This is a genomic window from Parabacteroides sp. PF5-6, from assembly GCF_029504695.1.
Lineage (GTDB): Bacteria > Bacteroidota > Bacteroidia > Bacteroidales > Tannerellaceae > QVMG01.
Genome location: NZ_JAQFIN010000009.1, coordinates 57,672 through 115,342 on the forward strand (window position 1 = coordinate 57,672; position 57,671 = coordinate 115,342).

The following is a 57,671-nucleotide window of genomic DNA, read 5'->3' on the forward strand; positions in this document are numbered from 1 at the left end:
AAGGTAATCCTGTCGCCCTGGCAGATGGGATTACAAAATTCACAAAGCGCTCACATGTGATCGGTAATGCCTATTTTGAGTTTGATGTAATCGAAGGGATGAAGTTAAAAATAAATGGTGGGGTTGATATATCTAATGGTAAATACAATTGGTACGAACCCAACGGTACACCGAAAGAAGGGGGAGCTAATATCGGAGGAACGGCTCAAGTTTCAGCCTCTCGTTTTTTCTCCTGGCAAAATGAAAATACGTTATATTACAAAAAACGATTGGGGGAAAATCATTCTTTAGATGCATTAATTGGGGTCACATTTCAAAAGACCAATTATGAAAATGTAACAGCTACTGCACGAAACTTTATAGACGATCATTACTTATACCATAATCTGGGGTTAGGGAGCGATCAAAGGCCATCTTCTTCAGGCTATTACGATTGGTCTTTAAACTCTTATCTGTTCAGGGTCAATTATGGATATAAAGATCGTTATTTATTCACATTTAGTTCCAGAGAAGATGGTTCTTCCAGGTTTGGAGAAGATAGTAAATACGGATTTTTCCCTTCCGGTGCTTTTGGATGGAGAATTTCGGAAGAAGATTTTATGAAATCTATCCAACAGGTGAACAATCTTAAATTAAGATTATCAGCCGGTGTTACCGGAAATCAAGAAATAGGGAATTACAATTCTTTGGCACAAATGGGAGGATACGGTTATCTTTTTGATGGGAACAAACATATAGGGATTGCTCCAACCTGGGTTGGTAATCCGGATCTGAAATGGGAACGTACCAGTCAATATGACGTAGGTATTGATATGGATATGTTTGATCAAAGGGTCTCGATCGTGATGGACTACTATTACAAAAAGACAACCGATATGTTGCTAAACGTTCAACTACCCTATACTTCCGGATTTGCAACGAGCCTTCAAAATATAGGATCAGTAGAAAATAAAGGTTTTGAATTTAGCATCAATACACATAATATTAAAACCAAAGACATAGATTGGCGTACTTCATTTAATATCTCGATCAACAGGAATGAAGTCCTGGATTTGGGTGATGATACAGAGATAATAAGTAACGGATTAATGTCTTGGTTTGGTAGTTATAGTATTACAAGAGTAGGAGAACCGATGGGATTATTCTATACCTATAAGAATATAGGAATCTGGCAAAAAAACGAAGCGGAAGAAGCTAAAAAATATGGCGCTATTCCTGGCGACCAGAAGATATGGGACAAAAACAACGACGGAATGATCAATTCCCTTGACCGGGAAATCGTAGGTAATCCACATCCCGATTTTACCTTTGGCTTTAATACATCATTCAGATACAAAAACTGGGACATGAGTCTTGCTATTGATGGTTCTTATGGGAACGATATTATGAATGAGTCATACATCGATGTTAATCATCCCAATGGTTCTACTAATCAAATAAAAGAAGCATTCCTGAATGCATGGTCTGAATCCAATCCGTCAAATAAATACGTACGCCTGGGAAGTGACATCACTCCCCGATCGTCAAGTTTGTATATAGAAGACGGTTCTTTTTTAAGAATAAAAAATATATCACTGGGATATAACTTCGACAATAACATGTTGAATTCTATAGGAATCCAAAGGCTTAGATTATTCTTGAGCGCAGAGAATGTATATACGTTCACAAATTATTCCGGTCTCGATCCTGAAGCGAACACCTTTGGAAGCAATAATCTGCTGATGGGATATGATTATAATTACTATCCGCAAGCCCGTACTATCACGGGTGGTCTTAGTTTGTCATTTTAATATTCAAAAACAATCGTTATGAAAAAGATAGTTATGTATTGTATGGGGGTTCTTTTGAGTTTTCAACTGATATCCTGCCATGATTTTTTGGAAGAACATCCGAAAACATTTATTAGTCCAAGTGACTTTTATAAAACAAAAGGACAGGCAGAAGCCGGTGTGAATGCAATTTATGCCATACTCACCTGGGGTGGAGGATATGGCAATTTCTTCCCCATAGGAGAATTTCCTACGGATCAGGCAATTCTGGCTTATCCGGGGCAACCGACTTACCTGGTTTTAGAACAAATGACCTTCGACTCTGCTAATGGTATTTTTGAAACGATGTGGAAAGAACACTATGACGGAATCAATAAAGCGAATTTAGCTATCAAAAGAATTCCTGATACTCCCGAAATCACAGAAGCAGATAAAAACTCTTTATTGGGTGAAGCCTATTTCTTACGCGCTCTGTATTATTTTAATCTGGTACGTTGGTTTGGAGATATCCCTTTGTTGACAACTCCTACAGAAAAACTTCAGGAGTTAGAGGTTTATAGGGAATCACAAGAACTCGTTTATCAACAAATCGTCAATGACCTCCAGTTTGCCGTGAATAATTTGCCCGACACCCCTCGCCAAACAGGACGTGCCGGGAAAGTGGCGGCCAAAGCATTATTAGGGAAAACCTACGCTACAATGGCTGGTGAACCATTAAAGCAAAGTGATAAATGGAGCTTGGCGAAAACTATCCTGGGAGAAGTCATATCGGATCCATCACGTCATCTTTTCCCTGACTGCATTGAAATGTGGAAAGAAGAAAATGAAAATCACGAAGAATTCATTTTCTCTGCCCAATTCAATGGTACTGACTATAACAATTATAATCCCAGAAGATTTGCTCCACGCTCGAGCAATATACAAGGTGGAGAAAGTTATGGGGAAATTGCGCCATCCCAGTTATTTCTCGATTCATTTGATCCAGAAGATTTACGATTAGGTCTTTTCAAAACAGAGTATCCAAGATATAACAGCACGGATATAGTCGTATTTGACAAACCTTTCTGCTTCAAATATTTTGATATATGTAACAATGGCCAAAGTGGAATAAATTTCCCGATTATTCGTTATGCAGATGTACTTCTGCTCTATGCAGAAGCTTCTAACGAGGTGAGTTATGGCGAACAAAAAGCTTTTGATTGTTTAAATGCGATCCGAAATAGAGCAGGACTCTCCTCGCTGACAATTGCTGAAATGAATCAAAACGAGTTCAGGAAAAATGTTTCTGATGAGAGAAACCATGAACTATGTTTTGAAGGGCATAGATGGTTTGATCTCATTCGTACCGGACAATTTTTCAACACATTGCAAGCAGCGGGAAAGAATGTAAAGGAAAATCAAAAACTATTCCCCATACCACAAAGAGAGAGGGATATCAATCCTAACCTGGAACAGAATCCAGGTTATTGATATGTTGCATAAGAACCTCTTTTAGAACTTTATCTACACTTTAGATGTCTTCTGATTCTATATATAGTATATCGTTGTTATGATATGCTATATATAGAAACAGTTTGATAATTTATTTCATATCAGTTGTGATTGGTAAAACAAGAGTAAAAAACGAATGGTAATAGTAAGAATATATATATTATTGATATTTCTAATTACAAGTTTCTTCCCTATTTTCGGACAGGAAAGGAGAATTCCCATTATTTATTCTACTGACCTGTATCACCCGCCACAAGATCCGGATGATCATTATGATCTTGCGTTGCTGGCCTGCCTGCCGGAATTAGAGGTGAAAGCGGTTGTTTTTGATCAGGCAACGTTTTGGCGTGGTCCGGAAGAAGTTGGGATTGCTGCTTTGGAACAAATGGCTGTGATTAGCGGAAGAGCCATTCCGCCACAAGCATTAGGGCTGCGAGAGCCGTTAAACTCGACTTCGGATAAAGCACAAGATCAACCTGAAGAATATCAAAAAGGAGTAGATCTTATTCTCAGGACACTAAAAGAATCGGAACAGAAAGTTATGATGTTCTTAGTTGGAAGTTGCAGAGATTTTGCTGCTGCATTTAATCGAGCTCCCGAATTATTCCGAGAAAAAGTTTCATCCATATATGTCAATGCCGGTAACGGACCTGATGGTTTGCAAACCGAATGGAATGTCAAATTAGATCCTTATGCTTATGTCTGCCTGATCGAAAGCGGATTACCTATATATTGGTGTCCCTGTTTTTCAGAATATAGACTTTCAACACCACAAGAGGTTATAGAAAAGAAAGCTTTCAATACCTATTTTATTATTCCGGATCAGACCAAACTTTTAGAACATGCTCCTCTTGATCTAAAGAATTTTTTCGATTATGCATTGAACGAATCAACAGAGGAGCCGATTGGTTTTCTGAAAAACAATATTCCACAGATCTCTTCTACCCCAAGGAATATGTGGTGTACAGCTCCTTTTCTTCATGCCGCCGGAAGAAAAATATACCATGCCGACGACGGATATATAGCGTATCAAAATAACTTAGCAGAACAGCTTGGACCGAGAGGTAAGGAAGTGGAAGTATATACATTCGAGCCTATATCTGTATGTCAGGAAAAAATGCAAACAGATGATTTTATGGGTAAAGAAGTTGCTGTTCCACTCTTTGTCAAAAAAGAACAAACCCTTGCTCCTTCCCTTCAGATCTTTCGTTATACAAACCCTGCATTTAATACGATAATGACTTCCATTGTATCTAATCTCTTTGAACAATAGATGGATCAATTTTAAATAATAAAAAGGAATAGTCCTTCGAAAAGACTATTCCTTTTTGCTGTTTTAATATTTCATCAATTTACTTCATCCTCAAGGTTCCACAATCTCTACCACCTCGACTTCGAATTTTAGGGTGGTGTATGCGGGGATGCCGGAGCTGCTACTGCTGCTGCCGTAGCCCATGTTGGAGTTCATCCAGATTTCCCAGCGGTCGCCGACATGCATGTTCTGAAGGGCGGTGGAAAAGCCGTCGACCACACTCTTTACAGGGAAGTCGACTGCATTCTGATAGGGAGGTTCAGCCGAGTCGAATACATCGCCGGCTTTCACGTTGATCTTGTCCGATTTATATGTGACCACGTAAGAGCCCGTATAATAACATTTTACCGTGCTGTTGTAGTAGATCCGTTCGGTTCCCGTTCCTTCTTTCAATACTTTATAATAGATGGAACCGGCATTGCTCTGGGACTTTAATGCCTTATATTCCTTATTGGCAGAGATCGTAAAGAAAGCTTCCTGGTTCAACTTGGCCCATTCCACGTCAACCTCTTCATCATCATCATCTCCGCAAGATGTGGCAACCATTGCACACAACATGATCATAGCCAGATACCAAAACTTTTTCATCATTACTCGTTTTTAAATTATTTCTTTCAACATTGTTTTCATACTTACCTTTTCGGTAATAATAGCCTCCAATTGATCGATCGCTACGCGTTCCTGTTCCATCGTGTCGCGGAAACGGATCGTGACGCAGTTGTCTTCCAACGTCTGGTGGTCTACCGTGATACAATAAGGCGTACCGATCGCATCCTGGCGGCGGTAGCGTTTACCGATCGAATCCTTTTCATCATACTGGCAACGGAAGTCGAAGCGCAACATATTGATAATCTCTTCTGCTTTTTCAGGCAGTCCGTCTTTCTTGACCAGCGGCATCACCGCCAGTTTAACAGGTGCCAACGCAGGAGGTAATTTCAATACGACACGTGATTCTCCGTTTTCCAATGTCTCTTCGCAATAAGCGCCGGCCAACACACTCAGGAAGCAGCGGTCGACCCCGATAGAAGTCTCCACCACATAGGGTGTATAGCTCTTATTCAATTCCGGATCGAAGTATTGCAGTTTCTTACCCGAGAACTTCTCATGCTGGCTCAGGTCGAAGTCGGTCCGGCTATGGATACCTTCCACTTCTTTGAATCCGAAAGGCATTTCGAATTCGATATCGGTCGCCGCGTTCGCATAATGCGCCAGTTTTTCATGATCATGGTAGCGGTATTTTTTATCGCCCAAGCCCATGGCTTTGTGCCATTTCAGGCGGAATTCGCGCCAGCGGTTGAACCATTCCATCTCTTCTCCCGGACGAACGAAGAACTGCATCTCCATCTGTTCGAATTCGCGCATGCGGAAAATGAACTGACGGGCAACGATCTCATTGCGGAACGCCTTACCGATCTGCGCGATACCGAAAGGTATTTTCATGCGGCCGGTCTTCTGTACGTTCAGGAAGTTCACAAATATACCCTGTGCTGTTTCCGGACGGAGATAGATCTTGGTCGCCCCATCGGCAGTCGAGCCCATATCGGTCGAGAACATGAGATTGAACTGACGCACTTCGGTCCAGTTGCGCGAGCCGGATATCGGGCAAACGATTTCACAATCCAGAATGATCTGACGAAGGTCTTCCAGGTTCGAATCGTTCAACGCCGTGGCAAAACGATTGTGGATCTCATCCCATTTTGCCTGGTATTCCAATACGCGTGCATTCGTAGCGCGGAACTGGGCTTCGTCGAAGGCTTCACCAAAACGTTTGGCCGCTTTGGCCACTTCTTTATCCATCTTCTCTTCGATCTTCGCCAGGTGGTCTTCGATCAAGACATCGGCGCGATAGCGTTTCTTGGAGTCTTTATTGTCGATCAACGGATCATTGAATGCGTCCACATGGCCGGATGCTTTCCAGATGGTCGGATGCATAAAGATCGCCGAATCGATCCCGACGACATTCTCATGCAAGAGCGTCATGCTGTCCCACCAGTATTTCTTGATGTTATTTTTCAATTCAACCCCATTCTGCCCGTAATCGTATACTGCGCCCAGCCCGTCATAGATCTCCGATGAGGGAAAGACAAAACCATACTCCTTACAGTGCGAAACCAACTTCTTGAAAACATCTTCTTGTGCCATATTTCTTATGCTTTAAACTTCTAACTTCTAACTCACAACTTCTTAGAAAGGTGCAAAGTAACGAAAAAATATTCAAACCACTAAGGCGCTCACGTAGTTTGAAAATAAAACATTGCGCTTTTGTCGACAAAACACCGCACTTTTGTCGACAAAACATTAATGTTTTACAAACAAAACACCGGTGTTTTGAAGTTTAATTCGAGAGAACCACTTATATTTGTCGTTTAAATCATGTTCGTGTTTGCGCAAACATCAAATAACTAAATAGATATTTACCATGAATTCAAACGAAAATTCCCGCCGCTTGTTCCTCAAACAAGCACTTGCGCTTTCAGCAGCCACCGCAGTCCCCACGTTCTGGACACCGGCCAAAGCCGGTATTATTCCCGGAGCCCCTCGTGTCAGTGCGAATGATAAAGTGAATCTTGCCTTGATCGGTATCGGAAACCGGGGCGGTGAGATCGCGAAAGACTTTATTAAAACCGGTATGTGTAACATCGTCGCCCTGTGCGATGTGGATATGGGAGCACCTCATACGCAGGAGTTGATTTCCATGTATCCGAATGTGCCCCGTTTCCAGGATTTCCGGAAGATGTTCGACAAGATGGCCGGACAGATCGATGCGGTGACGGTAGGTGTGCCCGACCATGCCCACTTCCCGATCACGATGGAGGCGATGGCGCATGGCAAGCATGTGTATGTGGAGAAACCGATGGCTCGCACGTTCAACGAGGTGGAACTGATGATGAAAGGCGAAAAGAAATACGGTGTGGTCACTCAGATGGGTAACCAGGGCCATTCCGAAGGCAACTACTTCCAGTTCAAAGCCTGGAAAGAAGCCGGAATTATCAAAGACGTTCGGGCGGTGACCGGTCATATGAATAACCCGCGCCGCTGGCATAGCTTCGATCCGCGCATCGTCAGCTATCCCAAAGGGGAAGCGATCCCTTCCACGATGGACTGGGATACCTGGTTGGGTGTAACGCAACACCATGATTTCAACGCACACGCCTATCATAACGGACAGTGGAGATGCTGGTACGACTTCGGGATGGGTGTTCTGGGCGACTGGGGCGCGCATATCCTGGATACGATCCATGAATTCCTGGATCTGGGATTACCGACGGAGATCAAGCCGATCTATCTGAAAGATCATAATCCGTTCTTCTATCCGATGTCGTCGACCCTTGAATTTAAGTTCCCCGAACGCGGAAATATGCCGGCAGTGGATATCACCTGGTACGATGGGTTAGACAATATCCCGGCCGTGCCCGATGGTTATGGCGTTTCCGAGATCGATCCGAACATCCCGACCGTTGCCGGAGGAAAGATCCAGCCCGCGAAACTGAATCCGGGGAAAGAAATCTATACCGATACGTTCACGTTCAAAGGCGGCTCACACGGTAGCACCCTTTCGATCATCCCCAATGAGGTAGCGAAAGATATGGCCGGCAAACTGCCCGAAGTGCCCAAAAGCCCGTCGAACCACTTCGAGAACTTCCTATTGAGCTGTATGGGTAAAGAAAAACCCCGCTCGCCGTTCTCCATCGCCGGCCCGTTAAGCCAGGTGTTCTGCCTGGGTGTCTTGAGCCAGTGGACCGGCCAGAAACTCTTGTTCGACCGCGAAAAGAAAATGATCACCAACAACCCGGTGGCTAACCAACTGCTCTACGGCGCCGTCCCCCGTCAGGGCTGGGAACAGTATTATAAAGTATAAGAACTTATATACTTGGTTATATAGAGAAGAGACCTTGCTTTGCGAGGTCTCTTTTGTTTTCCATCCCAATCCTGTAAATAAATCTTCATTCACTTGGAGTTATGTAATTTATAAATTACCTTTGTGGTGTGAAAGTTAGAGAAGTCATAACGTACAAAGATTACTTTGATGAGTTTTTTCAGAAGCAGCCGCAAAAAATCCGAGATAAAATCATCAAAATATTAGACATTATTGAACATGTTGACCGCATACCTCAAACTTACTTTAAATATATCGAGGGGACAAGCGGACTGTTTGAGATTCGCATACAGTTTGGGAATAATATTTTTCGTGTGTTCTGCTTCTTTGACGGCAACAAACTGGTTGTCCTGCTGACAGGTTTCCAGAAAAAAACACAAAAAACACCTCCAATGGAAATAAGGAAGGCAGAAAGATTAATGGTTGAATATTACGAAGAAAAAAGAAAGGAAATATGACATGAATACAAAAACATTAGATCAAATAAAGGACAAGTACTACGGGGAATATGGAACACCTGAGCGTGACAGGCTTGAAAGAGAGCTTGAGGCTTTGCGTATCGGCTTTAAAATACGGAGTGCAAGAGAAAAAATGGGAATAACACAAGCGGAACTGGCAAACCGCATCGATAAAAAACGGACTTTCATCTCAAAAGTAGAAAACGACGGTGAAAATATCACTCTCAAAACACTGTTCGATATCGTTGAGCACGGACTTGGAGGTAAACTTAATATTGAAGTACAGATATAGCCCCCTATAAAAAATTAAAGGCTGTCTCACGACAACCCCTAACCAACTTTGTTAACCTTAAATCTAATACTATTATGAAAAAACCACAATGCAAAGATACGGCCTCAGAAGGCTCCTGTCAAGACTTTTCTGTGTAATATATGTTAAGCATTGGAAGGATTATTGCCAAAAAGTGTTACCCAACATAAATCTTTACATAATGCTATTAAAATCTACTAAAATTAACTACCAAACACACCTTGGTTTTAAAATTTCCGTATTTTCGTTCGCTGAATTATTAACGACTATTCCATGAAAACTACAACTGTTGCCCCCCGTGAACAGATCGGGTGGATTGACTTCTTACGTGTGTTAGCCTGTTTCCTCGTGATCGTGTCCCATTCCTGTGACCCGTTTGTCGGGAAGTTCGACAATAATTATCCGGAGTTCTTCAACGGAGCGCTGATCGGCAGTATGGTGCGGTGCTGCGTGCCGCTGTTTGTGATGATGTCGGGCGTTTTATTACTACCGGTGAAGATGGATATGCCGTCGTTCTACTCCAAGCGGACCAAGCGATTATTTATTCCTTTCCTGTTCTGGTCGCTGATGCTACCGGTACTTTATTATCTGTATGTGAATTATTCCGGCATAGAGATTATCAGTCCGAATATCCTGCCGGAAGATTATACGCTGGCGCGGACTTTCGAGAAGATGTACACCTTCGTTTTCAATTTCAACTATGATACAACCGTACTCTGGTATGTGTATATGCTGATCGGGCTCTATCTGTTTATGCCGATCATCAGTGCCTGGCTGGTGCAAGCCGAACGGAGGGATATCCGGTGGTTCCTGTATATCTGGGGTGTTTCGATGATCCTGCCTTATGTGCAGATGGCAGCACCTTACCTGGGCTATACCGGCAACTACGGCAATATGGGGATCTGGGGCATCTGCGACTGGAACCCGTATGGTATGGTGTATTACTTCTCCGGCTTCCTGGGTTATCTGGTATTGGCGTATTATCTGGTACACCATCCGTTGAACTGGAGCTGGCGTAAGACCCTGAGCGTTGCCATCCCGCTGTTTCTTGCCGGTTACGGTATTACCGCCGGAGGCTATCTATTGACGCAACACTATTATCCGGGTAGCTTTGCCAATCTGGAGATTATCTGGTACTTCGCGGGCATCAATGTCTTTATGATGACTTTTGGAATCTTTATCATCGTGCAAAAGCTGAAGATCCAATCCACCCCTTTGCTCCGGAAGGTAGCGGGACTGACCTACGGCATCTTCCTTTCTCACTTTATCCTCGTGCAATGGGGCTACGACCTGATCTATCCGAACCTGCCCGTTCCTCCGGCCGTGAAGATCCTCTTGATTGCCACATTCGCTTTCAGCATCTCCCTTTGCGTCACCTGGCTGTTGAGTCTGAATAAGGTGACACGAAAGACAGTGATGTAAGCCGCAAACAGAAAAAAGTCCTTATCTTTGTATGCAGTTACTAAATGAGTGAAACGACACAATCTAAATTAAAAAGCACATGAAAAAGATTCTTTTTGTCCTTTTCCTTTTTACCTGTAGTTTGAGTATACAGGCTCAATCTTCGGCGGAGCGCTTGCCGGGCTATACACAAGCCGAACGGTTTGCCGATGGTAAACTATCCACGATGCTGTTCTCTACATCCGTTGATCCGCATTGGTTCCAGAAAGGGAACCACTTCTGGTATGAATACAAAACCAGCGAAGGGAATGTCTGGTATGTGGTTGATCCTACCGCCCGGACGAAACGTCCGCTCTTCGACCTGGACAAACTGGCCGCCGAGCTGACCGAGATCGTGAAAGATCCGTATACCGCCCAACAACTGCCTATCCGGAAGCTGGAGGCACAGGAAGACGGTCGTTCATTCACTTTCCAGATCACCTCTTCAAAGGATGCGCCGAAAGATACCACCGACAAAAGTAAAAAGAGAGAAAAAGAAATCTTCTTCTTCTCGTACGACTATCCGACACAGAAGCTGACACACCTGAAAGACAAAAAGAAAGATCCGGAACACCCCGACTGGGCTTCGGTCTCTCCCGACGGAAAGACTGTGGTCTATGCCAAGGATCTCAACCTGTACCGGATGTCACGGGAAGACTATGAGAAACTGAAAAAAGACGATAAAGACAGTACCGTCACCGAGATTCAGCTGACCACCATGGGCGTGAAAGACTTTGGTTTCGGACAGCCCCGCACCCTATTGAATACGGATACGCTCTGCAACGGCAAACGCCGGTACGCCGGAGGCATTGTCTGGTCGCCCGACAGCCGTCATTTCGCAACCACGCTGACCGACAGCCGTGCCGTCAAAGAGCTTTGGGTGATCGATGTGACAGCCAACCCCCGCCCTACCCTCGAATCGTATAAATATCAGATGCCGGGTGAGAAAGAGTCGCCTATCCAGCACCTCTACCTCTTCGATCTAAATAACGATACATACAAAGAGATCAACACCGCCGCCTTTAAGGATCAGACCATTCAGCTGGCACGCCAGCCCCGCTTGCAGAAACAGCGCGATATGAAAGACCAGCCCTCCTGCTGGTTGGGCGATAACAATCGCTTCTTCCTGACTCGTTTGAGTCGTGACCTGCATCGGGTCGATATCTGTTCGTACACCCTGGGTGAAGATACGATCCGCCCGGTGATCGAGGAACGCATGAACACCTATATCGAAGTACGCCCATTGGCCGCTCTTGCCGGAGGCAAAGAACTGATCCATTGGAGCGAACGCGACGGCTGGGCGCACCTCTATCTCTACGACGACAAGGGCAACCTGAAGAAACGCCTGACCTCCGGCGCATGGCATGTGGACGAGATCGTGAAGGTCGACGAAGCCCGCCGCATCGTTTATTTCACCGGCAACGGGAAAGAGAGCGGTGAGAATCCCTATTACGAACATCTTTACCGGGTCAACCTCGACGGCAGCGGCTTGCAGATGGTCACACCCGGCGATTACTTCCATACGGCGCGTATCGACGACAACGCACAGTTTATCGTGCACAACTACTCACGCGTCAATACAATCCCGGCGACCGACCTGCTCGACGCTACCGGACGCAAGGTGATGGATCTGGAACAAAGCGATTTCTCTCAACTCTTTGCCGCCGGTTATCAGTTCCCCGAACCTTTCAAGGTGAAAGCGAAAGACGGTATTACGGACCTGTACGGGGTGATGTATAAACCTTTCAATTTTGACTCGACAAAGGTCTATCCGATCATCGACTATGTCTATCCCGGTCCACAGGTGGAAGGAACCAATTATCCGTTTACCCGCATGAGCGTGCGCACCGACCGCCTGGCACAGGCCGGCTTTATCGTGATCACGGTAGGTAACCGGGGCGGACATCCCAGCCGGTCGAAATGGTATCACAACTACGGCTACGGCAACCTGCGCGATTACGGGTTGGAAGACCAGAAAGCAGCGATCATTCAGTTGGCCGACAAACATAAATTTATTGATATCAACCGTGTAGGGATCCACGGCCATTCGGGTGGTGGTTTTATGTCGACCGCGGCATTGATGCAGTTGCCCGACTTCTTCAAGGTAGCCGTCTCTTGTGCCGGAAACCACGACAACCGGATTTACAACCGCTGGTGGAGTGAGACCCATCACGGCGTGAAAGAGGAAGTCAATGAGAAAGGCGATACCACCTTTGTGTACAGTATCAAGAGCAATCCGGAATTGGCCAAGCAGCTGAAAGGGCATCTCCTGTTGGTACACGGTGAGATCGACAACAATGTACATCCGGGCAATACTTCCCGTGTTGTGGAAGCATTGATCCGCGCCAACAAACGCTTCGATATGCTGATGCTGCCGACACAACGTCACGGATTCGGCGATATGGATGAGTACTTCTACTGGCGCATGGTCGATTACTTCTCCCAACACCTGCTGGGCGAAGCGGAGAAGTCGGTTGATATTCCGAAGCGATAGATACAAGACAAAAGAAGGGCAGTTTCCTAACCGAAAGTGCCCTTCTTTTTTTTCTTACTCCAACGCTGTGATCAATATTTTGATCGTTTGCATTGCCATAAACATCTTTCCGCTATCGGGGAGTTTGAGAAAGCCAAACAAGGTATAGAAGCGTTCCGCCTCTTCATCTAAAGGATCGACCACCACACCAAAAGAACCAATCACTTCAGACACTTCATAACTTCTCTTCAGGGCATCAACCAACAAGATTGAACCGGTTCCCTGCCCCCGGAAACGTGTATCCACAGCCAGACGTCCCAACAGGGTTACCGGAATGGATGTATAAGACAAAGGCAATTTTTTCTTCCACTTCAGCGGAAGCGTATTCAATGGAATATGATTGTTCGACAAGGTATAATAGCCCCGGATCAGCCCCGTTTCCCTATCTTCCCAGACAAAACAAGCGGATAATTTCCTTTTCATATCCTGCCCTGCCTGATGACGGAGATAATGATCCAATATCTCTTTTCCGCAGGCGAACTCCTTCTTTTTGTGTTTCTTCGAAAGAAGTTCAATCGGTTGGTTCATTGGGAGAATTGTGATTTATACTTAGCTGCTGCCTCACGTAACGCTTCATTTGGAGCCTGAGGATGGGTGATCGCATCGAAAAACAGTTTGCAGTCGCGCTCCGAGGCAAGGACCTGCTCACGTTCCCGGACGATTTCTTTGGCTTTTTCCTGTACCGATTGCACGATGAAGTCCGTTAAGTTGCGGTAATCGCCCAACACGGCGGCTCTCTCAAAAAACAATTTCTGTTCTTTGGAAAGTCGGATATCAAATCGGGCCTGTTCTGTTGCTGTTGCCATAGTTTATCTCTTTTACGACACAAATATACGGATATTTTCCGTACGAAACAACAAACAAAATCTTTTCTGAGAAGCCTAATCCCGGTAAGCTTGCCTCTGTCTTTGGCTTTCACTTGCCTCTGTCTTCGGCTTTCACTATCTTTGCAAATCTTAATAGGATGAAAAACATCGCCTACAAGCGATTATATCTATAAACAATTAATAAACTACTACATGAAAAAGATCTTATTATGTATGCTTGTTATTGGCTTTTCCCTTTCTGCGGGGGCGGCCGATAAAACGGCTCCCGACTGGGAGAAAATGGCTAACGGAATGACTCAGGCGCTGATCAGGCATTTCTGGGGCGCGAACTTCGAGGGGTATCCCGACCGTTATTATTTCAATTACGGCAGTGATCTGTCGAATATGACGACTAACCACTATTGGCCACAGGCGCACGCGATGGATGTGATTGTGGATGCCTACAAACGGACGGGCGAGAAGCAATATCTGAACCTTTACCCGCTGTGGTGGCGAGGAGCTCCGGCGTATAACTTCTCCGGCAAAGAGATCGATCCGTGGTGGAACGAGTTCGTCGATGATATGGAGTGGATGGTATTGGCGCAGTTGCGGATGTACGAGACCACCCAGCGGGAAGAGTATTTCCTGAAGGCCAAGCAGATGTATAACGACTGGATCTGGCCGACCTGGGGACCGGAGAATGAAGAGCCCTGGAAAGGCGGGATCACCTGGAAAACGGATGTCAGCAAATCGAAAAACGCCTGCTCGAACGGTCCGGCCGCTCTTATCGCCGCCCGTATCTATCAGCTGTACGACGAGATTATCGCGCCGGGCAAGAAACCCAAACAGGCTTATTTAGACGAGGCGATAAAGATCTACGGCTGGCTGCGCGATCACCTGTACAACCCGGCAACCGGCGGGGTAGGCGACAATATGAACCGGCGGGGCGAGATCAGCTCGGCAATCTACACCTACAACCAGGGCACTTTCATCGGTGCAGCCCATGAACTCTATAAGATTACAGGGAATAAACAATATCTCGCCGAAGCCGCTAACGCCGGCAATTACGTGATCGATCAGATGTCGAAAAACAAAGGCGTGCTTTCCGACGCGACCAGTGGCGACGGCGGCCTGTTCCACGGCATTTTCTTCCGTTACTTTGTGCGCCTGATCAACGAGCCCGATCTGGATCTGGCTACCCGCACGAAGTTCCATAAATACATCACCCATTGCGCGACCGTGATGGCGGAGAACGCGGTAAACCCGAATATCATGCTGTTCGACGGCCACTGGTGGCAGGCCCCTGCTTCCAGCGCGAATGTGCCGCTCACCCCGCACCTGTCGGGCTGTATGTTGATGGAGGCGATGTGCATCCTGGAACCTCTTCCCGGAAAGTAAATCTTCACTTCTCAAACGATTTGAAACCCCGCCAAAACTCCATTTTTCAAACTACCGGTACTTTGCGCGCGAACTACTAATATTTTGTCACCAAACTACCGGTAGTTTGCGCGCAAACTACCGGTAGTTTCTGAAGAGGATATTAACAATTCATTTTCAATGGCTTAGAAATCCGCGAAGTCCATTCGCATGGAAGGGAATGTGAAGGTGCAGGATAATATCAAATGGACATTCCTGGCTCCTCTTCTTGGATAAGAAGAGGGGGACCGCCGGCGTAGCCGGTGGTGGAGCAGTTTGATCTGCCCCACCATCGCAAGCGATGGTCCCGGGGCTGACCCAAAAGTATAAGATATACTATCTCTGTGTCCTCGCCTGGTCAGGCGAGGGGGACCATCGCTTGCGATGGTGGAGTGGTTGTTTACATACATACCGTACTGAAGTACAGATTCTTGACAGAAAAGACAACCACCCCACCGCTGCAAGCAGCGGTCCCCCCCGCCTGACCAGGCGGGGACACTTAGTTCGTATATCTGATACTTTTGAGTCAACCCCAGCCAAGATAGTCCACTTGCTACCCCGGAAAATCTTCCAATTTCACAATATTTGAAACCCGCCAGCCCCCCTTTCCAAAACATCGCACTTTGGGCGAAAAAACATCGCACTTTGGTTGAAAAAACATTGCGCTTTGGCCGACCAAAGTGCAATGTTTATTTTGGGAAGGCTACACATAAAAGTTTTACAGCCCCCTTCCACCTTTCACCCGGTCGCCAGATCCCTGTATTGATCGGCGTTTCGGGTGAAAGCTTGGGGAAGATAAACTGGGATCATCCCGAAAATCCGACTAACTCCCCAAGACAGGTGTATCAAAAGGAGGGAGTCCTCGAAAAAGGCCGGCAGGGTTTTCCAAAAGGCTGCCGGCCTTTTTTAAAGGGCTGCCGGAGTTTTAGAAAAGGCCGCCGGCCTTTTTCGGGAAGGTTTGTTGTTCATTTAAGGTATTCCTCGACCTTTCACCCGAAAGGCTGATCAATACAGGGATCTGGCGACCGGGTGAAAGGTGAAGACCGGGGTAAAAACTTTTATGTGGTAGCTTTTGCAGAAAGAACAAACGCCAGCAGTTCTTCCGCTCCGGGCATTTGGAAGCGGTCGATCAGTTCGTGGAGGATGGTTTCGGATTGTTCGATCTCGTCGGTCATCATGCGGGCGATAGCCAGGTAATAGCGGGCGTGGGTCTGGATCATATAGGTATTCTCTTCCTTTCCGGTATCCAGGTTTTGAATGACAGTGAGCTTTTCAATCCAAGGGGCGTAGGTCTCCGGATCACGAACGCCGCGTCCCTGCAAGTGCATCACGGCAGCGATACATTCATAAAGAAGGATCAGGGCATGGCCGGGATAATAGACCTGCGCGCGCTTGGCCAGCTCCTGGGTGTCCAGGTATCTTCGCGCGCTGAAGAAACGGATCAGCCGTTTGATGAGCGCGTCCGAATCGAGGTAACTGGCCATATCCCATCGCTGGAAAACGGCCAGCCACTCTTTGGAGAAAGGAGGCAGGTCGTCCCATTCCTGCTGCACCGCCGTCAGCCCTTCCATAAAGAAACGGTCGGCCTGCAGCTGCTCATAGATCTCTTCACGAAACAGAAACGGCGTCAAGGCATCGATATCCGCGCGGTCTTCCTCTTCCGCGTTGCAGAAGATGTATTTCAGAATGGCTTGATACCATAAGGTGGACAAGGGGTAGTTCTCCTCTTTTTCAAGCACTTCCAATACTTCCCGTATCGTTGCCAGGAGCGGATAATCCTCCGAAGGATCCACCGCTTCGATGGCGAAAAGGGGTTGCTGTCCGGGATCGAACCAGAAGCTCTGGTCGATCTCTCCTTCATACTCCACGTGAAAGAGGTATAACCGCTTATAAAGCGACTGTTTTGCCTCGACCGGCAGGCTGCTGCGGGCGATCGACTGTGTGCTCTCTACTAACAGATATTCAAGGTCATTCATTGTGTAATAGATTATTTCTCCGCCGTATCCGTGCCGGCAAATTCCATCAGGTAAGCTTTGATAAAGCCATCGATCTTTCCGTCCATCACCCCGTTCACATCCGAGGTCTGGAAGTTGGTGCGGTGGTCTTTCACCCGGCGGTCGTCGAAGACATACGAGCGGATCTGCGATCCCCATTCGATCTTCTTCTTGCCAGCTTCCACCTTCTGCTGTTCTGCCAGACGACGCTGTAATTCCATATCGTAGAGCATGGAACGCAACAGGCGCATCGCGTTCTCGCGGTTACCCAATTGGGAACGGCTCTCCGTATTCTCGATCAGGATCTCACGGGTCTCGCCCGTATCCGGGTCTTTGTAGTTATACCGCAGGCGTACCCCCGTCTCTACCTTGTTCACGTTCTGCCCACCGGCGCCTCCCGAGCGGAAGGTATCCCAGGTGTAATCCGACGGATTGATATCGATCTCGATCGTATCGTCTACCAACGGCGTGGCAAAGACAGAGGCAAAAGAAGTCATACGTTTACCTTGCGCATTGTAAGGCGAGACACGCACCAGGCGATGCACGCCATTCTCCCCCTTGAGGTAGCCGTAGGCATAGTCGCCTTCGATCTGCATGGTCACACTCTTGATGCCTGCTTCATCGCCTTCCTGCAGGGTGTTGATCGTTACCTTATAATTGTTCGATTCCGCCCAGCGCATATACATACGCATGAGCATCGACGCCCAGTCCTGGCTCTCCGTTCCACCGGCACCGGAGTTGATCTTCAGGATACAACTCATCTGGTCGGCTTCCTGCCGCAGCATATTTCGGAATTCGAGGTTCTCGATCAATTCCAAGGCGTTTTTATACGCCACATCCACCTCTTCTTCCGAGGCAATGCCTTCTTTGACATACTCATAGGCCAGCTCCACCTCTTCGGCAGCCGCTTTGACCTCTTTGTAGAGTTCAATCCACTTCTTGAGTTCTTTCACCACCTTCATCTGCGCTTCCGCCCGTGGGGCATCTTCCCAGAAGGTAGGGTCTTGGGTACGAAGTTCTTCTTCTTCTAACTGGATGGTCTTCCCATCGATGTCAAAGGAACCCCCTCAGCGCTTGCTCGCGCTCCAACACATTCTGTAGTTGGTCTGATGTAATCATCTTCTTTTCTTTTTTAATTTGATATTCCGCATCCCTTTCCCGAAATGCCCGACAAAGATAGTGAAAGTCGAACACAGAGGCAAGCTTGCTTGACTATGTTGAGACGCATCCTATCTTCGATTCCATTTATGGAATCAAAGATAAAGAAAGTCGAGTGCAGAAGCAAGCTTGCCTCAAAGATCACAAAAGCCGAGCGTAGAAGGGCATATCAAAAGGTTGCAAGTATCTATGCTTTTTCGTACTTTTGTAGGCTAAACTCAAGAAAATAAAGGATGGAAAAGCAATTCAAAAGAACGCTGATAACGACGGCTTTGCCGTATGCTAACGGGCCGGTACATATCGGTCACCTGGCCGGGGTGTATATTCCGGCGGATATTTACGCACGCTACCTTCGCCTGAAAGGGGAAGAGGTATTGTTGATCGGAGGCTCCGACGAACATGGAGTGCCTATCACGCTGCGGGCGAAAAAAGAAGGGGTGACGCCTCAGGATATCGTCGACCGTTATCATTATATCATCAAGAAATCTTTTGAAGACCTGGGCATTACGTTCGATATCTATTCGCGGACAACCTCGGAGACGCACCGGCAGGTGGCTTCCGACTTTTTCCGTAAGCTCTATGATAAAGGGGAGTTTGTGGAGAAAACGTCGGAACAGTATTACGATGAAGAGGCCAAGCAATTCCTGGCCGACCGCTATATCACGGGTACCTGCCCGCATTGCAAGAATGAGAATGCCTATGGCGACCAGTGCGAAGCCTGTGGTACTTCGTTGAACGCGACCGATCTGATCAACCCCAAATCGGCCATCAGCGGAAGTGTGCCGGTGATGAAAGAGACCAAACATTGGTATCTGCCGTTGGACCGCTACGAACCTTTCCTGCGCCAGTGGATTCTGGAAGACCATAAAGAATGGAAATCGAACGTGTACGGCCAGTGCAAAAGCTGGTTGGATATGGGCCTGCAGCCGCGTGCCGTGAGCCGCGACCTGGATTGGGGCATTCCCGTTCCGGTGGAAGGAGCGGAAGGCAAGGTGTTGTATGTCTGGTTCGACGCGCCGATCGGTTATATCTCCAACACGAAAGAATTGCTTCCCGATACCTGGGAGACGTGGTGGAAGGATCCGGAGACGAAAATGGTGCATTTCATCGGGAAAGACAATATCGTGTTCCATTGCATCGTGTTCCCCACTATGCTGAAGGCTGAAGGCACATTCAACCTGCCGGAGAACGTGCCGGCCAATGAATTCCTGAACCTTGAAGGCGATAAGATCTCTACGTCACGCAACTGGGCCGTTTGGTTGCACGAGTACCTGGAAGAATTCCCCGGCAAACAGGATGTATTGCGTTATGCTTTGACCGCCAACGCGCCAGAGACGAAAGATAACGATTTTACCTGGAAAGATTTCCAGGCACGCAATAACAACGAACTGGTAGCCATCCTGGGGAACTTTGTGAACCGGGCATTGGTGTTGACCGCGAAGTATTTCGACGGCAAAGTGCCTGCGTTGAGCGAACTGACCGACTACGACAAAGAAACCTTAAAGGAGTTTGTCGATGTCAAAGCGAATGTGGAACGCCTGTTGGATACCTACCATTTCCGCGACGCGCAGAAAGAAGCGATGACGCTGGCGCGTATCGGGAATAAGTACCTGGCGGATACCGAACCGTGGAAGCTGGCCAAGACCGATATGGAACGGGTCGCTACGGTCCTGAATATCTCTCTGCAGATCACGGCGAACCTGGCGATTGCTTTCGAACCTTTCCTGCCGTTCAGTATGGAGAAACTGAACCGGATGCTGAATGTCGAACCCCTGGGCTGGGAGCGCTTGGGCGCGACCGATCTACTGGATGCCGGTCATGTGTTGGGCACGGCGGAACTATTGTTCGAAAAGATCGAAGACAGCGTCGTGGAGGCTCAGGTGCAGAAACTATTGGATACCAAGAAAGCCAACGAAGAGGCGAACTACAAAGCCAACCCGATCCGGCAGAACATTGAGTTCGACGACTTCACCAAACTGGATATTCGTGTGGGAACGGTATTGGAATGCATCAAGGTGCCGAAAGCCGACAAACTGTTGCAGTTCCGCATCGACGACGGCCTGGAGAAACGCACAATCATCTCCGGCATCGCCCAATACTACCAACCGGAAGATCTCGTAGGCAAACAAGTCTGCTTCATCGCCAACCTGGCTCCCCGCAAACTGCGCGGCATCGTCTCGGAAGGCATGATCCTCTCGGCCGAGAACGCCGACGGCAGCCTGGCAGTCATCATGCCCCAGAAAGAGGTGAAGCCGGGCAGCGAAGTGAAATAAATAGGGACAGTTGACGTTTAATGATTAACGGTTAATGGGCAGGCATTGAACTGTTCTGTTTAGCGTTCATCATTAAACGTTTATTGTTTATGATATTATGATAGAGAAGATACAAATGGTCGATTTGCATAGTCAGTATCTCCGGTTAAAGCCGGAGATCGATCAGGCGATGCAAGCGGTAATCGATTCGACGGCTTTTATCAACGGGCCGCAGGTGAAAACATTCGCCACGCAGTTGAGTGAATACCTGTCGGTGCCTCACCTTATCCCTTGCGGGAATGGGACGGATGCGTTGCAGATCGCGTTGATGGCGTTAGATCTCAAACCCGGCGATGAGGTGATTGTGCCGGCGTTTACCTATATCGCAGCGGTGGAGGTGATCGCGTTGTTGGGGTTGACACCTGTATTGGTCGATGTATATGCAGAGACATTCAATCTCAACGAAGCACTGATCGAGCAGGCCATTACCGAACGGACCCGGGCGATTATCGTGGTCCATCTCTTCGGCCAATGTGTGGCGATGGAACCGATCCTGAAGCTGGCTAAGAAATACCGCTTATATGTCGTCGAAGACAATGCCCAATCCATCGGGGCAACCTGCCAAACCACCGGTGAAACCGTCAAAAACGCGGGCACGATCGGGCATATCGGAACGACCTCTTTCTTCCCTTCCAAACCGCTGGCTTGTTATGGCGATGGAGGAGCGATGATGACTTCCGACCCCGTTTTGGCCGGAAAAATGCAGAAGATGGCCAATCACGGACAGGAGCAGGGACGGAAATACCACCACCAACTGGTCGGTTGCAACTCCCGTTTGGATACGTTGCAGGCCGCTATCCTGTTGGTGAAACTGAAATACCTGGATGAATTCACGGCCCACCGGCAGGCGGTCGCCCAAAGATACGACGAAGGACTGCGCCACCTTCCTTTTCTTTCGCTACCGGCGAAAGCGCCCCATTCGACACATGTGTACCACCAATATACCCTGCGCGTGGCGGAAGGCAAAAGGGACGAGCTGAAACGCTGGTTGCAGGAGAACGGAATCCCATCCATGGTGTATTATCCTTTTACGGTGCAGGAACAGCAGGCGTTTAAGATGCTCGCGCGTATTCCCCAGCCGATTCCGGTGGCAACTTCTTTATGTCGCTCGGTCCTCTCCATCCCGATCCATACGGAGATGACACCCGATGAAACAGATTATATCATTGAAACAATATGCCGCTATGCATAAAATGAAGATACGATTTGCCGTGGTAGGATGCGGCCATATCGGCAAACGTCATGCCGAGATGATCACCCGTGATGCTGGTGCCGAACTGGTGGCGCTCTGCGATATACGCCCGAAAGAGGACTTGGGGATCGAAGCCTATGATGTGCCTTTCTTCTCTTCTTTGGAAGAGCTGTTGAAAGAGGAACTTTCATTCGATGTATTGAATATCTGCACGCCCAATGGTTTGCATGCGGAGATGGCTATCCAGGGTATTGAAGCCGGACATCATATCGTTGTGGAGAAACCGATGGCGCTGACCGTCGCCGATGCGGAAAAAGTAGTGTTTGCTTCACTCAAATACCAGAAACAAGTGTTTTGTGTGATGCAAAACCGGTATTCCCCGCCTTCGGTATGGATCAAAGAACTGGTGGAGTCCGGTCGGTTGGGGCAGATCTATATGGTGCAACTCAACTGTTACTGGAACCGCGACGAGCGCTATTACAAACCCGGCGGCTGGCATGGTGATGCCCGGCTCGATGGCGGCACGCTTTTCACCCAGTTCTCCCATTTCATCGATATCATGTACTGGCTCTTCGGCGATATTACTAACATCCAGGCCCGTTTTGCCGACTTCAACCATAAGGATCTGACCGATTTTGAAGACTCCGGCCTGATCCATTTCGAATTTGTGAACGGAGGTATGGGTAGCCTCAGTTACTCCACCGCGGTATGGAACAAAAACCTGGAAAGTAGCCTGTTGATCGTCGCCGAGAACGGCAGCGTCAAGATCGGTGGACAATATATGAACGAAGTGGAATACTGCCATGTCAAGGATTACGAAATGCCTGATCTGGCACCAACGAATCCCGGCAACGACTACGGCCCCTACAAAGGCTCCGCTCAGAATCACAACTTTGTAATCCGCAACGTCGTCAACGTCCTCTCCGGCCACTCCACAGAAACCATCACTACCAACGTATTGGAAGGGATGAAGGTGGTGGATATTATTGAGAGGGTTTATGCACATAAATAATCAATGAAAGACGTAAAATGTACCTATCTATTATAATCCCGGTTTATAACGTAGAAAAATACTTGGAGCAATGCATCAATAGTTGCTTAGATCAAGATATTGCTTCTTCTGATTATGAGATTATCCTCGTCAATGATGGATCTACGGACGGGAGCCCAACTATCCTGGAAAAATATGCCGAACAATACACAAATATAATCGTCATAAACCAGGAAAATAAACGTGCAGGAGGAGCTCGTAATACAGGACTAAAAGCAGCTCGTGGCGAGTATGTCTGGTTTATCGATGCCGATGATTGGATAGAGAAGAATTGTTTGAGCAAGCTGAGAGGATTTAAAGAAGATGTTGTTCAGTTCGCGGGCTTTTACTCTGCTGAATATGAAAATAACACCTTGAACAAATTACCTTGCGTGGCTTTCGAGGATATAGCAAGGAGCACTATGGTTGTCACTATATGGGCCTATCTTTTCCGTAGGGAGTTTCTACTAAAACATCATTTGTTCTTTCTTGAAAATATTTATTTCGAAGACAATGAGTGGATCGCGAAGTTATTCCCCTTTGTTACAAGCATTACCTATATTGATAGTATCGTTTACTATTACTGGCAAAACCCAGCTTCCATGACACATCTATTTAGTAAAGATAAGTGTTATGACTTTTATCGCCTTTCGTGTGCCATATCAGACCTCCAGAAAAAGTATCGCTCCACAGACAACAAGTGGTTTACTTTTATGCAAGGACATTTGGATAGTACATTTGCCCTTTTTCTTTTAAACACACTCTTTCTGAAAAAGGAAGATCGTAAGATGCTACACCGGGAACTCCAAGAGAATAAAGACCTTCAAGAAGCCTTATGGAAAACACGCAAAATTGGGAATAGAATAAAATTGTTTTTACTCAATTATATGATTGGAGGCTTACCTTTGTATCTAAAAGTAGAAACGTTTTGCATACTTCCGTTGAAGAGGCGTATGACAAAAAGGTAAATATGACTAATTTATCACTCAAAGAAAAAACAGCAAAAGGCCTTTATTGGGGCGGGATAAGCAGTGGCTTGCGGCAGATCCTATCGGCTCTGTTTGGGATTATCTTTGCGCGTATCCTGACTCAGGATGACTATGGCATGGTGGGGGTCTTGTCTATTTTTATGGGGGTGGCCTCAACGATCCAGGAAGGCGGTTTTACTGCCGCGTTGATCAACCGGAAAGAGATCAAACATGAAGATTATAATGCGGTATTTTGGTTTTGCTTTGGCGCCAGTTCACTTCTTTATCTTCTCTTTTTCTTCTGTGCGCCTCTGATTGCTCTTTTCTTTAAAGAGCCTGAATTGGTGGCATTATCTCGTGTGTTGTTCCTCTGGTTCTGGATAGGGAGTATGGGGATTGTGCATAATGCCTTACTCCTTAAAAAGATGCAAATGAAAGAAAGGGCAAAGATCGACGTGCTGGCCCTGCTCCTTTCAAATTTATTAGGGGTAGTGTTGATTCTGAATGGATATAAATATTGGGGACTGGTATGGCAAACGGTTGCTTATGGAATAGTCGCAACGGCATTGCGTTGGTATTATGCTGCCTGGAGGCCTTCGCTACATTTCAATTTCGCACCGATAAAAGAGATGTTTCCGTTCAGCATCAAATTAGTACTGACCGGCTTTGTTACGCAGGTGAATAATAATATCCTCACCACCCTTCTTGGAAGATTTTACACCAAACATGAGGTGGGCGATTATACCCAGGGAAATAAATGGTCAACCCTGGGTTCCTCGTTTGTAAATGAGATCCTGCAAAGTGTGGCACAACCGGTATTGGTAGAAGCAAATGATAATCGGGACCGGCAACGGCATATCTTCCGGAAAATGTTACGTTTTATCGCTTTTATCTCTTTCCCCGCACTATTCGGATTAGCTTTCGTTGCTCCGGAACTGATCGTTATCCTTATCACGGATAAATGGATGAACAGTATCTCGATCATGCAATTATTGTGTGTCTGGGGTGCTTTCCTCCCGATTTACACAACCTATACGCAGTTGGTTATTGCGCACGGGAAGTCAAATATATACCTGATAAATACCCTTGTTATTGGTCTCGTGCAGCTTCTGACTCTGTTGTTCTTGTATCGGTATGGCATCCTCGTCATGGTGATTGCCTTCATCCTGATTAATATGATCTGGTTGTTGGTTTGGCATTATTATGTCCATGGTTTGATCGGATTAAAGATCTGGCATGTTGTAAAAGATATATTCCCCTACATGGGCGTTACCTTATTGGTATTGTTTGCCACTTGCCTGATTACATTGCCGATTCAAAATATATATCTTTTACTTATTTGTAAAATAGGCGTTGCAGTTATTTTGTATGTGACGATTATGAAACTAACAAATTCGGTGATGTTTAAAGAGAGTGTTGATTTCTTATTGAAAAAGAAAAGAAAATGAAACAGTTGACATTAGTTCCCATCGGTGGATTAGCCAATCGGATGCTGGCTATCACCTCGGCCATTGGCTTCTGCAGGGAAAACCAGGTGCGGCTAAAGGTTGTATGGTTCAAGGATTGGGGTATGGGTGCTGATTTCCATTCCTTGTTCAATCTCTCGCCGACCATTGAAAACGTCGAGGTGATAGATGCCAAAATATGGGATTACCGTTTCGACCGTCCGCGTAAACGTAATCTATGGATTCCTTATCTCTGGCAGAAGGCGGCTTTCGACAAGAGGATATATGAGAAAGAGATCTATGCTGGGTTTAGCTCGACGGATTTGCAGTCGGTTATGAACTCTTACGATTCGGTTTATCTGGTGCATTTCCAGTTGTTCTACGAACGTCCCGGGATGTTGAATATTTTGCAACCCCAGCCGCTCATACAAGATAGAATAAGGAAACAGGTCTTATCATTGGGGAATAGCCGGGTGATAGGCCTTCATATCCGGCGAGGGGATCATTCTGCCCCAACCCTGAACAGTCCTTTGTCGTTATTTATCGCTAAGATAGAGGAGGAGCTTGCTTTAGATAAAAACACCAAATTCTATGTAGCCTCTGACTCTTACGAGGAAAAGAGGAGATTGAAAGAATGTTTTGGAGATTCTATTCTCACATCGTTTGATAAAGTGCGAAGAGACACGGAAGAGGGTATCTTTGATGCATTAGTTGAAATGTACACCCTATCGGAAACAGAGAAAGTATACGGCTCATTAGCCAGTACATTCTCTTTAGTAGCAGCGAAAATCTCGAATGTACCCTTTGAAGTTTTATCTATTGAAAGTTAAAATATGAAACAATACAATATCCCTATTCTGTTCCTGATCTTCAGCCGGCCGGATACCACCCGGGAGGTGTTCGAACGTATCCGGCAGATCAAGCCGGCCCGGTTGTATGTGGCGGCTGACGCGGCTCGGGAAGGGCGGCCGGAAGAGGCCGAACGTTGCCGGCAGACCCGGGCAATTATCGAAGGTATCGACTGGCCTTGCGAATTGAAGACATTATACCGGGAGAAGAACCTGGGCTGTAAGGTAGCTGTTTCGGAAGCCATCACCTGGTTTTTCGAACAGGAAGAATATGGCGTGATCCTGGAAGACGATTGTTTGCCCGATCTTTCGTTCTTCCCGTTTTGCGAAGAGTTGCTTATTCGTTATAAAGACGATGAACGCATTGGCCATATCGGTGGGAATAACTTCTTCCCGGGCATCATAAAAGATGGGCTGAGCTATGACTTTTGTTCTTTTACGCATATCTGGGGATGGGCTTCCTGGCGGCGGGTATGGAAGAACTACCGGGTGGATTTCCCTTATTGGTCGGAAGCGCAAAGAGAGCGAAGAAAGCGCAAATCATTATTCCTGAATTTGCGGGACGAGATCTATTTCTCTTCTTTTATCTCCGATACATTGAAAGGGAAGAACGGGATCAATACCTGGGATGTACAGTATCTCTTGACTCTCCGCACGCAAAATCAATTATCCGTTTATCCGGCGGTCAATCTGGTGACCAATATCGGATTGGAGTCGCCCAATGCAACACATACGGCTAACTCCCGGAAGAATAAAACAGCGTATGTCGAAGCCAGTCCGATCTCTTTCCCCTTGAATCATCCGCGTTATATCTTGCCGGATCAGGAGATCGACCGGTTGACTACCCGTAAGAAGTTCTTTTCTTATAAACGCTTGGCGCGTTATTTCCTCAAACTTTATTAAATGAAACAAAGATGAAAGTGAAATTGCTCCTGGAGAAAGTATATTGGGCTTTGGCCAAAAGAACGCGGGTCAAGAAGCAAAAGAGTTACGAAGGCTGGTTGGCCAAAGGATATAACAATACGCCGGATATCAGTTTTATTATCCAGTCGCATAATAAAAGCAACAGTGTGATTCATACCGTAAAGCAACTCCGGAAATACCCGAAAGCGGAGATTATTGTGATGGACGACGGTTCTACACCCGATCATACGAAGCGATTGGTCAATTTCCTGGATGGAGCCAATGAGTTTCTGATCCGCGCGAATGACTTATACGAGAATGTGATGTACGACAAGGCCATTCGTTTTGCCAACGGCACCTATCTTGTCCTGTTGCAAGACGATGATGAGATTGTCGGCCTGGATTGGGTCGATAAAGCGATCGCTTACTTCCGGCAATATCCCGATATGGCTATTCTGGGTGGCTTTAACGGACTTGACTTTACGATCTATGAAGAAGAAAAGTGGGGGGTTGCCGATCTTTATAAAAACAAGGATATCAGCGAAAAGGAATTTCTGTTCGTACACGCCGTAAACCGTGCGCCGATGTTCATTCACAAACCGCTGTATATGCAGCACCTGAAGCACATAAGGTTCTCTTTTGCTCCTTTCCAGTGTGATGATACGGAGCTTTGCCTGCGGGCATGGCTTTCCGGCTTGAAAGTAGGATGGTATAACGCCGGTTTCCGTTCGTTGATGGCCGGAGGTATGCGTATCTGGAATAACGAGTTCACCCGGACACAGGAACAAAGGAATAAAAGGCAACTGTATGACTTGTACAAAGATCATATCATACAGTTAAACGGATTAGTTGAAGAAGCGAATAAAAGCTTATCATAGAAAATGAGAGAGACACTGGCAAAGAAGTACGAACAGTTGAATGCCCAATTTAGTCGGCAACTCGTATATCGGATTGGACTGGAAGCCGGTTTCTTTTCCGAATACAATAATATGATCCTGGCTATGCTCTATTGTCTGGATCATAAGATCCAATTCAAGTTGTATTCAAAAGATGCAAACTTTGATAAGGAAAATGGCTGGACGGGGTTTTTCAAACCTTTTTGCGCGGAAGATCATACTGAAACAGGGAAAGTGCATTATCGAACGGCCAACTGGCGCTTTGCACTGAAGCGCCTATTCAAAGGACAGAAGTCCGCTTTCCGTAGTTTTATTCCTTATTTCTTATTTTTCAAAAAACAGTTGTACACACAGGATGTTTTTGGGAAATGCCGGGATGTTTCTCCCCGAAAGCACTACCATATCCCGGAGTTAGGGATAGAAGGTAACCTGCAGGATGCTTGTGCCCGATTGATTGAATTGACCTGGCGTTACAATGAAGAGACAGAAATTGCCGTTGATCATTATAAAAAGAGAAACAACCTGCCCGAGCAATATATCGGTTTGCATATACGGGGCGGCGATAAGTCTGAAGAGGCTGATCTTTTAGCCGTTGATATTTATATCAAGAAAGCAGAGGCATTATCCGGGATAAGAGATACATTTGTACTGACGGATGATTATTCCATCATCGAGAAACTCAGGCAACACTATCCGGAATGGACTTTTCATACGTTATGTGATACAGATGAAAGAGGTTATTTCCATGAAAAGTTCGTGGAAGAAAGTGCGGAGATGAAGCGCAATAAACTGATTAAGCTTTTTGCTTCGATGGATATCCTGGCCGGAGCTTCTCTCTTTATCGGTACGTTTTCTTCCAATCCAGGGATGTACCTGGGTATGCGAATGAAGCAAGACAAAGTGTATGCTGTAGATATGCCGTCATGGAGAATTTGGTAAGATGAAGATATTGATAGTAAATACCTCCGAACGAACCGGTGGCGCCGCTGTGGCTGCCAACCGTTTATTGAAGGCTTTGCGTAAGCAAGGGGTTGAGGCGGCTTTTCTGGTGCGGGATCGGAGTAGCCGGGCGGCGGAGGTGTATGCCGTTGATCGGGGCTCCTGGCTGGAAAAGCAAAAGAACCGGTGGCGCTTCCTGTGGGAGCGGTTGATAATCTTTTGTTGCAACAAAGGCAAGCGGAAGAACCTGTTTCAGGTATCCATTGCCAATACGGGAACGGATATCAGCCGGCATCCATTGGTGCAAGAGGCGGATGTGATTCATCTGCACTGGATCAATCAGGGCTTTCTTTCCCTTGATGATATTCAGGCGTTGATCGATACCGGTAAACCGGTGGTCTGGACATTGCATGATCTCTGGCCGGCAACGGCTATCTGCCATTATCCCGGGACTTGTGAGAAGTTTGAACTGGAATGCTACCACTGTCCGAAACTTGTGGATCGACCGTTATGGGATCTGGCGCGGGCGGTGTTCCGGCAGAAGCAATCTCTCGCTTTGGCGAAGGTTGCTTTTGTCGGATGTAGCCGGTGGATCACGGAGCAGGCCCAACGGAGTGCCTTATTGCGGCAAGCCGCATTCCACTCCATCCCTAATCCGATCGACCGGGATGTCTTTCAACCGATCGACCGGGCGCAGGCGCGGGAATCTTTTGCTTTGCCTGTGCATAAATGCCTGATTCTTTTTGCGGCGGCGAAGTTGTCGGACGACCGGAAGGGCGCCAATTACCTGTTGGAAGCTTGCCGGATCTTAAAAGAGACCACCACGCTCCCGATCGAAGTGGTTTTAATGGGAAGTGGTTCGGATGAATTGATCAACGCTTTCTCTTTCCCGGTGAATGAATTGGGTTATATCTCTGAAGATCGGAAGAAAGTCATGGCGTATGCCGGTGCCAATCTGTTTGTGAGCCCCTCCCTGGAGGATAACCTGCCCAATACGATTATGGAAGCGATGGCTTGCGGCACACCTTGCGTCGGCTTTGATACCGGGGGCATTCCGGAGATGATCGATCACCAGGCGAATGGCTATGTCGCCCGGTATAAAGACCCGAAAGATCTGGCCGCCGGCATATTGTGGGTATTGGAAAACCGGGAAGCGAAAACTTTATCTTCGGCTTGCCTGGAGAAAGTGGAACGCAGTTACAGCGAAGCGGTGGTCGCCGGCCGGTATATGAATCTCTATGAAGCGTTATTGAAAAAGAAGTTATAAGATGTCAACACCAGTCTTTTCTATCATTACCGTCACCTACAACGCCGCCCAATGGTTGGAGCGGACCCTTCTCAGCGTCCTGCGCCAGTCGTATCCGCACGTGGAATACCTGATTATCGACGGTGGATCGACCGATGGCACGGTAGAACTGATCGAACAATACCAATCGGGCATTGCCTATTGGATCAGTGAGCCCGACCGCGGCCTTTACGATGCCATGAACAAGGGACTTCGCCGGGCAACGGGCGACTATGTCCTGTTTCTCAATGCCGGCGACTGTCTGCATACGGCAAATACCTTGCAGGAGATAACGGCCTCGTTGAAAAAGAGCGTATCTTTGCCGGACGTAATCTACGGCGATACGCAGATCGTAGATGCGGAGGGGAACTCTTTAGGCTTGCGCCGCCTGCGCCCGCCCCGGCGGTTGACTTGGAAGAGCTTCCGGATGGGTATGTTGGTGTGCCACCAATCGTTCATCGCCCGGCGGGAGATCGCTCCGTCCTATGATACGACGTATAAGTTGGTCGCCGACTACGATTGGTGCATTCAATGCCTGAAGAAGGCGAAAGGAATAAAGAACACCCGAATGATTCTCTCCGATTTCCTGGAGGAAGGCTTAAGTACTGTGCAGCGGAAAGCCTCTTTGAAGGAGCGGTATGCGATCATGACGAAGTATTATGGCCCGGTAAGTACCCTGTTGTTGCATGGCTGGTTTGCCATCCGCTTTTATGCGGCGAAAGGGTTGAAAGGGAGAGTCTGATCATTGCTTTACGCTCCGCTAAGCGAACGTTGTTAGATAATTGTTAATTGAAAATGGATATGATGCAGGATAAGATAAAGGGATGGGGCAAGCACCTTGCCGCCATCGTTGTGTTTTTAGGATTGGTGGTCACCTATTTCGCCCCGGCGATCATTGACGGTAAGGTGTTACATCAGAGTGATATGATCTTTGCCGAAGGCATGGGCGACAGCCAGATGAAAGCCTATGAAGAAACGGCCGAACCCGGAGAGTTCAGTGTCTGGTCGGACGCCGCATTCGGTGGGATGCCTTATATTTCGGGTTATGGTAGTCCGGCTCCCAACCTGCCTGGCTTTGATGTGATCGAGAAACCGACGAAAAGTATCGGATACCTGTACGCCGGTATGGTATTGACCGGTTTGATCTGTTTCTATATCCTGATGTGTGTGATGGGTGTAAACTGGTGGCTGGCCTTGGCCGGTGCCATTGCGTTTGCTTTTGCCTCTTACAATATCCTGATCATCCCTGCCGGGCATGTAACCAAGGCTTATGTGATGGCTTATATGCCGCTTACCCTTGCGGGCATGGCTTTGTTGTTCAAACGCAACTACCTGTGGGGAACTATCCTTTTCCTTCTTGGCGTTGCCTTGTCGGTTAGCAACTTCCACATGCAGATCACCTATTACCTGGCGCTTCTCTGTTTCTTCGTCTATCTCGGTTATGGGATTTGGCGAATCCGAATGAAAGCATATAAGGAGTTGGGACTCGTTACGGCCGTTATGGCGGTTTGTGTGGTGCTGGCTGTCTTGCCCAATGCCCGCAACCTGTACGTGCAATGGGATTGGGGCAAGAGTTCTATCCGTGGGGCCACGGAACTGACGACTGCTTCTGCCGGCGACGAGAAGATCTCTTCCGGATTGGACAAAGAGTATGCTTTTCAATGGAGCTATGGTAAGGGTGAATTACTGACGATGTTGATCCCGAACGTCTACGGTGGGTCGAGCGGTGGTAAATTGGACAGCGACTCCGAATATGCCCGCTTCCTGCGTGCCAATGGTTACCAGGTTGGCAAAGAGGTACAGGCACCGACCTACTGGGGAGATAAGCCGTTCACTTCGGGTCCGATGTATTACGGGGCAGGCATTTGTTTCCTCTTCGTCCTGGGTCTGTTTGTGATCCGCAATCCGATGAAATGGTGGTTGTTTGCCGGTGCCCTGTTACTGACTTTTATGGCGCTGGGAAGGAATATGGCGTGGTTCAACGATTTCCTGTTCCATTACCTGCCGATGTACAATAAATTCCGTACGCCGGAGACTGCCTTGGTGATCCCGGGCATGATCTTGCCGATCATCGGACTCTGGGGATTGAAAGAAATACTCTCCGATGCGGTCGATCCCAAGCGGTTGAAGCAGGGATTCTTTACCGCCCTGGGCATTACCGGCGGGCTTTGCCTCGTTATCTGGCTGGCGCCGACGGCCCTGTTGAGCTTCCAGTCCGAGAATTACGACGCCCAATTCGCCGGTCAACCGTTCTATACCGGTTTGTTGGCCGACCGGGCCGCCTTGGCTTCGTCGGATGCTTTCCGTTCGCTGATGTTCGTCCTGTTGACGGCCGGACTGGTGTTTCTTTATCTCAAGGCAAAGAACAAAAAGACGGTGTCGCTGGTGGTTTGTGCCGGTATCGCCGTATTGACGCTGGCCGATCTCTGGGCTGTTGACAAACGTTACCTGAATGCGGATAGCTTTGTCAAGGAAAAACCTTCGGCTGGGGTCTATCAGCCCTCTGTAGCCAATCAGGAGATCCTTAAAGACACGGATCTTTCCTACCGGGTGATCAACCTGAACAATCCGTTCAAAGAAACCAATACGTCTTATTTCCATCACTCCCTGGGCGGCTACCATGCGGTGAAGCTTCGCCGTTATCAGGAACTGATCGACCACCGCCTGATGCCCGAACTGGGGCGTATCATCCAGGCTTTCCAGGGCGAGCAGGTGACGATGCAGACGCTTCAGGAAGTGTTCCTGCATACGCCGTCATTGAACATGCTGAATACCCGTTATGTGATTTACAATCCCGGAGCGCCTCCCGTTTATAATCCTTTTGCTTTCGGCAATGCCTGGTTTGTGGCCGATCTGAAAGTCGTCGAGAATGCGGATGCGGAAATCGAAGCGTTGCATACGATCAATCCTTTGCGAACGGCAGTGGTCGATAAACGTTTTGCCGGCGAACTGGAAGGCTTCACTCCCGCGCCGAGGGATTCCGTTTCAAGTATCGAATTAATCAGTTACCGGCCGAATAAATTGACGTATCGATCAAACGCTATTGCGGAGCAACTGGCCGTTTTCTCCGAAATCTATTACCAACCGGGATGGACAGCGACGATCGACGGGCAACCGGCTTCCCATTTCCGTGCCGACTGGACACTTCGCGCCATGCGTGTGCCTGCCGGTGCGCATGAGATCGTTTTTGAATTCCGACCCAAGGGTTATATCGTTGCAACCCAGGTCGGGGTGTATAGCTCCTTCCTGATTCTTTTATTCGTCCTGGCTGCGATTGTTTATTCGGTCTGGGAAAAAAGGAAAAAGTAACCCGCCTTTTATTGTTTGACAGCTGTGAAACAACTGTTTGATAGCTGTCAAACAGCTGTTCGATAGCTGTCGAACAACGGTTTCACAGCCTTCAAACAATAAAAAGGGGAAAGGCATATACAAAAAACGCTCCAAATTATACTTATTCGGCACTGAGATGTATCAATTTCTCGGTTAAGGTTTCCCAGGAAAGGGCCGTTTTCTCCCGGATGATATTCGCCGGGAAGAGCGTTTGATTTGCCGGAGTGAATAATTCGTTTATTCCTTTGGCAAGGGCTTGTGAAGAGATGTCGGAGACGACAATCCCGGTCTGCGGCAAGCCGATGCTTTGCGGGAAATCACCCACGGGAGTGGCGACCATCGGAAGATCGTAATGATAGGCGACCGAGACGACGCCGCTCTGCGTAGCCGAGCGATAAGGGAGGATCAGGGCATCGGCGGCAGAGAAAAACGTGGGGATCTCCTCGTCGCTGATATACCGGTTATATACCCGGATCCTGTCGCGGGCAGCCGACTGATCGATCAACGCCTGGTATTTATCAAAGCTACCGTACGCTTCGCCGGCAATCACCAACTGATACGTATCGTCCAGTTCGTCCATGGCTTGGATCAATAGGTCTACTCCTTTGTAATCCCGGATCAGGCCGAAGAAAAGCAACGTGCGTTTGCCCGGCAGGAGGGAGAGGCGGCGGCAGGCTTCTGTTTTGTCTATTCTATTTCCGAAATGGTTGTACAACGGATGCGGATTGTTGATGTAGTGGGCCTGCGGACGTAGTTTCAACAGGTCCTCTTCTACGGTCCGGCTCATCACCACAAAGCCGTAGCTCTGTTTGAACAACAGGGAGGCCAACGGACGGTCGAAGAAACGGGGTTCGTGTGGGATCGCGTTATGGATCAGTGTGATCACCCGGCAATGCTTTTTCATCCGGTGAGCAATATGTGCGTAAGCGGGCGCAAAGAACGACATCCAATAGGCGATAATCAACACATCCGGCTGGAAAGACTTCAGGGCTTTTACGGTCCGCCCATAAGAGAAAGGATCGATACTGTCTAACAGGCGTTCACTCGGGACAGGGATCGCCTGATCGCCTTCTTCTACGTACTGCGTTTTCCCGGGAAAGAGGAGATCCGGGTATAATCTTTTGAAATTAAAAGCTTTCACCTCGTGTCCTTCTTTCTCCAACGTGGTATAAAGCATTGCGCTGAACTGGGCTATGCCTCCGCGGTAGGGATAAAAGGGAGAAAGGATGGCGATCTTCATGGTGTTTGCAGTTTCTTTGCAAAAGTAAATAAATCCTTGCAGGAAAGATAGACCGGCGTGGGTTTAATTTCTTCGGCCGTATAGCGACTACCGATCAGGACACCTTTGATTCCGGCGCGTGCGGCCAATTGCATATCGGTCAGACTGTCGCCGGCGAGCCAAGCGTTTGCCGGATCGATCTCGGGGAAGTCGCGTAAGGCCTGATGAATCATGCCGGGATTGGGTTTGCGGTCGGGATGGCTCTCGTCTGTTTCGGTGCAACAGTATATTTTGTCGATCTTTCCGTGATGGTTTTCAATTTGTTGCAGCATATAGCTGTGGATCTCGTCGAGAGCCTGCCGGTTCATGAGTCCCCGGCCGACACCCCGCTGATTGGTCACCACAATCAGGCGGCGGAAGAGCCGGGAGAGTACGGCAAGCGCCTGCAACGCCCCTTCGGCAAAGACAAATTCGGAAACGGACTTGACATAGTCGCCCGGACGATGTACGTTGATCACCCCATCGCGGTCGAGAAAGAGCGTATCAAAAGGTTTTGTACTTTCCATCCGCAAAATCTTTCCGGGCCTGTTCGTAATCTTCGGGAATACCGATATCGAGGAAGTAACGCCCGGAAAGGAATCCGGCGAGTTTCTTTGATCCGACCACTGCTTCGAAGTAATCTTTCTCCAGCGAGAACCGATCGGGGTAGTGTCTCAACGCTTCCCGGCGGATGAGGTAGACTCCTCCGTTGATCAGGCCGCTTTCGCCGGTTTGCTTTTCCCGGAAACGGGCGATATGGGCGTCGTTGTGGAGTTCGACCAACCCGTAGCGGGTGGCCGACCGCATCTCTTTCAGCGCAAGCGTGGCTTCGGCTCCCATCTCCCGGTGGGAAACGAGCATCGCCGCGTAATCGACCGGGAAGAAAGTGTCGCCGTTGAGGATAAAAACATCCGGTTGTTCCGCCTGACAGAGGGAAAGCCTGGCGGCTCCTCCGGTACCCAGCGGTTCTTCTTCGACCACCAGGGAGATACGCATCCGGGTGGAGAAGGCCGACAGCCATTCCTCGATCACTTCGTGGCGGTAGCCGACGGCCAGGATCACATGATCGAAACCTGCCGCTTCGAGCGTCTCCAAAAGATAATAAAGGAAAGGCCGCCCGGCGACAGGCGCCATGGCTTTGGGCAGCTCTCTGACTACCGCTTGCAGGCGGGTGCCCATTCCTCCGGCTAAGATGATCGCTTCCATCTCAATCTGCCTTGAAAAGGGTCGCTTCGACAATCTCACAGAGAATATGCCCGATCGTGATATGCGCTTCCTGCACACGGGGCGTGTCCGTCGAGGGGATGGCGATCAAGAGATCGGAAAAGGCTTTCAGTTTCCCGCCACTTTCACCGGTGAAACCGATCGTTTTGATCCCTTTCTCCCGGCAGACCTCAAAGGCTTTGACGATATTGGGGGAGTTGCCGGAAGTAGACAATCCGATCAGGAGGTCTCCCTTTTTCCCCAATCCTTCCATCAGGCGGGCATAAACGATCTCGAAGGAATAATCGTTGGCGACTGCGGTCAGGTACGAGGTGTTGTAATGCAATGCTTCGGCGGGTAGGACTTCGCGGTCCAGATAGAACTTGCCGGAGAACTCCGCCGCCAGGTGTTGCGCGTCGGCCGCGCTTCCGCCGTTGCCGCAGAAGTAGATTTTCTTGCCTTGCCGGAAAGCTTTAATCATCCATTCGGCTGCGGCAAGGACAGATTCTTGCAACCGGGGATCGTTCAGGAGCTTTTGCATCAGGGTCTGATGCTGTTCGAGTCTTTCTTTTAGGGTTCTTTTACCGTCCATGTCATTAATCCTTTCTTGCAAAATTCAAACGAATGCAGTTTGCCGACACCCAGGTCGGTCAATGCGCGGGCCACGGGGTAGCTACTGTTGCCGGGGCAGTAGAAAAACATGAATCCGCCGCCGCCGGCTCCGGAGATCTTGCCGCCCAGCGCGCCCTGGCCGATGGCCGTATCGTATATCTTATCTATTGTATCGTTCGAAATGTGCCGGGCCATTTTCTTCTTGTTCTCCCAGCTGGTGTTCAGTGCCTTGCCCAGTTCCCAGAGTTCCTCTCTCAACAGGCAGTTCTTCATGCGGAAAGCCTCTTCTTTCACTTTGTGCATCGCCTCGAGCGCCTCTTCTTTCTGCTGGCGCACGTTCTCTACCTGCTCTTCGATGATACGGGAGGAGCTGCGGGAGAGGTTACTGTAGAAAAGAAGGGTGTTCATCGCCCATTCGTACAGGATATCGTTGCTGATCCGGAGCGGATTGACAATCACTTTATCGCCGGCCAGGAACTCCATAAAGTTCACTCCGCCGAAAGTGGCCGAATATTGATCTTGCTTGCCTCCGGCCATGCCGAGGTCGACGCGTTCAATCTCATAAGCATAGTGCGCCAGATCGTATTTCCCGAGAGGAAGTTTCATCCATTCGGTAAAAGCACCCAGGATGGCAACCACTAAGGTCGAGGAGGTGCCCAGGCCGGATCCCGACGGTACGTCCATGGAGGTCGTGAGTTCGAACGACAGCGGCCGCCCGTGGTTGAAGCGTTGCACGATCGAGTTATAGATGCCCCGCTGCAAGACCAACGGCCCTTCCGCCGGCAGAGAAGGAACGGCATCAAACTCCTCCGTAATGCCTTCGTCGACATGAACGAACCGGATCTTCCCCTCTTCCAACGGACGGATCGTCGCATAGGCAAACAGGTTGACCGTGACGTTCAGTATCGCGCCTCCATACAAATCCGAGTAAGGCGAAACATCCGTCCCGCCACCGGCGATGCCTAAACGAAAGGGGGCTTTGCTTCGAAATAACATAGAAATTATGAATTATGAATTATGAATTATGAGAAGTAAGCATGAATTATAAGAATAGAGCTCCCTCTTCTTTCTCATAATTCATAATTCATAATTCATAATTCGTTATTTTAATAACGATAATGCTCCGCCTTATAAGGCCCATCCACCGCAACTCCGATGTAGTCGGCCTGTTCGGAAGTGAGCTTTGTCAGTTTCACGCCGATACGCTCGAGGTGCAGGCGGGCCACTTCTTCATCCAATCGCTTCGGTAAGCGGTAAACACCCGTTTCGTAAGGCATGGTCCACAGATCGAGCTGCGCCAATACCTGGTTGGTGAACGAGTTGCTCATCACAAAAGAAGGATGCCCCGTGGCGCAACCCAGATTGACCAGGCGGCCTTCTGCCAACAGGAAGATCGAGTTTCCGGTCGGGAAGGTGTACTTATCCACCTGCGGTTTGATGTTCGTATGTTTGATATTCGGGAAATGAACCAGCTTGTCTACCTGTATTTCGTTATCGAAGTGGCCGATATTGCAAACGATCGCCTGATCGCGCATCTGCGTCATGTGTTCGATCGTGATAATGTCGCGGTTGCCGGTGGTGGTCACGAAGATATTCCCTTCTTTGACCGCTTCTTCCATCGTCGTCACTTCAAAGCCTTCCATCGCCGCCTGCAGGGCACAGATCGGATCGATCTCTGTCACCATCACCCGGGCACCGTAAGAGCGCATGGAGTGAGAACAGCCTTTGCCCACATCGCCATATCCGGCGACGACGACTACTTTCCCGGCGATCATCACATCGGTAGCCCGTTTGATCCCGTCGGCCAGCGATTCGCGGCAGCCATAGAGGTTGTCGAATTTGGATTTGGTGACCGAATCATTCACATTGATGGCGGGAACCAGCAACTCACCCTTTTCCATCATCTGGTAAAGACGGTGTACGCCGGTGGTGGTCTCTTCCGAGATTCCTTTCATCTCTTCCACTGCCCGGTGCCAACGGCTGTTATCTTCGTCCAGGATCCGTTTCAAGGTATCGAGGATGACCTGTTCTTCGTGGTTACCGCCTTTGCGGTTGATCGTTTCGGCATCATTCTCCGCTTTATAGCCCCAATGCACCAGTAAAGAGGCATCTCCCCCATCGTCTACGATCAGGTTCGGCCCTTTTCCGCCCGGGAAGCGGAGCGCCATATCCGTACACCACCAATACTCTTCCAATGTCTCCCCTTTCCAGGCAAAGACCGGAACGCCGGTAGCCGCGATGGCCGCCGCCGCATGATCCTGTGTGGAGAAGATATTGCAACTGCACCAGCGCACATCAGCGCCCAGCGAGACCAAGGTCTCGATCAGTACGGCAGTTTGTATGGTCATATGCAAAGAGCCCATCACCCGTGCCCCGGCCAATGGTTTTTGTCCGGCATATTTCTGACGAATAGCCATCAATCCCGGCATCTCATGTTCGGCAATCTCAATCTCTTTCCGCCCGAATTCCGCCAGGCTCATATCAGCTACTTTATACGGTAGCGTTGTTGGGAATAGTTCTGACATAGCTTTAAATGTTCTTTTCTAACGATTTTATTATTTAAACGACAAAGGTAAAGAAATATTGGGGATTTCAGGGAAGGAGTTGTGGAAACGTCTATTATCACTTCGCTTTGAGCATAAAAATCTTCAAGAAACCATTTTGTTGGTATCAACAAAATGCTCTGCTCTGAGATGATTACGGATCACCCCGGAAAGTTGTGGAGCACTTCCTTTCCCCCTCTTTTGCCAAAAGGCCAGCATGGGTATTTCGCGGGATATTCAAGTAGGTTGAAATTTGAAGATTTGCGGACAACCGGAACGGTTGTAATCTTGGTAGCCCGTTGCTTTAGCATCGGGTTAAAACGGATACATTCTTCACACGGGCGTGCTGAAGGTACGCCATTGAATACCAGTCGCGTACCTTCGGCACGCGTTGCGCGACAATCACTCATCCTAAACCCGAAGCTAAAGCAACGGGCTACCAAGATGATGTCCCTTCGGGACCACGGGAAAACCTTCAACTCTTCTTCCATGCGAATGGACTTCGCGGATTTGTAAACCATTGAAAATAAAGCGTTAACATTCTCTTCAGAAACTACTGGTAGTTTGCGTACCAACTACCGGTAGTTTGGCAACAAAATATTAGTAGTTTGCACGCAAAGTACTGGTAGTTTGAAAAAGGGAACTGTGGTAGGTTTCAAATCGGTTGATATTTGAGGATTTTTTTCCATTGTCTGAATCAGGAATTGAAGATCGGCCTGCGGCCACTCGCTGCACTCGTTTTGCTTCATTCTCAATTCTTCTTTATTGCAGGCACCTCTATAAACCCGGCTCCCGGAAAATGCCGTTCGAGATACTTTCGGATAAAGCGTTGGGTATCCTGGCTGATTGTTTGGTCTTCCTGCTCGGGGTAGAGGTTGTAGGCGACCATTTCCAGCCGGATGTTTCGGTTTCGGAGGGCTTCCAGGCTCAATAGGGTATGGTTGATGCTTCCCAGTTTGGCGGAGGTGACGAAGATGACCGGGTAGTTTCTCTCCTGTATATAGTCGATCGTCAGATAGTCTTCGGTCAGGGGCACCATAATGCCTCCGGCTCCTTCCAACAGTACCCGGTCGTAACGGTTGGATAGGATCCGGGTGGCCTCCGCTATTTTATGGAAATCGATCGGGCGGTTGTCCAACCGGGCGGCCAGGTGGGGCGAGGCCGGGTAGGTAAAGATCTCCGGCATGGTATAACCCAAACGGTCCTCTTCGGTATAATCCATACCCATCAGTTTGCGGTGGAGATCAATATCTTCCGAATAACCGGTGTTGCCGGTCTGGATCAGTTTCTGGGTGATGGTGCGATAGCCTTCTTCGTTCCACCTGCGGGCAATCAGGCCGGTCGCATAACTCTTTCCGGCATCGGTATCAATGCCTGTAACAAAATAGATATTCTCTTTCATTTCTTTTTCGCGATAATATAGATGGGATGATAGGTGAGCGGGAGGGAGCCGTCGACGTTGAATATCCGGTTATATTCCGAACAGAAACGCGAGAGGCGCTCTTTGGTCCACTGTTGTTGTTGGATGCCGGTCACGCCGGTGCGTTTCAGGTGGTAGAGCACTTCCATAGCCGTTGGGAATGTTTTGGTGATCTGCTCTTCCGAAGCATGGATAAGGGCATAATCCGGCGATAACATACCGGTGATCTCCCGCAGGGAAAGATAGGGGAGCCCTTGTCCGGTAAGCGCCGCGATCTCTTTCATATTCTCCTTCCCGAACGTACTGAAAGCCAGTATGCCGCTTGGGGCCAGTAAAGAATGGGCTTTTGTGAAGAACGCTCCGGGATCTTTAAACCATTGCAAAGCGGAACAGGAAGCGATCAGATGGTATCGATCCGGGAAAGGATAATTCTCCGCATCCCCCGGTTGAAACCGGATCTGTGGGTTCAACAGGTCTTGCAGATTATATTTCATCTCCGGACAAAGATCGTTCAGGAGCATCCTTTCGGGCGAGAACGTCCGGACTAAGAGGCGCGAGAAGATGCCCGTGCCGCACCCGATCTCCAGCACCTGCCGGATAACGGAGGGCGAGAGTTCCCGCTGCAACAGCTGATTCATAGTTGTCGCAATCCGGCGTTGCACCGTCGCCTCTTTTTCGTAACTCTCTGCCGCTTTGGAGAAGCGTTGCCTGATCAATTGGCTGGGACCGATTTCTAATTCTTTATTTTCCATTCTTCATTCCCTTAAACCATTCTTCCGGATAATGTTCGGAATCGATCAGATTCAGAACTGTTGCCGTCCCTTCCCAGGCTTTTTGTTGGTTGGCCGGAAGAAAGATCTTGTCGCTTTTCCCGATATAGGCCTTGTCCCATCGAAAGGTAGAAGGAAGGGGCTGCTTACTTCTCTCCCCGATCAGGCGGAGCTCTTCGCGCAAATCCTCGATCGACCGTTGCGGTATTTGGGCAAGGAAGCGGTTGAGGGCTTCAGCAGTGCCACACATCCGGCGCCGGAACTTCTGCAGTGTTTGTTCGTTCAGGCCATCGAGTGTTCCCTGAAAGATCCGTTCGGCGATGCCTTTTTCATCATCTACGGGGTAGGGAGTGCCGTTGATGGCGATACTTTCACTCACCGGGAAAGGGTTATCTCGTAGGATATAGGACGCCGCCCATACGCCCATCGACCAGGCAACGACCTGCACCTCGGAATACTCCATCACGGCTGAATAATCAAACGCGAGCGACCGGTAATCATAACAGATCCAGCAATCCCTGTCCTTAGGCAGATACGCCTGGAAAGGCCGTTCGTCCATGCCCCACCCGGCGAAAAAGAGGAGGAGGGAGGGGGATTTTCCTTGTTTGTATTTCTTTATAATCATAGTACACTTGATATATTGTTATCATACTATAGCAACCGAACTAACTGTTCCACCTCCTCTTCCCTTATCGCTGCCGTTAGGGAGAGGCGGATGCGGGAAGTGCCTTCCGGTACGGTCGGCGGGCGGACGGGCAGTAGATAAAAACCTTTCCGCTGCATCTCTTCCGCTTTGCGGACAGTCGCCCGGCTATCGCCGATCATGACCGGGAGGATATGGCTGGTGGAAGGACAAGCGTAGCCTTTCCCGATCAAGCTCTCTTTCAGGTATCGGCTGATCGCTTGCAGGTGATCCCTTTTTTCTTTCATCGCACCAAGCTGTTCCAGGATATAACGCGACCACATCAGATTGACCGGTGGCAAGGCAGTGGTAAAGATCAAGGTGCGCATCTTATTGATCAGATACTCCCGGATAACCGGTTTACATATAATATATCCGCCGACCGAGGCCAACGCCTTGCCGAATGTGCCGGTCAGAAAATCAATCTCCTCGATACAACCCTGTTCCTCCGCGAGTCCCAGCCCTTTTTCTCCCCGAACCCCTATGGCATGGGCCTCGTCGACATACAAAAGAACATGGGGATACTGTCGTTTCAATTCCACCAGCCGGCGCAGATCCGCCTCGTCGCCGTCCATGCTGAAGATACTTTCCGTTACGATGATGATCCTTTCGTAGTCGCTTTGATTCTTATGGAGTAACGAAGCCAGGTGTTCGTAATTATTGTGTTTGTAACGGATATATTGCGCGGAGGACAACCGGATCCCGTCGATCAGACTGGCATGTACTAACTTATCGGCCAGAATCAGGGTCTTGGCGTGGCATACGGCGGGCAGAATGCCCGTGTTCATGTGGTAGCCACTATTGAAAACCAAGGCTGCTTCGGATCCGAACAACCGACAGAGTGTGTCTTCCAACGCCGTATACGCCGGGAAATTGCCGGTGAGCAGGCGGGAAGACGAAGCGGAAGGGAAGAATGTCTCCGGCGTCAGGGTCTCAAGGAAAGTCTTTCGCAAAGCGATATCTGTGGCCAGCCCCAGATAATCATTGGAAGAAAGATTAAGCATCCGGTTTCCCTGCCGGATGACCTCCCGCTCGCAATGGGTGACTTCAGGCAATTGCCGCCGGTTGCTTTTCTCTTCCAGCGCCTGTAATTCTTTCCGGTAGATGTCTAAGATTTGTTGTTCCATCAGATTGATTCATTTACGATTTTCAGTAATGCGCGGGTGAGTTTCGTCAGCTGCTCCGGTGCGATCACGAAAGGCGGCATGATATACACCAATTTGCCAAAGGGACGCACCCATACGCCTTCTTCCACAAAACGCCGTTGGATCACCGCCATATCGACCGGTTTCTTCATCTCGATCACGCCGATGGCTCCGAGTACGCGGACATCCATTACCTGAGGCCATTCCGCCGCGGGAGCCAACTCCCGTTTCAGTTGCGTTTCAATGGCTTTCACCCGCTGCTCCCAACCGGAGGAAAGTAGTAGTTCAACCGAGGCACAGGCCACGGCGCAGGCCAACGGGTTGCCCATAAACGTGGGGCCGTGCATAAACGCGCCGGGCTCTCCGTTGGAGATGGTATCGGCGATGTCCGCATTGGTCAGTACCGCCGAGAGCGTCATATATCCGCCGGTCAGCGCTTTGCCGATGCATAGGATATCGGGGGCTACCCCGGCATGTTCCCAGGCAAACAGCTTCCCGGTACGCCCAAAGCCGGTGGCGATCTCATCAAAGATCAACAAAAGGTCGTTCTCACGACACAGCCGGGCAGCCTGCCGCAGGTATTCCGGATGATAAAAGCGCATGCCTCCTGCCCCTTGCACGATCGGTTCGAGTATGACGGCCGCCAATTCGTCTTTGCGTTGCGCGATGAGCGCTTTCAAGGGCAGGATATCCGCCTCGTCCCACGCCCCATCAAAACGGGAAGAAGGTGAAGGCACGAAATAGCGTACCGGAAGCGCGCTGCCGAAGATCGTGTGCATGCCGGTGACCGGATCGCAGACCGACATCGCATTCCAGGTATCCCCATGATACGCCGAACGCAAGGCAACAAAATTAGTCTTGGCCTTCTGCCCCTTGGCATACCAGTATTGCACCGCCATTTTCAAAGCAACCTCCACGGCCACCGAGCCGGAGTCGGCATAAAAGATCTTTTGCATCGAAGGTGGAACCAGCGGCAACAACAGCTTGCCCAACCGGATCGCCGGATCATGTGTCAGTCCGCCGAACATCACGTGCGACATAGACTCGAGCTGCTGCCGGGCGGCGTTATTCAACACCGGATGATTATACCCGTGTACGGCGCACCACCAGGACGACATGCCTTCGATCAGCCGCGTGCCGTCTTCCAGTTCGATCATGCAGCCTTCCGCCCGCCGCACTTTGTAGGTCGGCAAGGGATTTGTGGTGGAGGTGTACGGATGCCAGAGGTGTTCGCGGTCGAAGTTGTCGGCCGGATAATATTTCTCGATCATCGGTTTGTCTTCCGCTATTTTAGAGCCAAGGGTGGTGAGCAGATCGCCGACAATCGCCGAGTTGACGCCGATAAACAAAGCCTTCTCCATCGCCTCTTTCGTGAGCTGCGACCTTCCCCCCGCAAAGCGAAGGAAAGCAGTCGGGTTGATCAGGCGGAAAAGGGCGATGGTGGTCAGGATCTGCTCTTCGGTCAGCGGCTGGCTGCCGGCCAACGGTGTGCCGGCAATGGGCTGCAACAGGTTGATCGGTATCGATTGGATATCCAATTCTTTCAGGGTGAAGGCAAACTCGATCCGTTGTTCCATCGTCTCTCCCATGCCGATAATGCCTCCGCTGCAGACCTGCATACCGATCCGGCGCGCCGCCCGTATCGTTTCGATTTTCTCCTCTATCGTATGCGTAGTGCAGAGCTCCGGGAAATAGGAAGGCGCCGTCTCCAGGTTGCAATGGTAACGATTGACCCCCGCCTGTTGAAGGGCCGACAGTTCTTCTTCATTCAATAAACCCAACGAGGCACAGAGTTGGATCGATGTGTTTTGGCGGAGATAACGCACCGTGTCGCCGATCTTCTCCAGGTTCCGCGCGTTCGGCTTGCGTCCGCTGGTCACCAGGGAGAAGCGATGAACACCTTGTTGTTCGTTCTGCCGCGCCTGACGAAGGCATTCTTCCCGGTCGACCAATTCGTACACCTCCGCCTGGGTCTGATAATGCATGGATTGGGCGCACCATTTACAGTTCTCCGGGCAACGTCCGGACCGGGCATTGATAATCGAGCACATATCGAAGGCCATCGAAGCCATCCGGCGGGTGATCTCATGCGCTGCCTGATACAACTCCTCTTTTTCGGCGGACCGGGCCAGTCGACAGGCCTCTTCCGGTTTGATACTTCCCCCTTCCAGTATCCGTTTCTTAATCTCTAAAATCATATCTTGTCTTTTAGTTGTTACCCCATAAAAAAGCCGGATAGATACACGCGTATCTACCCGGCAAGTCTGTTCTCCGATATTATTAGTTCAGTTGATTGTACACTACATACTTCCTCCGCTACCTGCGGCTGAATGAGTAAACGATAAAATTGAAAAAGAATCTCGGACGTCTTTTCTTCCGCTTCTTTCGCTTCTTCATCCCCATCCGTTGTCAAGCGCAACAGCAGGGTCTGTACGGGCGATTGCTGTTTCTTCAAAGAAGCATCGGCCAGCCCTTTTTTCAACGCGCCGATCGTCACACAACGCCCCAGGCTACTGAACACAGCATACCCCTTCCGCGACCAGCGACGGAAGCGAATAAGAGTCCGGTGAGAGATTGTCCTTTTCATTCGGGAACAAAGATAGTGAAAAAACCTTACCACATAAAAGTTTTTACCCCGGTCTTCACCTTTCACCCGTTCGCCAGATCCCTGTATTGATCAGCGTTTCGGGTGAAAGCTAAAGGAATACCTTAAAAAACGACAGACCATCCCGAAAAAGGCCGCCGGCCTTTTGGAAAACTCCGCCGGCCTTTTGAAAAACCCTGCCGGCCTTTTGAAAAACTCCGGCGGCCTTTTTCGGAAGCCTCCATCCTTGATACACCTGTCTTTGGAAGTCAGTCGGATTTCCGGGATGATCTCAGTTTTTCTTTACCAAGCCTTCACCCAAAACGCTGATCAATACAGGGATCTGGTGAACGGGTGAAAGGTGGAGGGGGGGGTGTAAAACTTTTATGTGTAGGCTGCCCAAAATAAACATTGCACTTTGCTCGGCCAAAGCGCAATGTTTGGTCGGCCAAAGTGCAATGTTTTGGAAAGGGGGGTGTGCGGGGTTCAAATAGTTTGAGATGTGAAGATTTTTGAAGCCGCGGACCACACCCACACACAACGGAGCGCTGAAAGCGCGAAAGCAAATCTTTCGCGCTTTCAGCGCTCCGTTTTTATATGTATCCTTAACCCGGGGTGGCGAACCTCTTCAAGGTTCTGACCCCGGGCTGATGTATTACGCGCTTTCAGCGCTCATTGTCCTTTCAGGACGATCGTACTATTCGCAGGGTATTCTGAGGATTTTTTGTTCTTTAGGATCTTCAAATCTTGTGAGATGTGAAGGTCCCATTGTCTGAATCAGGATTATCAGGATTGAATATATTTACAAGATTAGAGGCGAGCGAAGCGAGTGTCACAGGCTTTAATCCTGCCCATTTATTCAATCCTGATAATCCTGATTCAGACAATTGATCTTCACATTCTCTTCCATTCACCGCCCTGAGCCTACTAACTACCAACTACTGAAGAAAATCTTCCGATTTTCTTCCATTTGAAAAGTTTTATTTCCGGCCTTCTCCGACGAAGATTTGTCCTTTGTTTTTGAACAGGATGTTGAAGGAGGTCAAGCTGCCGTAGCAACGGGTGATGTATTGCTGCAATACGATCTTTTCGTCATCCTGGAGGTTGCTTCCGTTGATCTTCTGCTCCATCACCCGCAGGCGTTCGCGCAGGATAATGATCTTATTGAAGAAGTTGCTGATGGGCATCTCGTAGGGTTTCAATTCCGGGTTTGCCGGTTTGATTACCAAGGTTCCACCCCGGTATTTGTCGGCAATGGGAACGATCTCGGTGATATCGGCGAAGGTGCGCAGGATACGGGTCAATGTATTCTCGATCATCTCCATGCTGACCAGGTCTTCATCCGGCTCCATCAGGTCGATCACTTCCATGCCTTCGTAGTTTCTCAGGATCTCCCGGTTTCCAAAGTCCATAAAAGTGATCAGGTAACTATTCGATTTCACCTGGATAACTACTCCCGGACCATACTCTTTGTGTCTTACTCGTGAACCAATGCCTAAAACTTCGTTTTCCATATTTGTATGTATTTAAATCTGTTTCTCTTTCTTTATCAAACGATACCTTGCAAAAATAATAAATTTAACGGGAGTTCTAAAGAAGTTGTTTGATAAATTGGTCCGCAGCCTGCAGGTCCATTCCCAGGGAGGAGGCCCGAACGTGCAAATCGATCTCGATCTCTTCTTTTTTGAGTTGCTCTTTGCCGTCGTAGTATTTGTGGGCGATGAGGTATTCGCGTAAGTCGTCAATCTTCTTTGTCCGAAAGCCCGGGATATCTTTCTCCAATACCTCAAGCAAGGCCAAGGGGTTGCCCCCATGAGCTTCGAGCGCTTCGGCTACCACCGGCATATACGTCTTGGAGATCGCTCCCGACGCTTCGAGCACGGTCTGGTCGATCATCGATGGGCGACCGATGCGATAGCGTTCGCAATAGAACTGCAAGAGCTGGATCTTTTGTTCGATCTTTTGCCATGCTTCGTCGGTCAGGTTGCAGCTATCTCCTTTTTCCCGGAGCTGCCTGAGCTGTCCCCAACGGCTGATGCCCCGTTGCAGGAAGGGGTAGAGCTGTGCCGGGTTATCGAAGAGGTACCACAGGTGGAGCTCCGTTTCCTGGCTTTCGGATAGGTTGAAAGGCTGGAATGCCAACAATTCCTTATACCCGGCATGCGACAGCTTACCCGGCTCGGGCACTTGCTCGTTCCACAGGCGGGGGCTGACCTGCGGCCGGTGTACGCCTCTCTGCCGCGACTCCTCATCCAATAGAATGATCTTGTATGCCTGTTCCGGTTCTTGTTGCAGGAAATGGTTCCATTTATTTACCTCATCCATCTGGGCGGTGAAATAGAACACCTGCCGTTCTTTGCTGATCGCGATCAGGGAACGGATAATCGCTTCGGAGCGTTGATCGTCGCTATTGGCCAATAATTCATCGGCCAGGATCGGCAGTTTGATTTGCTTCTCCAGCGACTGGATATACGCCAGGCGGATGGCCAATAATAATTGTACGCGCGTACCGGTCGACAGTTGCTCCAGGTCCAGGATCGTATCCCTTACCAGGTCTTTTGCTTTGAAGCCCGCCTCTTTGCCGTAATTCAGGGTTAAGGCATACTGTTCCCGGGTGATCTCTCCCAGGATACGGTTGGCTTCGCAGAACACTTTGTTCTCGTTGTTGAGTGAGATCTCCTGTTTCAGTTGATTGACAATCAGCGCTCCGCTAATGGATTGCAGGTTGGATTCGAACACCTCCTCCAATTCTTTCAATGCTTTTTCCTTTTGAACGATGGCCTCTTCGAGGCTATTGCCTTTTTCGGCATTGTCGACATGGGTTTGGATAGAGGTGATCTGTTGAAGCAGGACATCGTATTGTTCGGCTTCACTTTTGTATTGTTTTTGAAGGGCAGTAGCTTCTTCGAGAGTGAATTCGTCCGGGTTTTTACCGCCTTTTATATCAAATTTAGAAACTTCCTGTTGCTTCTCGCGTAAGATAGTGTCTGTCTCGGCATACGCCTTCTTCGCTTTTTCGTAAGCCTCGAGTTCTCCGGTGAGCAGGCGAATCTCCTCTTTCTCTGTGGTACCCAATCGCTCGTAGATGGTTTGCAATTCACTTTCACTTTCTTTCCGGAGTTCCCGGTATTGGTCGATCTTCTCTTGGGTATGTTTGATCTGGTTTCCGAATTCTTTCCGCCGATTGATCTGCTCAGCGGTAAACATACTTTGTGCCTTAAAGTCCTCGAACGTATGCACCGGTTGCACGCCCAACAGGCGGAAGGCTTCGTTTCCGGTGTGCAATAGGGCATCGTATTGGCTCCGGATCTCTTCCAACGCCCGTTTCCCGGATTGCAGCTCCGCATCCGCTTTTTGCCATTCCCCCAACTTCTGCATGAAATAGTAGAGGGTGTTATAGCTTTCTTCCTGCCAACGCAGGCTTTCAGTCGACAAGCAAAATCTCTGCATCAGCTCTTTGTATCTCTCTTGTTTATCGGCTATTTCATTCTTTATCCGTTCTTGTTTTCGTGTCAGTTCTTTGTGTTGGCTTTTCAAGGCGTTGAGGCGATTCACATCCTGGACTTGTGTGATCAATCCTTGCAAACGTTCGGCCACCTGTTTGCTCTCCCATGCCGATAACGGCTCTAATCCCAGTTGGTTATAAGCGGAAATCGCCGTCGACAATAAGATATTCTTCTCTTTCTTCAGATTTTGCTGATTGTAGATTTGCCAGATCAGTAAGAGGATAATGCCCGGCAACAGGCCTACCCAGTCCCAGAAGAGTACCGCCAGTGAGGTGATACCACCAACTGCCGCCAGCCATCCGATCCATTGTTTGGTATGTGTGGTGGTGCTACTGCTCTCTGCCTTTAGCCATTTGGAGAGTTCGGCAATACCTTTATATAAGGTATCCGTATCCGGGGGGAGGGAAGCGTATGGGCTCTCTTTTTCCTTCAACTCATCTTCCAGTCTCTCTTTTTGATCGGTCAGCTCTCTCCAGATTGCTTCCGCCTGGTTGGCCTGACGGACAAAAAGATCGATCTCGTTTATCTCTTCCAGGCGAAGATTGCCGGTGGCCTGATCGTCTGTCAGTCCAACTACAGCCGCCGCATGCGTTCGCGCCTTTTCTTTCCGGACTATTTCTATTTGCAGGTCATCCGCCTTTCGTTTCTTCTCCTCCAGCCCGTCGCGGTAGCTTTGTATCCTTTTGATCACGGCTTCTTCTTCTTTGGGTTGCAGGAGGGTGATCTTCTCCAGTTCGGCTTCCGCCTCTTTCTTTTGGGGTTCGAGTAGGTCGATTTCTTTGTTGTAGGTGTTGATCTTCTCTTCCAGCTTCTGGATATGCGGCCAATCGCCGGGTTGTAACTGTTCCAACTTCTTCGGAAAGCTATATAAATGGGCTTTTTGCTCTTTAGATTTCTCCTTGAGCTTCAGCCATTCGGTAACTTTCGTATAATACGCCTGCAATGTGCGTGCTTCGCCCGCCTTTTCGAGATCGGCATTTAGCTTTTCCAGTTGTCGCTGTTCTATCTTGAGTGCCTCCTGTTTTTTGCGTGTAGAGGAAAGCATTTGATTGGCAGTGTTATAGTCTACGTATTTCTTCTGGTTTGCACTGTATGTACGTTCGTTATACCCCAGGTTAGCTGCGGCGCCATCGAGGTCGAACCCGCCGTTGATCTCTTTGATCAGGTCTTTGGCCAATTCGTTGTCGTCGCCTTTGACCAGGTCGTGCAAGGCAAGGATATACTGTTTGTCGAAGTTCTCGGAAACAAATGTTTTGAAATCATTACTGCCGGTATTCCCCTGCGGATCGATATGCCGGTAGTCGGGCGATTGGATCCGGATCTGATGCGGGCGGTTGGCGATCAGCAGTTCAGCCGTGGCGTTCAATCGGGCTTTCGGGTCCCACCAGATCAGGCGCTGGATGACCCGTGCCGTCGAACTTTTCCCTGTCCCGTTCGCGCCGGCAATGATATTGATCTGATCGGCCAGATCCTGGTATAATTCTGTCTTCAGCCCGTGGGGGAAGCCGGGCATCTTCCGGATCTCTAATCTCTTAACTTTCATAAATCCGCAGGTTGTATAATTCAGTGAACAGGCGTTTACACTCTTTCAATAAAGTTGTTCGCATCTTCTCCTCCTGATCGACCGGGGCAGACAGGGGCTGATAGATAGTGGAGTGCCACAGGGCTTCGAAGCGCTCGTCCCATTCTTTCTTCAACTCATTCACAAAATGATTGTCTTCTTCTCCACTCTCCAATGCCCGGATCGCGCGCGCCAATACGCCCATATACGACGGATCGTCATAGAATGATTCGATCTGAATGATTGGATTGATCTGCAGACTCACCTTGCGGATCTTCGTTTGGAAGGGTTGGCTACCTCCATACATTTGTATCTCATCGGCTCCCCATTGATGGAACTCCCGAAGGTAATTGGACTCGCCGCGGAGTTCAACGTCGTACACCAGGTATTCCAATCGCTCGGTATCTTTCAGCTCTTGGGCAAATTGATCCAGTTCCCGGAATGTCTTCTGGCGGAAGTGCTCTTTATGGGTGACGTCGGAGATATCGATCGATAGGGATTCATAGCGTACGGGGGAGAAAGAGAGCTGTTGTATTTGCCATTCTCCGTCTTTCCATTCCAACAGGTAAGGACCGTGTATGCCCGTCTCTTTCGGGCTCAACGCATGGGGTGAGCCGGGGTAGAGAATCAAAGGATGAGCCGCAGATATCACTTCGGGTTTATGGATATGTCCCAACAGCCAGGCATCGACCCCTTGCGTTTCTTTTAATACAGCACTATTGATCGGCGCATAGCGGGAAGCCTGCCCTTGTGTGTCGCCATGGAGAATGCCCAGAGTGAATAATTCTTCCTGCCGGATCTTCTCGGCGGGGAATGTCTTCAGTGGATCTTCCGTTTGGTCCGGGTGGGTAAACGACCAGCCGATCAGTCGGATCTTCCGGTCTCCTATGGTCACGACCTGTTCTTCCCAATCTCCTTTTGTTCCCAAAAGGAAGATATGGCTCCGGTCGACTGTCTTCACGATCTCGGGCAATACATCGTAATCGTGATTGCCCGCCACCATTGCCACAACGACATGATGGTCGGCCAATCGTTGCAAGCCTTTTCGCAGGGGCGAGACGGCTTCGAAGAAACGATTCTCCCGGTCGACGATGTCCCCGGTAAGGACAACCAGGTCGACCGCATTGTTTAGGGCATAATCAACGATCTGTTCCCACGTATATTTGGTTGAAAGGAAAAGGGCATCCCCTTCGATCGCCGAAGATCGTTTTCCTATATGTATGTCACCGGTAACAATTATTCTCATAACATCAGTAGTTCGTAGTTGGTAGTCACGACCAACTACCTGTTTTTGTAGCCATAAAAGTAAGAATAATTGGTCAGGAAACCGCCATTTGAGGTTAAAATCACCGGAATTTCCCTTTCGTCAAATCAGGATGGCCAGTTATCAAATAAGTTTGGCTGTTCTTTTTAGAAATATCACTTTTGTTTCAGGTTTTATAGTTTTAATAGGTTGAACGAATAGCTATTGAATAAGGCGTATGGAAGCAAGAAGTATTACCCGATTCACGGGATTGAATGAGATGATTGAATCCTTCTCCGGATATAAAAGAGTCATAGGCGTTGGTGAATTAAAAGAAATGCCTTTTCAGGAAGGGAAGAAACGGATATTCGAAAGCGATATACGTTTTTCTGATGCGATGTTAATCATACGTGGACTGGAAGGACGAGCCCTCGTTAATCTGGATTATACACCTTATGAGATTGGCGCCGAAACGATGTTGATCGTATTGCCTATCCATGCCTTGCAGGTGGTACATACCAGCCCGGACTTTACAGGCCGGTTGTTGGTTATCCAGAAATCTTTTATTGAAGAATGTAGCCCGATGAATGGGTATCTCTCTTTGTCCAACTATATGACACTCCGCAAAAATCCGTTTGTCTCGTTCCTGCCGGGAGAAAGTATTTATCTGGATAAATGTTTGAATGAGATAAAAGAAAAGATTGAATTGCGCAATCATGCGTTCCATAAAGAAGTCATTAAGAATACATTATGCGCGTATATCCTGGAGACGGCCCACCTGATGGAACAACACAAAATCACGAAATCGATCCCTGTATTATCCCGCAAAGAGGATCTGGTGAACCGGTTTTTCCAACTGATCATCCGGAATTGCAAAGTAGAGCATTCCACCACTTTCTACGCCGATAAGTTATGCATTACGCCCCAGTATCTTTCTTCCATATTGAAAGAGATGACGGGCAAGCCTGCCAACTACTGGATCAGCGACGCCCTGATCACGGAAGCGAAGATCGAATTGCGCAAGCCTCAGGTGACGGTGCAGGAGGTTGCTTATTCGCTTAACTTCTCCGATCAGTCGAGCTTCGGTAAGTTCTTCAAAAAAGGCATAGGCCTTTCGCCTTCCCAATACCGGGTAAGCAATGTGAGTTAGTCGGGCGTAGGAGCCGACTTGCGGAACTGCGCCGGCGACATCCCGAACTGCGCCTTGAAGCAGCGGCTGAAATAGACCGAGGAAGAGAATCCCAGTTGATCGGAGATCTCGCCCACCTGCATATCCGGACGTTCGCGCAGGAGGATCGCCGCTTTCTTCAGGCGGTGGGTCTGGATAAACTCATTGGGTGTCATGCCTGTCAACGCTTTGAACTTGGCAAAGAGCGAACTGCGCCCGATCGCCAATTCACGCGCCAAGGCGTTGATATCGAAATCCGGGTTCTCCAGGTTCTGGTCGATGATATCGGTCACCCGGTCCAGGAACTTCTGATCGAGCGGGTTGGCCGCTAATAGGTTGACATCGAAATCGATTTGTTTGTTGAACTTGTTTTGCAGCCGGATCCGGTTGCGGATCAGGTTGTTGCAACGCACCAGCAACACTTTGGCGTGGAACGGCTTCCCGATATAATCGTCCGCCCCCTGTTGCAATCCTTCGACATGCTGATCGACCGAGTTCAATGCCGTAAGCAATACGACGGGGATATGCGACAGGTCGATATTATTCTTGATGCGGATACACATCTCCGTACCGGTCATCACCGGCATCATCACATCACTCACGATCAGATCCGGTCGCTTCTCTTGGGCGATCCGCAAGCCTTCTTCGCCGTTATGCGCCACCCATACATTATATAATGGTTTGAATAGGTTCTCCAGCAGTTGCAAGAGTTCTTCGTTATCTTCCACCAACAGGATGGAATAGCGCTTACCCTCTTCCTGTTCCGGGAAGGCTTTGGCCATTTCCCGGTAGTCTTTTTCCGTCAATATCTCGGAGAACGAATTCTCGAGAAAGGCCGGTTCTTCCGGTTTGTCGAGGATCGTCACCTTTTCGTCTTCTTCGAAATGCTCTTTCCCTTTGAACAGGCTGACTTTGAAAACCGTACCGTATTCCAATTCGCTCTGCACGGTGATCTCCCCATGATGCATCTCGACAATCGACTTGCACAAAGCCAATCCGATGCCCGTACCCGGGTTGGAGGCGGAGGTCTGCACGCCGTTCTCCGCCTGGTAGAAGCGGTCGAAAACCAGTTTGGCATCTTCCTGTGAAAGCCCGATGCCGGTATCTATTACTTTGATGATCACAATCTGTTCGGCCTCTTCGATGGTTAACTCAATACTGCCTCCGCCCCGGGTGTATTTAAACGCATTGGATAAGAGGTTGTAGAATACTTTCTGCAACTGGTAAGAGTCGAACCAGAGCGGGAGATTCTCCTGTTCGCTCCGAAACGCCAATGCGATGGATTGCTGGATGGCTATTTCGTGAAAGGAGAGGATGATATCTTTCAGGAAAGAGGCCAGGTTCTGTTCGGATACCCGGAGAGAGACGTAATTCTGTTCAAACTTCCGGAACTCCAGGAGTTCGGTGATCAATGCCCGCATCCGGTTTGCGTTGCGGCTGATCTTGATGATCTTGTTGTAGACCGAAGGGGAAAGGTTACTGCTTTGGAAAAGCAATTCGATCTGACTGATGATCAGCGTCAGCGGTGTCCGGAATTCATGACTTATATTGGTGAAGAAACGCAGCTTCGCCTGGTTGAGTTCTTCATTCCTTTCTTTGGCTTCTTTTTCTTTCTCGAGCGAATAGGCCAACTCGCGACGCGCATTCCGGGTCCGGATGAAAAAATAGAGGATCACGAGTGATGAGAGGATATAAGCCATCCAGGCCCAGACGGTATTATACCAGGGCTGGGCAATGTGTATGTCCAGGGATATGCCTTGCCGGCCGGGTGAGTTGGGCGGTAATTCCCTTTCCCTGACCAGTAAGGTGTAGTCGCCCGGATTCAGGTTGGTGTAGTAGAGGCTGGTCTGCGCCGTCGGGATCCAGTCCGGATCAAAACCTTCCAGTTTGTATTCGTATTCCTTATCGCGCTGGATGGCCACGTAATTGGTCGAGCTGAATTCGACAATCAGGTTGTTCTGTTTGTAGGTCAGGTTGATGGCTTTCGTATAGGGAAGCGCCTCTTTGAGCGCTCCGTTCGGGTCGCCCGGGTAAACCCTCTCGTTATGCATATACAGGTTGGAGAAATAGAGCGTGTACTCTTTCTCTTTTTTGTCGAGGTCGTCTTCCCAGAACGAGGTCAAGCCGTCGGATCCTCCGATGAACAGCTCGTTATTCTCGCACACGAGGGTACCGCAACCTTCCGTGATGGAAGAGATCGGCAGCGACATCTTGAGCTTGAGGAAACGGCAATGTTCCTGATAGGGATGGAAAAAGGTCAGTCCTTTGTCGCCGGTGATCAATAGATTCCCCAGTTTGGTAATCGCGATATCGTAACAATAATTACTCAACAGGTACCCGTCGGCAGCGGTATAAGGCGTAAAAGAGTCGTCTCTTTCGTTGTAGCGGTATAAGCCGGCGCCCAAGGTGCCGAAATAGATCGTGCCGCGGTATTCGATGATCTTTGTGACGTCGAAACGGATCTGACGGTCGCGCAGGTAATAGCGTTTGATATTCGCCGGATCGTTGGGATTCATCCGCGCCAGTTGCCCCACGGAAGCCATCCACAGAAAGCCTCTCGAATCGAAGGTGAACGAGCGGCAGGTCGACGTCAGGTAGGTGAATTGATCCGTATCCATATCCATGACAAACAGACCGTTTCGTGCCGCCACATAGAGCTTGTCTTTATGGATCATCAGGTGATTGATGATGTTGGTCGGCTGGTTGGGCAGGTCTTTGGGCTTGGCTTCGAAATAATAATTATAGAACTTCCCGCTATCGATATCGTAACGGGAGAGCCCCCCGGTATGGGTTCCCAGATACAGGCGGTTCCGCTGTTCGTCGTAGGCTATACTTTTCAGGTTGTTGTGAGAGATCGCGTTTTTTTCGCCGGCAACGAAATAACGGAAGGTCCGTGTTTTCCGATCCAATAGGTTCAAGCCTCCCCCTTCGGTACAGATCCATATATTCCCGTTTTTGTCTTCCACCATACGCCCCACGAAAGGGTAATTCAGGCAATCGTTGCGCTCCGTATTGGCGGTATAATGGGCAAAGATATCACTCTCGGGATTGAAGTAATTGACACCCCCGTAATAGGTTCCCGCCCAGATCGTTCCCTGACGGTCGATATATAGGGAGAAGATGGAAGAGTGGCTCAATCCGCCGGGAATAGATTCCTGTTCGGTGACGGTGAACTCGTCCGTATAGGGGTTGTAGCAATGCAAGCCCTCGAAAGTGCCGAACCAGATATTCCCTATCCCGTCTTCCACAAACTCCCGGATCTGGTTGCTCCCGATACGTTTGGATCCGGCAGACTGGTCGGAATAATAATCGATCCGCCCGTCTTTGTAGATCCGGTAGAGCCCGTTCATACGTGTGCCGACCCATATCTCGCCGGAGGAGCTTTCGAAAATCCGGAAAATATCATATTGGGGAATAATCCGCCGCGGGGCTTTCTCCCCCTCCATCAGGTAGAGCCCTGTCGTGGTTCCGATCCAGATGTTCTCGCCCGAGATCTGCAGGCAACTGATATTCTGCAGTCCGGTGGCCTTGCGGAAAGAAAGGGTATCGGCCGTAGCGTCGTATGCAAAAATAGAGTCGTTGGCCGCGCACCATACCTCCCCTTTGTAAGAAGTAATCGTGCGGATATAAGAGGATGGAATCACATGAAAGGTTTCGTTCCGGATATCATACCGGGTCATCGAACCGCTGGTGTGAAAAAAGATATCCCCGCGGGCATTCTCGGTGATCCAGTCGCATTCCAATCCGTTCAACGCGTTGGCCCGGTCTTTCTGGTCTTCCCGCGCCCAGGCTTTATAGACGGTCATACGCTCCCCGTCGTATATGGAGATTCCTTCGCGGGTCCCGAACCACATCCGCCCCAATTGATCCTGATGGATCGACATGACGGAGATCTGCGACAGACCGTCGCCCATCCCAATATGCTTAAAGTAAATGGAATACCCTGTCAGGCTAATAGAGAGTAAAAATATCAATATCAGTGTTTTCTTCATAAACCGTTTGCACTGCATAAATAACAAATGACGACGCACCTTTAACTATAACACAAAGATAGGGAAAATGTCCCGTTTTTACCCCTGCTTTTCCGCGATTTATAAGTGGCAGTAAATGAATGTATTGCCGGGAGCATTCATTTGTTGATAACTATCAACAGATTTGTTGATAGTTATCAACAGATCTGTTGACAATTGTCAACAAATGTGTTGACGGTTATCAACAAACAAATACTCCCGGCGATTCGCAAATATTTAGGGCCGGGTGAGCG

The 57,671-nt window shown here is 48.8% G+C and carries 44 protein-coding genes (1 of these 44 only partly in view); 22 read left to right on the forward strand and 22 right to left on the reverse strand.

All coding sequences use genetic code 11. From position 1 onward, the window contains the following. The 3 genes from M2133_RS11310 to M2133_RS11320 all read left to right on the forward strand — a co-directional run. Positions 1-1,790: the 3' portion of a TonB-dependent receptor gene (locus M2133_RS11310; protein ID WP_277466242.1), read on the forward strand. The gene continues 1,261 nt to the left of window position 1, outside the view; only the last 1,790 of its 3,051 coding nucleotides appear in the window; its start codon lies off the left edge, out of view; it ends in the stop codon at positions 1,788-1,790. 18 nt (positions 1,791-1,808) lie between these two features. Then, positions 1,809-3,239, forward strand: a complete 1,431-nt coding sequence (locus tag M2133_RS11315; protein WP_277466243.1) for a RagB/SusD family nutrient uptake outer membrane protein — start codon at positions 1,809-1,811, stop codon at positions 3,237-3,239. A 157-nt stretch (positions 3,240-3,396) separates the two neighbouring features. Further along, positions 3,397-4,533, forward strand: a complete 1,137-nt coding sequence (locus M2133_RS11320) for a nucleoside hydrolase (protein WP_277466244.1) — start codon at positions 3,397-3,399, stop codon at positions 4,531-4,533. Between the two features lie 90 nt (positions 4,534-4,623). Here M2133_RS11320 and M2133_RS11325 read toward each other — a convergent pair whose 3' ends face one another. Together M2133_RS11325 and M2133_RS11330 are read right to left on the reverse strand one after the other, a co-directional pair. Beyond that, entirely contained in the window at positions 4,624-5,163 is a 540-nt protein-coding gene (locus M2133_RS11325; RefSeq protein WP_277466246.1) for an FKBP-type peptidyl-prolyl cis-trans isomerase, read from the reverse strand. 9 nt (positions 5,164-5,172) lie between these two features. Further along, positions 5,173-6,714 carry a glycine--tRNA ligase gene (locus M2133_RS11330; protein ID WP_277466247.1) on the reverse strand — a complete coding sequence of 514 codons (1,542 nt, stop codon included), beginning with the start codon at positions 6,712-6,714 and terminating at the stop codon, positions 5,173-5,175. A gap of 277 nt (positions 6,715-6,991) precedes the next feature. Between M2133_RS11330 and M2133_RS11335 the strand changes: the two genes are divergently transcribed. The 5 genes from M2133_RS11335 to M2133_RS11355 all read left to right on the forward strand — a co-directional run bounded on the left by M2133_RS11335 (position 6,992) and on the right by M2133_RS11355 (position 13,151). Further along, positions 6,992-8,431 carry a Gfo/Idh/MocA family oxidoreductase gene (locus tag M2133_RS11335; protein ID WP_277466248.1) on the forward strand — a complete coding sequence of 480 codons (1,440 nt, stop codon included), beginning with the start codon at positions 6,992-6,994 and terminating at the stop codon, positions 8,429-8,431. A gap of 128 nt (positions 8,432-8,559) precedes the next feature. Next, positions 8,560-8,907, forward strand: a complete 348-nt coding sequence (locus tag M2133_RS11340) for a type II toxin-antitoxin system RelE/ParE family toxin (RefSeq protein ID WP_277466249.1) — start codon at positions 8,560-8,562, stop codon at positions 8,905-8,907. A 1-nt stretch (position 8,908) separates the two neighbouring features. Continuing rightward, on the forward strand, positions 8,909-9,199 hold the full coding sequence (locus tag M2133_RS11345; RefSeq protein ID WP_277466250.1) for a helix-turn-helix transcriptional regulator: 291 nt from the start codon (positions 8,909-8,911) through the stop codon (positions 9,197-9,199). A gap of 291 nt (positions 9,200-9,490) precedes the next feature. Then, entirely contained in the window at positions 9,491-10,639 is a 1,149-nt protein-coding gene (locus M2133_RS11350) for an acyltransferase family protein (protein WP_277466251.1), read from the forward strand. A 79-nt stretch (positions 10,640-10,718) separates the two neighbouring features. Further along, on the forward strand, positions 10,719-13,151 hold the full coding sequence (locus M2133_RS11355) for a DPP IV N-terminal domain-containing protein (protein WP_277466252.1): 2,433 nt from the start codon (positions 10,719-10,721) through the stop codon (positions 13,149-13,151). Between the two features lie 54 nt (positions 13,152-13,205). Here M2133_RS11355 and M2133_RS11360 read toward each other — a convergent pair whose 3' ends face one another. Both M2133_RS11360 and M2133_RS11365 read right to left on the reverse strand, forming a co-directional pair. Next, positions 13,206-13,718, reverse strand: coding sequence for a GNAT family N-acetyltransferase (locus M2133_RS11360; protein WP_277466253.1), 513 nt, complete (start codon positions 13,716-13,718; stop codon positions 13,206-13,208). Next, positions 13,715-13,996, reverse strand: a complete 282-nt coding sequence (locus M2133_RS11365; protein ID WP_277466254.1) for a DUF1778 domain-containing protein — start codon at positions 13,994-13,996, stop codon at positions 13,715-13,717. The genes M2133_RS11360 and M2133_RS11365 overlap by 4 nt, the downstream gene beginning before the upstream one ends. A 213-nt stretch (positions 13,997-14,209) precedes the next feature. On the opposite strand from M2133_RS11365, the gene M2133_RS11370 reads away from it, so the two are divergent. Next, complete coding sequence (locus tag M2133_RS11370) at positions 14,210-15,394, forward strand: glycoside hydrolase family 76 protein (protein ID WP_277466255.1); 1,185 nt, start codon at positions 14,210-14,212, stop codon at positions 15,392-15,394. Between the two features lie 1,076 nt (positions 15,395-16,470). On the opposite strand, the gene M2133_RS11375 is transcribed toward M2133_RS11370, so the two are convergent. Together M2133_RS11375 and prfB are read right to left on the reverse strand one after the other, a co-directional pair. After that, positions 16,471-17,388, reverse strand: coding sequence for a hypothetical protein (locus M2133_RS11375; protein ID WP_277466256.1), 918 nt, complete (start codon positions 17,386-17,388; stop codon positions 16,471-16,473). 11 nt (positions 17,389-17,399) lie between these two features. Next, positions 17,400-18,525, reverse strand: a protein-coding gene (prfB, locus tag M2133_RS11380; RefSeq protein WP_277466257.1) for a peptide chain release factor 2 whose coding sequence is annotated in 2 segments (ribosomal slippage) — positions 17,400-18,461 and positions 18,463-18,525 — 1,125 coding nt in all. Because the reading frame shifts where the segments join, the coding sequence is not laid out codon by codon here. 272 nt (positions 18,526-18,797) lie between these two features. Between prfB and metG the strand changes: the two genes are divergently transcribed. From metG to M2133_RS11440, 12 genes are all read left to right on the forward strand, one after another. Further along, positions 18,798-20,837: a methionine--tRNA ligase gene (gene metG / locus M2133_RS11385; protein ID WP_277466258.1), complete on the forward strand. Its 2,040-nt coding sequence runs from the start codon at positions 18,798-18,800 to the stop codon at positions 20,835-20,837. Between the two features lie 97 nt (positions 20,838-20,934). Continuing rightward, positions 20,935-22,068 (forward strand): DegT/DnrJ/EryC1/StrS family aminotransferase, encoded by a 1,134-nt coding sequence (locus tag M2133_RS11390; protein WP_277466259.1) that lies wholly within the window; start codon positions 20,935-20,937, stop codon positions 22,066-22,068. Continuing rightward, positions 22,061-23,080, forward strand: coding sequence for a Gfo/Idh/MocA family oxidoreductase (locus M2133_RS11395; RefSeq protein WP_277466303.1), 1,020 nt, complete (start codon positions 22,061-22,063; stop codon positions 23,078-23,080). The genes M2133_RS11390 and M2133_RS11395 overlap by 8 nt, the downstream gene beginning before the upstream one ends. Before the next feature lie 17 nt (positions 23,081-23,097). Further along, complete coding sequence (locus tag M2133_RS11400) at positions 23,098-24,066, forward strand: glycosyltransferase (RefSeq protein WP_277466260.1); 969 nt, start codon at positions 23,098-23,100, stop codon at positions 24,064-24,066. Positions 24,067-24,068: 2 nt separating this feature from the next. Continuing rightward, complete coding sequence (locus M2133_RS11405; RefSeq protein ID WP_277466261.1) at positions 24,069-25,514, forward strand: lipopolysaccharide biosynthesis protein; 1,446 nt, start codon at positions 24,069-24,071, stop codon at positions 25,512-25,514. Next, a complete protein-coding gene (locus M2133_RS11410; RefSeq protein WP_277466262.1) occupies positions 25,511-26,341 on the forward strand; it encodes a hypothetical protein in 831 nt (276 codons plus the stop codon). Before M2133_RS11405 ends, M2133_RS11410 begins: the two co-directional genes overlap by 4 nt. A 3-nt stretch (positions 26,342-26,344) precedes the next feature. Next, a complete protein-coding gene (locus tag M2133_RS11415) occupies positions 26,345-27,262 on the forward strand; it encodes a hypothetical protein (RefSeq protein ID WP_277466263.1) in 918 nt (305 codons plus the stop codon). 11 nt (positions 27,263-27,273) lie between these two features. Then, a complete protein-coding gene (locus M2133_RS11420) occupies positions 27,274-28,140 on the forward strand; it encodes a glycosyltransferase (protein WP_277466264.1) in 867 nt (288 codons plus the stop codon). A 3-nt stretch (positions 28,141-28,143) separates the two neighbouring features. Continuing rightward, positions 28,144-29,097, forward strand: coding sequence for a hypothetical protein (locus M2133_RS11425; RefSeq protein WP_277466265.1), 954 nt, complete (start codon positions 28,144-28,146; stop codon positions 29,095-29,097). A gap of 1 nt (position 29,098) precedes the next feature. Continuing rightward, a complete protein-coding gene (locus tag M2133_RS11430) occupies positions 29,099-30,364 on the forward strand; it encodes a glycosyltransferase family 4 protein (RefSeq protein WP_277466266.1) in 1,266 nt (421 codons plus the stop codon). Position 30,365: 1 nt separating this feature from the next. Further along, positions 30,366-31,124 carry a glycosyltransferase family 2 protein gene (locus tag M2133_RS11435; protein WP_277466267.1) on the forward strand — a complete coding sequence of 253 codons (759 nt, stop codon included), beginning with the start codon at positions 30,366-30,368 and terminating at the stop codon, positions 31,122-31,124. Between the two features lie 62 nt (positions 31,125-31,186). Next, positions 31,187-33,691, forward strand: a complete 2,505-nt coding sequence (locus tag M2133_RS11440; RefSeq protein WP_277466304.1) for a YfhO family protein — start codon at positions 31,187-31,189, stop codon at positions 33,689-33,691. A 142-nt stretch (positions 33,692-33,833) separates the two neighbouring features. Here M2133_RS11440 and M2133_RS11445 read toward each other — a convergent pair whose 3' ends face one another. From M2133_RS11445 to M2133_RS11515, 15 genes are all read right to left on the reverse strand, one after another. Continuing rightward, a complete protein-coding gene (locus tag M2133_RS11445; protein ID WP_277466268.1) occupies positions 33,834-34,952 on the reverse strand; it encodes a glycosyltransferase in 1,119 nt (372 codons plus the stop codon). Further along, positions 34,949-35,497: an HAD family hydrolase gene (locus M2133_RS11450; protein ID WP_277466269.1), complete on the reverse strand. Its 549-nt coding sequence runs from the start codon at positions 35,495-35,497 to the stop codon at positions 34,949-34,951. The genes M2133_RS11445 and M2133_RS11450 overlap by 4 nt, the downstream gene beginning before the upstream one ends. Next, positions 35,475-36,176 (reverse strand): nucleotidyltransferase family protein, encoded by a 702-nt coding sequence (locus M2133_RS11455; RefSeq protein ID WP_277466270.1) that lies wholly within the window; start codon positions 36,174-36,176, stop codon positions 35,475-35,477. Before M2133_RS11455 ends, M2133_RS11450 begins: the two co-directional genes overlap by 23 nt. 1 nt (position 36,177) lies before the next feature. Continuing rightward, entirely contained in the window at positions 36,178-36,765 is a 588-nt protein-coding gene (locus M2133_RS11460; protein ID WP_277466271.1) for a D-sedoheptulose 7-phosphate isomerase, read from the reverse strand. Beyond that, on the reverse strand, positions 36,744-37,781 hold the full coding sequence (locus tag M2133_RS11465) for a dehydrogenase (protein ID WP_277466272.1): 1,038 nt from the start codon (positions 37,779-37,781) through the stop codon (positions 36,744-36,746). The genes M2133_RS11460 and M2133_RS11465 overlap by 22 nt, the downstream gene beginning before the upstream one ends. Positions 37,782-37,891: 110 nt before the next feature. Further along, complete coding sequence (gene ahcY / locus M2133_RS11470) at positions 37,892-39,310, reverse strand: adenosylhomocysteinase (RefSeq protein ID WP_277466273.1); 1,419 nt, start codon at positions 39,308-39,310, stop codon at positions 37,892-37,894. Between the two features lie 769 nt (positions 39,311-40,079). Continuing rightward, positions 40,080-40,730, reverse strand: coding sequence for a dethiobiotin synthase (gene bioD / locus M2133_RS11475; RefSeq protein ID WP_277466274.1), 651 nt, complete (start codon positions 40,728-40,730; stop codon positions 40,080-40,082). After that, positions 40,727-41,500, reverse strand: coding sequence for a malonyl-ACP O-methyltransferase BioC (gene bioC, locus M2133_RS11480; RefSeq protein WP_277466275.1), 774 nt, complete (start codon positions 41,498-41,500; stop codon positions 40,727-40,729). The genes bioD and bioC overlap by 4 nt, the downstream gene beginning before the upstream one ends. Beyond that, a complete protein-coding gene (locus M2133_RS11485) occupies positions 41,490-42,143 on the reverse strand; it encodes a pimeloyl-ACP methyl esterase BioG family protein (RefSeq protein ID WP_277466276.1) in 654 nt (217 codons plus the stop codon). The genes bioC and M2133_RS11485 overlap by 11 nt, the downstream gene beginning before the upstream one ends. 26 nt (positions 42,144-42,169) lie before the next feature. Then, entirely contained in the window at positions 42,170-43,327 is a 1,158-nt protein-coding gene (locus M2133_RS11490; RefSeq protein WP_277466277.1) for an 8-amino-7-oxononanoate synthase, read from the reverse strand. Beyond that, the gene (bioA, locus tag M2133_RS11495) at positions 43,327-45,543 is read right to left on the reverse strand and encodes an adenosylmethionine--8-amino-7-oxononanoate transaminase (RefSeq protein WP_277466278.1); all 2,217 of its coding nucleotides are present in this window, start codon (positions 45,541-45,543) and stop codon (positions 43,327-43,329) included. Before bioA ends, M2133_RS11490 begins: the two co-directional genes overlap by 1 nt. Before the next feature lie 53 nt (positions 45,544-45,596). Further along, positions 45,597-45,932, reverse strand: a complete 336-nt coding sequence (locus M2133_RS11500) for a hypothetical protein (RefSeq protein WP_277466279.1) — start codon at positions 45,930-45,932, stop codon at positions 45,597-45,599. 977 nt (positions 45,933-46,909) lie between these two features. After that, complete coding sequence (locus M2133_RS11505; protein WP_277466280.1) at positions 46,910-47,443, reverse strand: hypothetical protein; 534 nt, start codon at positions 47,441-47,443, stop codon at positions 46,910-46,912. 76 nt (positions 47,444-47,519) lie between these two features. After that, positions 47,520-50,978: a hypothetical protein gene (locus M2133_RS11510; protein WP_277466282.1), complete on the reverse strand. Its 3,459-nt coding sequence runs from the start codon at positions 50,976-50,978 to the stop codon at positions 47,520-47,522. Beyond that, complete coding sequence (locus tag M2133_RS11515; protein WP_277466283.1) at positions 50,968-52,242, reverse strand: DNA repair exonuclease; 1,275 nt, start codon at positions 52,240-52,242, stop codon at positions 50,968-50,970. Before M2133_RS11515 ends, M2133_RS11510 begins: the two co-directional genes overlap by 11 nt. A gap of 235 nt (positions 52,243-52,477) precedes the next feature. On the opposite strand from M2133_RS11515, the gene M2133_RS11520 reads away from it, so the two are divergent. Further along, a complete protein-coding gene (locus M2133_RS11520; protein WP_277466284.1) occupies positions 52,478-53,389 on the forward strand; it encodes a helix-turn-helix transcriptional regulator in 912 nt (303 codons plus the stop codon). On the opposite strand, the gene M2133_RS11525 is transcribed toward M2133_RS11520, so the two are convergent. Beyond that, entirely contained in the window at positions 53,386-57,399 is a 4,014-nt protein-coding gene (locus tag M2133_RS11525) for a hybrid sensor histidine kinase/response regulator transcription factor (protein WP_277466285.1), read from the reverse strand. The genes M2133_RS11520 and M2133_RS11525 overlap by 4 nt on opposite strands. Positions 57,400-57,671: the final 272 nt, after the last annotated feature.

Bases quoted from the DNA above. Each gene is read 5' to 3' on its own strand.
- M2133_RS11320 (WP_277466244.1), top strand. From the start codon at position 3,397: ATGGTAATAGTAAGAATATATATATTATTGATATTTCTAATTACAAGT.
- M2133_RS11365 (WP_277466254.1), bottom strand. From the start codon at position 13,996: ATGGCAACAGCAACAGAACAGGCCCGATTTGATATCCGACTTTCCAAA.
- M2133_RS11375 (WP_277466256.1), bottom strand. From the start codon at position 17,388: ATGAATGACCTTGAATATCTGTTAGTAGAGAGCACACAGTCGATCGCC.
- M2133_RS11520 (WP_277466284.1), top strand. From the start codon at position 52,478: ATGGAAGCAAGAAGTATTACCCGATTCACGGGATTGAATGAGATGATT.
- M2133_RS11330 (WP_277466247.1), bottom strand. From the start codon at position 6,714: ATGGCACAAGAAGATGTTTTCAAGAAGTTGGTTTCGCACTGTAAGGAG.
- M2133_RS11410 (WP_277466262.1), top strand. From the start codon at position 25,511: ATGAAACAGTTGACATTAGTTCCCATCGGTGGATTAGCCAATCGGATG.
- M2133_RS11455 (WP_277466270.1), bottom strand. From the start codon at position 36,176: ATGGAAGCGATCATCTTAGCCGGAGGAATGGGCACCCGCCTGCAAGCG.
- M2133_RS11485 (WP_277466276.1), bottom strand. From the start codon at position 42,143: ATGATTATAAAGAAATACAAACAAGGAAAATCCCCCTCCCTCCTCCTC.
- M2133_RS11525 (WP_277466285.1), bottom strand. From the start codon at position 57,399: ATGAAGAAAACACTGATATTGATATTTTTACTCTCTATTAGCCTGACA.
- M2133_RS11445 (WP_277466268.1), bottom strand. From the start codon at position 34,952: ATGAAGATCGCCATCCTTTCTCCCTTTTATCCCTACCGCGGAGGCATA.
- M2133_RS11510 (WP_277466282.1), bottom strand. From the start codon at position 50,978: ATGAAAGTTAAGAGATTAGAGATCCGGAAGATGCCCGGCTTCCCCCAC.
- M2133_RS11460 (WP_277466271.1), bottom strand. From the start codon at position 36,765: ATGGACGGTAAAAGAACCCTAAAAGAAAGACTCGAACAGCATCAGACC.
- bioA (WP_277466278.1), bottom strand. From the start codon at position 45,543: ATGATTTTAGAGATTAAGAAACGGATACTGGAAGGGGGAAGTATCAAA.
- bioC (WP_277466275.1), bottom strand. From the start codon at position 41,500: ATGGAAAATAAAGAATTAGAAATCGGTCCCAGCCAATTGATCAGGCAA.
- M2133_RS11490 (WP_277466277.1), bottom strand. From the start codon at position 43,327: ATGGAACAACAAATCTTAGACATCTACCGGAAAGAATTACAGGCGCTG.
- M2133_RS11335 (WP_277466248.1), top strand. From the start codon at position 6,992: ATGAATTCAAACGAAAATTCCCGCCGCTTGTTCCTCAAACAAGCACTT.
- M2133_RS11515 (WP_277466283.1), bottom strand. From the start codon at position 52,242: ATGAGAATAATTGTTACCGGTGACATACATATAGGAAAACGATCTTCG.
- M2133_RS11415 (WP_277466263.1), top strand. From the start codon at position 26,345: ATGAAACAATACAATATCCCTATTCTGTTCCTGATCTTCAGCCGGCCG.
- M2133_RS11390 (WP_277466259.1), top strand. From the start codon at position 20,935: ATGATAGAGAAGATACAAATGGTCGATTTGCATAGTCAGTATCTCCGG.
- metG (WP_277466258.1), top strand. From the start codon at position 18,798: ATGGAAAAGCAATTCAAAAGAACGCTGATAACGACGGCTTTGCCGTAT.
- M2133_RS11420 (WP_277466264.1), top strand. From the start codon at position 27,274: ATGAAAGTGAAATTGCTCCTGGAGAAAGTATATTGGGCTTTGGCCAAA.
- M2133_RS11440 (WP_277466304.1), top strand. From the start codon at position 31,187: ATGCAGGATAAGATAAAGGGATGGGGCAAGCACCTTGCCGCCATCGTT.
- M2133_RS11325 (WP_277466246.1), bottom strand. From the start codon at position 5,163: ATGATGAAAAAGTTTTGGTATCTGGCTATGATCATGTTGTGTGCAATG.
- M2133_RS11450 (WP_277466269.1), bottom strand. From the start codon at position 35,497: ATGGAAAGTACAAAACCTTTTGATACGCTCTTTCTCGACCGCGATGGG.
- M2133_RS11500 (WP_277466279.1), bottom strand. From the start codon at position 45,932: ATGAAAAGGACAATCTCTCACCGGACTCTTATTCGCTTCCGTCGCTGG.
- M2133_RS11425 (WP_277466265.1), top strand. From the start codon at position 28,144: ATGAGAGAGACACTGGCAAAGAAGTACGAACAGTTGAATGCCCAATTT.
- M2133_RS11430 (WP_277466266.1), top strand. From the start codon at position 29,099: ATGAAGATATTGATAGTAAATACCTCCGAACGAACCGGTGGCGCCGCT.
- M2133_RS11345 (WP_277466250.1), top strand. From the start codon at position 8,909: ATGAATACAAAAACATTAGATCAAATAAAGGACAAGTACTACGGGGAA.
- M2133_RS11370 (WP_277466255.1), top strand. From the start codon at position 14,210: ATGAAAAAGATCTTATTATGTATGCTTGTTATTGGCTTTTCCCTTTCT.
- M2133_RS11395 (WP_277466303.1), top strand. From the start codon at position 22,061: ATGCATAAAATGAAGATACGATTTGCCGTGGTAGGATGCGGCCATATC.
- M2133_RS11400 (WP_277466260.1), top strand. From the start codon at position 23,098: ATGTACCTATCTATTATAATCCCGGTTTATAACGTAGAAAAATACTTG.
- ahcY (WP_277466273.1), bottom strand. From the start codon at position 39,310: ATGTCAGAACTATTCCCAACAACGCTACCGTATAAAGTAGCTGATATG.
- M2133_RS11350 (WP_277466251.1), top strand. From the start codon at position 9,491: ATGAAAACTACAACTGTTGCCCCCCGTGAACAGATCGGGTGGATTGAC.
- M2133_RS11355 (WP_277466252.1), top strand. From the start codon at position 10,719: ATGAAAAAGATTCTTTTTGTCCTTTTCCTTTTTACCTGTAGTTTGAGT.
- M2133_RS11315 (WP_277466243.1), top strand. From the start codon at position 1,809: ATGAAAAAGATAGTTATGTATTGTATGGGGGTTCTTTTGAGTTTTCAA.
- M2133_RS11405 (WP_277466261.1), top strand. From the start codon at position 24,069: ATGACTAATTTATCACTCAAAGAAAAAACAGCAAAAGGCCTTTATTGG.
- M2133_RS11360 (WP_277466253.1), bottom strand. From the start codon at position 13,718: ATGAACCAACCGATTGAACTTCTTTCGAAGAAACACAAAAAGAAGGAG.
- M2133_RS11465 (WP_277466272.1), bottom strand. From the start codon at position 37,781: ATGTTATTTCGAAGCAAAGCCCCCTTTCGTTTAGGCATCGCCGGTGGC.
- bioD (WP_277466274.1), bottom strand. From the start codon at position 40,730: ATGAAAGAGAATATCTATTTTGTTACAGGCATTGATACCGATGCCGGA.
- M2133_RS11435 (WP_277466267.1), top strand. From the start codon at position 30,366: ATGTCAACACCAGTCTTTTCTATCATTACCGTCACCTACAACGCCGCC.
- M2133_RS11505 (WP_277466280.1), bottom strand. From the start codon at position 47,443: ATGGAAAACGAAGTTTTAGGCATTGGTTCACGAGTAAGACACAAAGAG.